At 27.0% G+C, this 57,671-nt stretch carries 56 protein-coding genes and 3 tRNA genes (2 of these 59 only partly in view); 28 read left to right on the top strand and 31 right to left on the bottom strand.

Annotated features, from left to right (window positions below; all coding sequences use genetic code 11):
• A protein-coding gene (locus tag ATH_RS08900; RefSeq protein ID WP_066180737.1) for a hypothetical protein crosses the window boundary here: on the top strand, positions 1 to 404 show its 3' portion. The gene continues 175 nt to the left of window position 1, outside the view; 404 of the gene's 579 nt are visible here — the last part of the coding sequence; the start codon falls outside the window, past its left edge; its stop codon occupies positions 402 to 404.
• 2 nt (positions 405 to 406) lie between these two features.
• Positions 407 to 1,390: a hypothetical protein gene (locus ATH_RS08895; RefSeq protein WP_066180739.1), complete on the top strand. Its 984-nt coding sequence runs from the start codon at positions 407 to 409 to the stop codon at positions 1,388 to 1,390.
• 1 nt (position 1,391) lies between these two features.
• Here ATH_RS08895 and ATH_RS08890 read toward each other — a convergent pair whose 3' ends face one another.
• The 8 genes from ATH_RS08890 to ATH_RS08855 all read right to left on the bottom strand — a co-directional run bounded on the left by ATH_RS08890 (position 1,392) and on the right by ATH_RS08855 (position 8,351).
• On the bottom strand, positions 1,392 to 2,396 hold the full coding sequence (locus ATH_RS08890; RefSeq protein ID WP_228140835.1) for a tRNA pseudouridine(13) synthase TruD: 1,005 nt from the start codon (positions 2,394 to 2,396) through the stop codon (positions 1,392 to 1,394).
• Positions 2,393 to 2,764, bottom strand: coding sequence for an RNA polymerase-binding protein DksA (gene dksA / locus ATH_RS08885; RefSeq protein WP_066180742.1), 372 nt, complete (start codon positions 2,762 to 2,764; stop codon positions 2,393 to 2,395). The genes ATH_RS08890 and dksA overlap by 4 nt, the downstream gene beginning before the upstream one ends.
• Positions 2,765 to 2,858: 94 nt before the next feature.
• Positions 2,859 to 2,934: transfer RNA gene (locus ATH_RS08880), tRNA-Cys, on the bottom strand.
• A gap of 222 nt (positions 2,935 to 3,156) precedes the next feature.
• Positions 3,157 to 4,035 carry a site-specific integrase gene (locus ATH_RS08875; RefSeq protein WP_119184213.1) on the bottom strand — a complete coding sequence of 293 codons (879 nt, stop codon included), beginning with the start codon at positions 4,033 to 4,035 and terminating at the stop codon, positions 3,157 to 3,159.
• Positions 4,035 to 4,463, bottom strand: coding sequence for a hypothetical protein (locus tag ATH_RS08870; RefSeq protein ID WP_066247463.1), 429 nt, complete (start codon positions 4,461 to 4,463; stop codon positions 4,035 to 4,037). The genes ATH_RS08875 and ATH_RS08870 overlap by 1 nt, the downstream gene beginning before the upstream one ends.
• Positions 4,464 to 6,089: 1,626 nt before the next feature.
• On the bottom strand, positions 6,090 to 7,796 hold the full coding sequence (locus tag ATH_RS08865; protein WP_165595944.1) for a tyrosine-type recombinase/integrase: 1,707 nt from the start codon (positions 7,794 to 7,796) through the stop codon (positions 6,090 to 6,092).
• A 363-nt stretch (positions 7,797 to 8,159) separates the two neighbouring features.
• A tRNA-Ser gene (locus tag ATH_RS08860) sits at positions 8,160 to 8,248 on the bottom strand.
• 15 nt (positions 8,249 to 8,263) lie between these two features.
• A tRNA-Leu gene (locus ATH_RS08855) sits at positions 8,264 to 8,351 on the bottom strand.
• Between the two features lie 185 nt (positions 8,352 to 8,536).
• On the opposite strand from ATH_RS08855, the gene ilvD reads away from it, so the two are divergent.
• The 5 genes from ilvD (at position 8,537) to ATH_RS08830 (ending at position 14,801) form a co-directional block, all read left to right on the top strand.
• The gene (gene ilvD, locus ATH_RS08850; RefSeq protein WP_066180751.1) at positions 8,537 to 10,225 is read left to right on the top strand and encodes a dihydroxy-acid dehydratase; all 1,689 of its coding nucleotides are present in this window, start codon (positions 8,537 to 8,539) and stop codon (positions 10,223 to 10,225) included.
• Positions 10,226 to 10,318: 93 nt separating this feature from the next.
• Positions 10,319 to 11,731, top strand: coding sequence for a Do family serine endopeptidase (locus tag ATH_RS08845; RefSeq protein ID WP_066180754.1), 1,413 nt, complete (start codon positions 10,319 to 10,321; stop codon positions 11,729 to 11,731).
• 12 nt (positions 11,732 to 11,743) lie between these two features.
• The gene (locus ATH_RS08840) at positions 11,744 to 12,421 is read left to right on the top strand and encodes a response regulator transcription factor (protein WP_228140858.1); all 678 of its coding nucleotides are present in this window, start codon (positions 11,744 to 11,746) and stop codon (positions 12,419 to 12,421) included.
• On the top strand, positions 12,418 to 13,638 hold the full coding sequence (locus ATH_RS08835) for an ArsS family sensor histidine kinase (protein ID WP_066180759.1): 1,221 nt from the start codon (positions 12,418 to 12,420) through the stop codon (positions 13,636 to 13,638). Before ATH_RS08840 ends, ATH_RS08835 begins: the two co-directional genes overlap by 4 nt.
• 17 nt (positions 13,639 to 13,655) lie before the next feature.
• Complete coding sequence (locus tag ATH_RS08830) at positions 13,656 to 14,801, top strand: MFS transporter (RefSeq protein ID WP_083190891.1); 1,146 nt, start codon at positions 13,656 to 13,658, stop codon at positions 14,799 to 14,801.
• On the opposite strand, the gene ATH_RS08825 is transcribed toward ATH_RS08830, so the two are convergent.
• Positions 14,787 to 15,266, bottom strand: coding sequence for a hypothetical protein (locus tag ATH_RS08825; RefSeq protein WP_066180762.1), 480 nt, complete (start codon positions 15,264 to 15,266; stop codon positions 14,787 to 14,789). The two genes, ATH_RS08830 and ATH_RS08825, sit on opposite strands and share 15 nt — an antisense overlap.
• A gap of 20 nt (positions 15,267 to 15,286) precedes the next feature.
• On the bottom strand, positions 15,287 to 17,842 hold the full coding sequence (alaS, locus tag ATH_RS08820) for an alanine--tRNA ligase (protein ID WP_066180765.1): 2,556 nt from the start codon (positions 17,840 to 17,842) through the stop codon (positions 15,287 to 15,289).
• Between the two features lie 194 nt (positions 17,843 to 18,036).
• On the opposite strand from alaS, the gene trxA reads away from it, so the two are divergent.
• The 4 genes from trxA (at position 18,037) to purF (ending at position 21,558) form a co-directional block, all read left to right on the top strand.
• Positions 18,037 to 18,354 carry a thioredoxin gene (gene trxA / locus ATH_RS08815; RefSeq protein ID WP_066180768.1) on the top strand — a complete coding sequence of 106 codons (318 nt, stop codon included), beginning with the start codon at positions 18,037 to 18,039 and terminating at the stop codon, positions 18,352 to 18,354.
• 138 nt (positions 18,355 to 18,492) lie between these two features.
• The gene (trxB, locus tag ATH_RS08810) at positions 18,493 to 19,422 is read left to right on the top strand and encodes a thioredoxin-disulfide reductase (RefSeq protein WP_066180771.1); all 930 of its coding nucleotides are present in this window, start codon (positions 18,493 to 18,495) and stop codon (positions 19,420 to 19,422) included.
• A gap of 4 nt (positions 19,423 to 19,426) precedes the next feature.
• Positions 19,427 to 20,200 (top strand): 4-hydroxy-tetrahydrodipicolinate reductase, encoded by a 774-nt coding sequence (dapB, locus tag ATH_RS08805; RefSeq protein ID WP_066390080.1) that lies wholly within the window; start codon positions 19,427 to 19,429, stop codon positions 20,198 to 20,200.
• Positions 20,201 to 20,211: 11 nt separating this feature from the next.
• Positions 20,212 to 21,558, top strand: coding sequence for an amidophosphoribosyltransferase (purF, locus tag ATH_RS08800; protein ID WP_066180776.1), 1,347 nt, complete (start codon positions 20,212 to 20,214; stop codon positions 21,556 to 21,558).
• Between the two features lie 54 nt (positions 21,559 to 21,612).
• On the opposite strand, the gene ATH_RS08795 is transcribed toward purF, so the two are convergent.
• The 5 genes from ATH_RS08795 to ilvC are packed head-to-tail and all read right to left on the bottom strand — an operon-like array spanning position 21,613 to position 25,776.
• On the bottom strand, positions 21,613 to 22,125 hold the full coding sequence (locus ATH_RS08795; RefSeq protein ID WP_066180781.1) for an HPP family protein: 513 nt from the start codon (positions 22,123 to 22,125) through the stop codon (positions 21,613 to 21,615).
• A 54-nt stretch (positions 22,126 to 22,179) separates the two neighbouring features.
• Positions 22,180 to 22,734, bottom strand: coding sequence for a TetR/AcrR family transcriptional regulator (locus ATH_RS08790; protein ID WP_066180784.1), 555 nt, complete (start codon positions 22,732 to 22,734; stop codon positions 22,180 to 22,182).
• Between the two features lie 57 nt (positions 22,735 to 22,791).
• Positions 22,792 to 23,568, bottom strand: a complete 777-nt coding sequence (locus tag ATH_RS08785) for a DNA-processing protein DprA (RefSeq protein ID WP_066180786.1) — start codon at positions 23,566 to 23,568, stop codon at positions 22,792 to 22,794.
• 39 nt (positions 23,569 to 23,607) lie between these two features.
• Positions 23,608 to 24,717: a divergent polysaccharide deacetylase family protein gene (locus ATH_RS08780; protein ID WP_066180789.1), complete on the bottom strand. Its 1,110-nt coding sequence runs from the start codon at positions 24,715 to 24,717 to the stop codon at positions 23,608 to 23,610.
• A gap of 36 nt (positions 24,718 to 24,753) precedes the next feature.
• Positions 24,754 to 25,776, bottom strand: a complete 1,023-nt coding sequence (ilvC, locus tag ATH_RS08775) for a ketol-acid reductoisomerase (RefSeq protein WP_066180792.1) — start codon at positions 25,774 to 25,776, stop codon at positions 24,754 to 24,756.
• 90 nt (positions 25,777 to 25,866) lie between these two features.
• Here ilvC and ATH_RS08770 point away from each other — a divergent pair, with 90 nt between their 5' ends.
• The 6 genes from ATH_RS08770 to ATH_RS08745 all read left to right on the top strand — a co-directional run bounded on the left by ATH_RS08770 (position 25,867) and on the right by ATH_RS08745 (position 30,244).
• Positions 25,867 to 27,714 carry an RNB domain-containing ribonuclease gene (locus ATH_RS08770; protein ID WP_066180795.1) on the top strand — a complete coding sequence of 616 codons (1,848 nt, stop codon included), beginning with the start codon at positions 25,867 to 25,869 and terminating at the stop codon, positions 27,712 to 27,714.
• 29 nt (positions 27,715 to 27,743) lie between these two features.
• Entirely contained in the window at positions 27,744 to 28,727 is a 984-nt protein-coding gene (gene holA / locus ATH_RS08765; RefSeq protein WP_066180799.1) for a DNA polymerase III subunit delta, read from the top strand.
• 84 nt (positions 28,728 to 28,811) lie between these two features.
• Positions 28,812 to 29,168 (top strand): 30S ribosomal protein S6, encoded by a 357-nt coding sequence (gene rpsF / locus ATH_RS08760; RefSeq protein ID WP_066180802.1) that lies wholly within the window; start codon positions 28,812 to 28,814, stop codon positions 29,166 to 29,168.
• Between the two features lie 21 nt (positions 29,169 to 29,189).
• Positions 29,190 to 29,684 (top strand): single-stranded DNA-binding protein, encoded by a 495-nt coding sequence (gene ssb / locus ATH_RS08755; protein WP_066180805.1) that lies wholly within the window; start codon positions 29,190 to 29,192, stop codon positions 29,682 to 29,684.
• A gap of 15 nt (positions 29,685 to 29,699) precedes the next feature.
• Positions 29,700 to 29,966 carry a 30S ribosomal protein S18 gene (gene rpsR / locus ATH_RS08750; protein ID WP_066172249.1) on the top strand — a complete coding sequence of 89 codons (267 nt, stop codon included), beginning with the start codon at positions 29,700 to 29,702 and terminating at the stop codon, positions 29,964 to 29,966.
• An 80-nt stretch (positions 29,967 to 30,046) separates the two neighbouring features.
• Entirely contained in the window at positions 30,047 to 30,244 is a 198-nt protein-coding gene (locus tag ATH_RS08745; protein WP_066180810.1) for a hypothetical protein, read from the top strand.
• Here the strand turns inward: ATH_RS08745 and cysS are convergent.
• Positions 30,239 to 31,639 carry a cysteine--tRNA ligase gene (cysS, locus tag ATH_RS08740; protein ID WP_066180812.1) on the bottom strand — a complete coding sequence of 467 codons (1,401 nt, stop codon included), beginning with the start codon at positions 31,637 to 31,639 and terminating at the stop codon, positions 30,239 to 30,241. The genes ATH_RS08745 and cysS overlap by 6 nt on opposite strands.
• A 1-nt stretch (position 31,640) precedes the next feature.
• A complete protein-coding gene (gene nusA / locus ATH_RS08735) occupies positions 31,641 to 32,813 on the bottom strand; it encodes a transcription termination factor NusA (RefSeq protein ID WP_066180815.1) in 1,173 nt (390 codons plus the stop codon).
• 147 nt (positions 32,814 to 32,960) lie between these two features.
• On the opposite strand from nusA, the gene ATH_RS08730 reads away from it, so the two are divergent.
• From ATH_RS08730 to ATH_RS08715, 4 genes are read left to right on the top strand one after another with little or no spacing between them, the layout of a single operon-like run.
• The gene (locus ATH_RS08730) at positions 32,961 to 33,203 is read left to right on the top strand and encodes an HP0268 family nuclease (protein WP_066180819.1); all 243 of its coding nucleotides are present in this window, start codon (positions 32,961 to 32,963) and stop codon (positions 33,201 to 33,203) included.
• 18 nt (positions 33,204 to 33,221) lie between these two features.
• The gene (gene miaB / locus ATH_RS08725) at positions 33,222 to 34,526 is read left to right on the top strand and encodes a tRNA (N6-isopentenyl adenosine(37)-C2)-methylthiotransferase MiaB (RefSeq protein ID WP_066180822.1); all 1,305 of its coding nucleotides are present in this window, start codon (positions 33,222 to 33,224) and stop codon (positions 34,524 to 34,526) included.
• On the top strand, positions 34,526 to 35,137 hold the full coding sequence (locus ATH_RS08720; RefSeq protein ID WP_066180826.1) for a lysophospholipid acyltransferase family protein: 612 nt from the start codon (positions 34,526 to 34,528) through the stop codon (positions 35,135 to 35,137). Before miaB ends, ATH_RS08720 begins: the two co-directional genes overlap by 1 nt.
• Before the next feature lie 15 nt (positions 35,138 to 35,152).
• Positions 35,153 to 36,715: a hypothetical protein gene (locus ATH_RS08715; protein WP_066180829.1), complete on the top strand. Its 1,563-nt coding sequence runs from the start codon at positions 35,153 to 35,155 to the stop codon at positions 36,713 to 36,715.
• Positions 36,716 to 36,736: 21 nt separating this feature from the next.
• Here the strand turns inward: ATH_RS08715 and mqnE are convergent, their stop codons facing one another.
• From mqnE to thiS, 6 genes are all read right to left on the bottom strand, one after another.
• Positions 36,737 to 37,810 (bottom strand): aminofutalosine synthase MqnE, encoded by a 1,074-nt coding sequence (mqnE, locus tag ATH_RS08710; RefSeq protein ID WP_066180831.1) that lies wholly within the window; start codon positions 37,808 to 37,810, stop codon positions 36,737 to 36,739.
• Between the two features lie 6 nt (positions 37,811 to 37,816).
• A complete protein-coding gene (locus ATH_RS08705) occupies positions 37,817 to 38,134 on the bottom strand; it encodes a hypothetical protein (protein WP_066181779.1) in 318 nt (105 codons plus the stop codon).
• Positions 38,118 to 38,777 (bottom strand): carbonic anhydrase, encoded by a 660-nt coding sequence (locus ATH_RS08700; protein WP_066180834.1) that lies wholly within the window; start codon positions 38,775 to 38,777, stop codon positions 38,118 to 38,120. Before ATH_RS08700 ends, ATH_RS08705 begins: the two co-directional genes overlap by 17 nt.
• A complete protein-coding gene (locus ATH_RS08695) occupies positions 38,764 to 39,867 on the bottom strand; it encodes an aminotransferase class I/II-fold pyridoxal phosphate-dependent enzyme (RefSeq protein WP_171017433.1) in 1,104 nt (367 codons plus the stop codon). Before ATH_RS08695 ends, ATH_RS08700 begins: the two co-directional genes overlap by 14 nt.
• A 160-nt stretch (positions 39,868 to 40,027) precedes the next feature.
• Positions 40,028 to 40,360: a YraN family protein gene (locus ATH_RS08690; protein WP_066180842.1), complete on the bottom strand. Its 333-nt coding sequence runs from the start codon at positions 40,358 to 40,360 to the stop codon at positions 40,028 to 40,030.
• Complete coding sequence (gene thiS / locus ATH_RS08685; RefSeq protein WP_066180846.1) at positions 40,360 to 40,563, bottom strand: sulfur carrier protein ThiS; 204 nt, start codon at positions 40,561 to 40,563, stop codon at positions 40,360 to 40,362. Before thiS ends, ATH_RS08690 begins: the two co-directional genes overlap by 1 nt.
• A gap of 132 nt (positions 40,564 to 40,695) precedes the next feature.
• Here thiS and pyk point away from each other — a divergent pair, with 132 nt between their 5' ends.
• Complete coding sequence (pyk, locus tag ATH_RS08680) at positions 40,696 to 42,189, top strand: pyruvate kinase (RefSeq protein ID WP_066180849.1); 1,494 nt, start codon at positions 40,696 to 40,698, stop codon at positions 42,187 to 42,189.
• A 31-nt stretch (positions 42,190 to 42,220) separates the two neighbouring features.
• Here the strand turns inward: pyk and ATH_RS08675 are convergent, their stop codons facing one another.
• The 5 genes from ATH_RS08675 to prpB all read right to left on the bottom strand — a co-directional run bounded on the left by ATH_RS08675 (position 42,221) and on the right by prpB (position 49,491).
• Positions 42,221 to 43,435 carry a murein transglycosylase domain-containing protein gene (locus ATH_RS08675; protein ID WP_066180853.1) on the bottom strand — a complete coding sequence of 405 codons (1,215 nt, stop codon included), beginning with the start codon at positions 43,433 to 43,435 and terminating at the stop codon, positions 42,221 to 42,223.
• A gap of 37 nt (positions 43,436 to 43,472) precedes the next feature.
• Positions 43,473 to 44,648: a 2-methylaconitate cis-trans isomerase PrpF gene (gene prpF / locus ATH_RS08670; RefSeq protein ID WP_066180856.1), complete on the bottom strand. Its 1,176-nt coding sequence runs from the start codon at positions 44,646 to 44,648 to the stop codon at positions 43,473 to 43,475.
• Positions 44,649 to 44,748: 100 nt separating this feature from the next.
• Positions 44,749 to 47,340 (bottom strand): Fe/S-dependent 2-methylisocitrate dehydratase AcnD, encoded by a 2,592-nt coding sequence (gene acnD, locus ATH_RS08665; RefSeq protein ID WP_066180859.1) that lies wholly within the window; start codon positions 47,338 to 47,340, stop codon positions 44,749 to 44,751.
• A 69-nt stretch (positions 47,341 to 47,409) separates the two neighbouring features.
• Positions 47,410 to 48,561: a bifunctional 2-methylcitrate synthase/citrate synthase gene (prpC, locus tag ATH_RS08660; RefSeq protein ID WP_066180862.1), complete on the bottom strand. Its 1,152-nt coding sequence runs from the start codon at positions 48,559 to 48,561 to the stop codon at positions 47,410 to 47,412.
• Between the two features lie 42 nt (positions 48,562 to 48,603).
• A complete protein-coding gene (gene prpB / locus ATH_RS08655) occupies positions 48,604 to 49,491 on the bottom strand; it encodes a methylisocitrate lyase (RefSeq protein ID WP_066180865.1) in 888 nt (295 codons plus the stop codon).
• 170 nt (positions 49,492 to 49,661) lie between these two features.
• Between prpB and ATH_RS08650 the strand changes: the two genes are divergently transcribed.
• Together ATH_RS08650 and ATH_RS08645 are read left to right on the top strand one after the other, a co-directional pair.
• Positions 49,662 to 50,639 (top strand): hypothetical protein, encoded by a 978-nt coding sequence (locus tag ATH_RS08650; RefSeq protein WP_066180868.1) that lies wholly within the window; start codon positions 49,662 to 49,664, stop codon positions 50,637 to 50,639.
• A 61-nt stretch (positions 50,640 to 50,700) separates the two neighbouring features.
• Entirely contained in the window at positions 50,701 to 51,630 is a 930-nt protein-coding gene (locus ATH_RS08645; protein WP_066180875.1) for a D-2-hydroxyacid dehydrogenase, read from the top strand.
• A 16-nt stretch (positions 51,631 to 51,646) separates the two neighbouring features.
• Here the strand turns inward: ATH_RS08645 and ATH_RS08640 are convergent, their stop codons facing one another.
• The gene (locus ATH_RS08640; protein ID WP_066180877.1) at positions 51,647 to 52,570 is read right to left on the bottom strand and encodes a L,D-transpeptidase; all 924 of its coding nucleotides are present in this window, start codon (positions 52,568 to 52,570) and stop codon (positions 51,647 to 51,649) included.
• Between the two features lie 68 nt (positions 52,571 to 52,638).
• On the opposite strand from ATH_RS08640, the gene ATH_RS08635 reads away from it, so the two are divergent.
• The 3 genes from ATH_RS08635 to ATH_RS10035 are packed head-to-tail and all read left to right on the top strand — an operon-like array spanning position 52,639 to position 54,974.
• Positions 52,639 to 53,805: a MotA/TolQ/ExbB proton channel family protein gene (locus tag ATH_RS08635; RefSeq protein WP_066180880.1), complete on the top strand. Its 1,167-nt coding sequence runs from the start codon at positions 52,639 to 52,641 to the stop codon at positions 53,803 to 53,805.
• A gap of 4 nt (positions 53,806 to 53,809) precedes the next feature.
• On the top strand, positions 53,810 to 54,856 hold the full coding sequence (locus ATH_RS08630) for an OmpA family protein (RefSeq protein WP_066180883.1): 1,047 nt from the start codon (positions 53,810 to 53,812) through the stop codon (positions 54,854 to 54,856).
• Positions 54,840 to 54,974, top strand: coding sequence for a hypothetical protein (locus ATH_RS10035; RefSeq protein WP_257122326.1), 135 nt, complete (start codon positions 54,840 to 54,842; stop codon positions 54,972 to 54,974). The genes ATH_RS08630 and ATH_RS10035 overlap by 17 nt, the downstream gene beginning before the upstream one ends.
• Positions 54,975 to 54,976: 2 nt before the next feature.
• Here ATH_RS10035 and ATH_RS08625 read toward each other — a convergent pair whose 3' ends face one another.
• On the bottom strand, positions 54,977 to 55,171 hold the full coding sequence (locus tag ATH_RS08625) for a hypothetical protein (protein WP_066180885.1): 195 nt from the start codon (positions 55,169 to 55,171) through the stop codon (positions 54,977 to 54,979).
• Positions 55,172 to 55,398: 227 nt separating this feature from the next.
• On the opposite strand from ATH_RS08625, the gene ATH_RS08620 reads away from it, so the two are divergent.
• Positions 55,399 to 55,950 (top strand): GGDEF domain-containing protein, encoded by a 552-nt coding sequence (locus ATH_RS08620; protein WP_066180890.1) that lies wholly within the window; start codon positions 55,399 to 55,401, stop codon positions 55,948 to 55,950.
• Positions 55,951 to 55,957: 7 nt separating this feature from the next.
• Here the strand turns inward: ATH_RS08620 and ATH_RS08615 are convergent, their stop codons facing one another.
• Positions 55,958 to 57,671, bottom strand: the 3' portion of a protein-coding gene (locus tag ATH_RS08615) for a methyl-accepting chemotaxis protein (protein ID WP_066180893.1). 206 nt of this gene lie beyond the right edge of the window; 1,714 of the gene's 1,920 nt are visible here — the last part of the coding sequence; its start codon lies off the right edge, out of view — the gene reads right to left on this strand; it ends in the stop codon at positions 55,958 to 55,960.

Below are 57,671 nucleotides of genomic sequence, written 5' to 3'. Positions count from 1 at the left end.
ATGAAACAAATCTTAATAAAGCAAATAATGCTTTGAGTACTTATTTGGAACAAAATGATAATGATTCTTTAGAATATCTTAAAAATAATAACAAAAACTTATATGAACTAGCATTATATTTAAGAGCAAAAAAGAGTCTAAATGAAGAAAATATATCTTTGAAATATTTAAAAGAGTTATTAGAATATCAACTTGCTGAAAAAAATGCAGATTCTTATAAGCTGGAAGCATTAAGAAAGAGTGATGATTTTTTAATCAAAGATTATGCAATTTTAAATGAAGCAATAGTTTTAGTAAATAAAGGTGAATATACAAAATCAAAAGAACTTATAGAAGAGATAAATAAAGAATCAAAAGCTTATGAATTAGCAATATTCTTAAAACATTATTTGGTTACAAAATAAAGATGAAATATAGATTATATTTAGTTCTATTTATATTTCTAATTTCAGGATGTTCTGGAAAGAAATATTATGAACCTACTGATGTTGAAGGTGAATTTGAAGTTTCAAAGAAATCTATGAAAAGTTATATTAAATCTATGAATAAAATAGGTGGAACTTTAGAAAATGGAGTTTTCGTATCAGAACTTGGACTTAGCGAAATGAATTTAGCAAAAGATTTTAACTTTATAAATTTAAGTGATGATAAAAAAATAATTGCGACAAATAATCTTGATAAAATATTAATTGATAATATAGAAATAAATACAGAAAATCCTGTTATTGCAGCAAGTTTAGTTGGAGATAGATTAGCAGTAATTTATTCAAATAACAGTGTTGAATTATTTGATATAAACTCAAATAAAACTCTATTTAAAGAGTATTTTTCATTATCATTAGCAAATGATGTTAGAGTAACAAATCCTGTTTTTATGGGAAGCTTAGTTTTATTTCCAACATTAGATGGAAGATTAATAATAGTATCTTTAGTTTCAAATGAAATTGTAAGGAATATTGCAGTTGATCCAGATAATGAGTTTAAAAATATTATTGCATTAGGATTACTTAATAATGATGAAACATTAATTGTTGCAAGTTCAAATAAGATTTTATCAATTTCTCCAAGAGATACTATTTCAAAAGAGTATAATATAAGAGATATTATTTTTAAAGAAGATAAGATATATCTTGCAAATATTGAAGGCGAAATAATAAAAATGAACAGTTCATTGGATGAAGAAAGTAGTATAAAACTTAAATATGCAAAAATTCTTGCTTTGGCATATTCAGAAAGTTTATATGCTTTAGAATCTCAAGGCTTTCTAATAAATTTAGATAAAAATCTTGATAGCGAAAAAGTATATAAATTTTATTTCGATAATGAAAAAAGAGTTTTATCAATTGATAATAAACTATATTTTGATAAAAACTATATAGAACTTCCTTAATTTAAGAGAAGTTTCTATTCGCTAAAAGCTCGATTAAAACTGTTGCATAAGAGCCTTTTGGTAAGACAAAATCTAAAAGTAACTCTTTTTTATCTTTATTATATTTTGTATCTAAGATTTTAGGAAATACAATAGCTTCTCTTCTGTAACCTTTTTCTCTTATTTCACTATTATCATATTTTTGTTCAATTAATAAAGCATCATCTCTTGCTTTAAAAACATCAGTTCCAGGAAGAAGACCTGTTGGTGTAATTTCATGATTTCTAAAATCATCTATAATTTTTTTATTAATATTTTTTGGTGTAAATAGCTTATTGTTTTTAATATCAAAGAATACATCACCATTTAAAAGGGAAAATTCTTCTTTATTTAATTTTAATCTCTCTTTTAGCCAAGCATTAAAATATGAGCTTTGATAAGCACTTATAAGCATTTTAGCAAGTTTTCTATCTTTTATTTTTGATTCATCAAAAAGTAGATCTTTTGCTTTTTCAAGATTATCTTCTACATCTTTACCAAATCTTTGATAACCAAAATAGTTTGGCATACCAGATTTATTTACAAGCTTTAAAACTTTTTCAATTATAAAAAGCTCTTCAATCTCAACTTCTTTTAAATTAATTTTAAATCTATTAGCATTTAAATCACCAATATTAAGTTTTTTATTATGTAAAAAACTATCTAATATCTCAATTTTCTTACTTCTAAAAGTTTTAATATCTTTTTGATACTTTTTTGGAATACTTATATATTGAGTTGTAGTTGCATTCTTGTCTTTTAAACCAGCATAACCTAACTCATTTGAGAAAATACCAAGATGTTTAGAAAATCTATCTAATAATTCCCAAGTATCACAGTTTTGTTTTTTAACTTTTAAAACTAAAAAATTTCCATGAGAAGAGAAGCTTAATGGCTCTTCTTCTACAATAAAATCATCTACATTTTGAAAAAATTTAAAATTTAATTTCTTATCATGTAGAAAGTAATCTCTTTTTATTATATTCAAATTTTTGCTCTTTTTATTTCCTCTTGCTCAAAAACAGTTCTGCACTCAGTACAAAACTTTGCAAAAGGTTTTGCTTTTAATCTACCTAAAGGAATGTTAACCCCACACATATCACATATACCATAGCTTCCATCTTTTATCTTTTTAAGTGCATCTTCAATTTGTTTTAGTTCTTCTAATTGGTGGTTTGCAATCATTCCTTGCGTAAACGAGTCACTAACAAAATCAGCATAATCCAAATCATCGATCATACCTTGATCTTTTAGTTGCTCAATACTATCTCTACTATTTTTAACATTAGTAAAAATAACTTCTTTTCTACTAAGTAGAATATCTTTTAATTCGTCTATTTGATTTTTATTTGCCATATCCCCTCCATATTTTAAAAGCAGTATTATAGCTAAAAAATGGATTAGAATAACTTAAAATTATGTTAAGTATAAATTATTTATGAATTTGTTATGGAGGAGGTAGTCGGACTCGAACCAACGCATGTCGGATTTGCAATCCGAGGCATTACCAGCTTTGCTATACCTCCAAAAGTACAGAAAATCATATAGTAAAGTGATTTGAATGATTTTAGGTGGCAGAGGACAAGGGATGATTTTAAGTTAATTCTAATAATTAAGCTTAAGCTCGACAACTTGGGCATCTACTAAAAACTTCACAACAAAAACTCCAAAAATCCAACTTAAATATAGCTAAATTTGTGCACTTATCTTTTTGTGTGGCTGGAATTATAGAGAAGTTAAACTTAAAACTATTTTAAATAGTGTAAAGTTATCTCTTCTCTACTATGCCCTAGCTCTAAGCTTGTTTGGCTTAGGGCTTCTGAATAAGTAAGCCCTTGTTCTTGTAATTCTAAAACTCTATTTTGTGCAAAATTATATCTTAAGCCATGTGTTCCATGCCACTCTTGGCTATTCTCTTTTAGAGTTTCCCTATATTCTGTATAATTACCTTTATATTCTTGTTCTTTTGCTTCTCTTACTTTTTCTAACAAACTATTACTTAATGGGGCTGTTTGATAATTAATTCCCCCTTTGCTTCCTGATATTGTTAAAGTGTTATCTATATTGTTTATCGTCCATTTGCTTGAGTTTAAAGCATCATCCACCCTTAAACCTACTTTATATTGCAATTCAGCACTTAATCCATAGGGGCTATTGTTTTGCATATTATTTATTATTTCCTGTGGATTATTGTAAGCTCTATTTATATGCTCTTTTGAAGTATCAAAATCATCTCTATAACTTACTATTTCTTGCCTATTTATATTGTTATATCCTAACTCTTTTAAGTTATCTGCAACTTTTCCTAAAGAAGATATATAAGTGTTTAGGCTGCTTCCTTTTAATACTTCTTGTTTTGTATTTAAAAAGCTTCTAACACTTTCTTGGTTTATATTTTCTAAAACTCTCCCCTTATAATTTTCTTTAACATAATTTACATACTGTGTCGTTACTGTTCTTAAATTTTGCATAGAACTTATAGAGTGTGCTTTAGAGCTTATTTTATGCCCATTTTGACCTTTTAAATTACTACTATTTTTTGCTTCTATTTTACTTGTTCCAATACCATTGCTTTTACTCATTATTGCATTTATAACTGCATTTGCACTTGCTCTTTTCCCTAACATTAATTTTCCCCCTTATGTTCTTTTATAATATTATTTATTGTTGTTTTACTTACTTTTATTTTAAAATGCTTTTCTGAATAGGCTGCAATTTCTCTGCTGCTATACCCCCTTTTACTAAGTATTAAATAATCTTCTATATAATCTTTGTAAGATTTTTTAAAAGATAATCTCTTACTTTTTGCATTATTTACAACTGTTTGTATATCTCTTTTTTTATTAGCTTCTATTCTAAAATATTCTGTAAAAACTATTATATTCTTATTAACTCTATTATTTTTTTCATTTCCTATTCTTAAAAAATAGCCTGATAAATTGTTTAATATTTCTAATAATTCATTATAAGAATTTGCATTTTCCACTAAATTATAAAATAGATTTACTCCTGCTTTTGCTTCTTTAAATTGCTTTAAATTTTTATTATTTTGCATATTGTTCTCCTATGTGTTTAAGTTATATTTAAGTATAGCTTAAAATAAAAAAAATATTAAAAAAATAGGCAAACTTTGTAAATTTTTGGCAAGTAGTAATAAAAGCTTGGCAAAAAAAAGAGATAAGATATGTATAGAAATACGATAAAATGGGGGCTATACCCGTAAAGAAGCGGTAGCTTCTTGACGGGTATTAGGAATTGCCAGAATTTTTATAAAAATTTGATTTATTTAATAAATTAAACCTATAACAATACATAATAAAAATTTACAAAAGGAGAAAAAAATAAAAAAAAATTGAAGAGAATTAATAAAAATATATAATAAAATTTACACCTATAAAAGCACAATATTATTTAAAAATGTTCGGCTGTTTATAGGCTTAGTTTAACACCTAAGCACTACAAAAAAAATTGGGTTATTCTTCCCTTTTAAAAAAGAGTTCTGTCTTAACAAAAAGCTTGGCTGGTTTTATATATATTAAAAAAAATTTATAAAAAATAGATTAGTAATCCTTTTAGGTTTATTAAGTAATTTTTTGTTTTACTTGTTTTTTTACTTTAGTAAAAAAATGCCCCGCTAATGGGGAATTAGGGGGCGGGGCATAAAACGAAACAATCCCCATTTCTTTAATTTTAGTAATTTCTTAAATTTTTCTTAAAAACACTTGATTATTTTTTATTTTAAGCTAATATTCTTTATAAAGCTTTTTTCGTTAAATTTTTAAAAGAGCTAGAAGTAGGGTAAAAAGTTAGTATAGTTAATTTTTTACAAAAAAAAGTTTCTTATTATTGTTCTACTACTTCAAAAAAAATAGCAAAAAAATTTAATCATGACCCAAAACTGGGCGTGGCTCTATGCCTTCCTAAAGTGTGTGAGCATTTATACTTTTGAAGTTTAAACAATCACTATAATAACACCATGGTAGGGGCGAGATAAAGAGGAGTAAGTGAGAGTGAGGCGCGGTTGTGGTTCAATTCTCTCCCAGCTTGTGCCTTTTAAAGTGTATTTATACAATATATTTTAAAAGGTGCAACTATACCGCAGCCCTTATATTAACTATACTAATTTGGGCGGAGTTGCACTTTCTAGGGGAAACCCTAGGCAAAATTTATCGGATGTCTTTATTTGCATAATTATCATTATGAAGTGTTTTTATAAGTTACTTAGCTTATAAAACTGTTTTAAAGCCTTTAATATAGGGCTTTTTGCTTGAATTTTAACTTTTAAAAGGGTTAGAATTCTGTTTTTTTCTATCCTTAAAGTTTATAGGGCTAAAGCTTTTTAGTTTATTTTCTTTTTAAAGGTTTAAGCACCAAAAATAATAAAGAAAAACTATAACCATATTTTAAACAACAAACATATAATATAAATTAACATTAGAAAAACAAAAAAGAAAAAAACAGAATTGCTAGAAGATGGTAAATAATTTTTTTATATAGTATATACTTATAAGAGATAATATATACTATATATAGAAGAGATAATATATACTCTACATACTCTATATACTCTATATACTCTATATACTCTATATACTCTATATACTCTATATACTCTATATAGTATAAAAACTCGCCAAATCACTGTAAATCCCATTGTATCGGGCTTTGATGGTGTTTTTTATTATAAGTTCTTTATAATATAATTACTAAGCTCTATAAAATCGCTCCAATCTTCTATTATTTCATGCTTTTTAAATTTATTTACATTTTTTAAAATTTCATGGTCTATTGTAAAATAGCCTTGAACTATTTTATCTTCCCCTTGGTGTCCCGTAAGTTTGTTTATTACAGTTTCGTTTATCTCTTGGTTGAGCATGTGAGTTTTATAAGAGTGTCTAAAAGAGTATAAAGAGTAAGAGTTATTAAAGAATTCATCTTCCTTATCTAAATTATTATTTATAAAGCTTTTATCTCTATTAAATTCTTTAGATATTTTTTCTTCATCTTTTAGTTTTGAGTTAAATAGATATTCTCTTTTTTCATCTTTTGCTTTTTTTATAAACTCTAAGAAATTTAAATCTTCTACTAAAAAATTATGAAGTGGTACAACTCGTTTTGAATTGCTTGTTTTTAGCCCCTTTTGTTCGTTTGCTTCAATATATAAATATATCTCATTGTTATTTTTTATCTGACAATTTTCCGTTTTTATATGAACAATTTCCCCCAATCTAGAGCCTGTAAAAAACATTAAAAGAGGAGTGTAAAATCTAGCTACTAAGATGTCTTTTTCATTTTCATTTATTTTTTTATCTAATAGTTTTTTAAATAAAATTGAGTAAGGTTTATTACTTTTATTAAATATATCTATAAGCATTTTATCTTTAAAAGCAGCGGCATTTTTTTCTTCGTTTATCTCTCCTTTTATAACTTTTTTTTCAAGATTTTTTTTTGTTTGATTTATTAATATATATAGTTCTTTCTCTTCTTGATTAGATATGAACTCTTTTAAAGCTAAAAACTCTATATATCTTTTAAGAGAGTTTAAATCTTTGTTTGTAGTTGTTGGGCTTCTTAGTTCATCTTTATTTGTTAAACTTGGATTATTTTTATAAGATTGATAGTAGCTATAAAAACCTTTTATATTACCAGTTTTTAAAGGTATTTTAGGGATTATATTTATTATCTCTACAATCTTATTAAAACTTATAAAATTGCTTGTATATTCCCCTTTATCTGTAAAATATTCTCTAAACAGTTCATTCACTTTTTTTTGTTTTGAACCTGAATTCTTACTATCTTCTAGCTGTTCTTTACTATATTTACAATACTCTTTTAAAAAGTAATCTTCTAAATCCATTAATGATTTATTGTTTTTAAGTTCTTGTTGTGTAAAACTCTCTTCTTTTTTTTCTAGATTATTTGTGCTAGTGTTAAATCTATTTTCAACTCTTCTATAATCTTCTTTTAAAATTTCACACTCTGTTTTTAATAATATAGATAAAAAATCTAGTAAATCTCTTTCATTTGTACTATTTCTAACTCTTTTATAAAGTTCCTTTACTTCTGGGGTTGTTCTACTTACTATCTCTTTACCTATTTTTTTTAAGTGAACTTTGCTTTGATTATAATCTGTAATACTTAAATTTTTAAAGCTATTAAAAGCAGTTTCTAAAACTTCTTTATCTGCTCCACTTAAAATAAATTCTCCCATTATAGGGTCTTGTCTTTTTATAGGAAAAAGTTTTTGTAAATGATTATGTCTTTCTTCTTCAAGGTTTTTTAGAGTTTGTTTTTTAGAAGTAGTTTTTAATCTTATATACTCTTCTAGAGCCTTCTCTTTATAATTATTCAAAGTAGTTAAAATCTCTTGCATAAATATATTATTCATATTTTTCCTATCTATTAATTTTAGAAATGCCCAAAAATCGTAGCTTATACGATTAAAAATAATTATAAATTTTTGAGCATTTTTAACATTATAAATTTTTGTATTAAAATAAAAAAATGTGTTGGTATTTGGTATTCTTCTTTTATATACATTTGCTTTATCTTTTTTATATAAATATTTCATCTTTTTTTTAACTTTTTATTAAATTAAAAATAGGTGCTATTTATTAAATATATGTTACTTAAAACTTTCTTAAAATTTAGTGAACAAAATTGCCAAAAGATGTAACAAAATAGCTAATAAATCGTAAAACAAAGCTAAATTATAATTTGGGAAGTTCGATTTGATGGGGGTTTGTGTGAGTGGCAGAGGACAAGGGATTCGAACCCTCGGAGGCTTTCACCTCGCCGGTTTTCAAAACCGGTACAATCGACCAACTCTGTCAATCCTCTATACACATTTTATAATGGTGCGAATGGTGAGAATCGAACCCACACTCCATAAACTGGAACGGGATTTTAAGTCCCGCGCGTCTACCTGTTCCGCCACACTCGCATTATAAATAGAATCCATATTTAAGCTTTATTCTTAAAATGGACTGGAATTATAGTAGCTTTTTTTTTGTTTGTCAAGAGCTTTTACACAATAATTAAAAATTTGTAAAATGACTTAATAAAATATGAAAATGAAACTATGTATAATCATATAAAATTTTATTAAATAACAAACTAAGGATAAATATGAGAAGTGATGAAGTTAAGAAAGGTTATGCAAGAGCACCACATAGATCTCTATTAAGAGCAACTGGATTAAAAGATGATGATTTTAATAAACCATTTATTGGAGTTGCAAACTCATTTATTGAGATTATTCCAGGACATTTCTTTTTAGATAAAGTTTCAGCAATTATTAAAGATGAGATTAGAAAAAATGGTTGTGTTCCTTTTGAATTTAATACAATAGGAGTTGATGATGGTATTGCAATGGGGCATGATGGGATGCTTTTTTCTTTACCAAGTAGAGAATTAATAGCAAACTCTATTGAAACTGTAATGAATGCACATAAACTTGATGCAATGATTGCTATTCCAAATTGTGACAAAATTGTTCCAGGTATGATTATGGGTGCATTAAGAGTAAATGTTCCAACAGTTTTTGTAAGTGGTGGAGCTATGCAAAAAGGTTATAAGAAAGATGGAACACCAATAGATTTAGCAACTGCTTTTGAAGCTGTTGGTAAATTTGAAGCTGGTGAAATAACAGAAGAAGAGTTAAAAGATATTGAGTGTAATGCCTGTCCAGGTGGTGGAAGTTGTTCTGGAATGTTTACAGCAAACTCTATGAATACACTTATGGAAGCTATGGGAATTGCACTTCCAGGAAATGGAACAATATTAGCTTTAACAAAAGAGAGAGAAGAACTTTATAGAAAAGCTGCAAAAAGAGTTTGTGAACTAGCACTTGATAAAACAAATAGAGATAAATACAAATTAAAAAATATATTAAATGAAAATGCTGTTAGAAATGCATTTGCTGTTGATATGGCAATGGGTGGGAGTTCAAATACGGTTCTACATATGCTAGCTATTGCAAAAGAAGCTGGAGTTGATTTTGAATTAAAAGATATAAATGATATTTCAAAAAGGGTTTCACATATTGCAAAAATTTCACCAAGTTTATCAACTGTTCATATGGAAGATATAAACAAAGCAGGTGGAGTAAGTGCAGTTATGCATGAAATGAGTAAAAGAGGAACTGATATATTATTAGATAATTTAACAGTTACAGGTGAAACTATATATGAAAAAATAAAAAATGCAAAAATCTTAGATACAAATATAATTCATACAATTGATAATCCATATAGTGAGGTTGGTGGATTAGCAATTTTATATGGAAACTTAGCAGAGCAAGGAGCTGTTATTAAAACAGCTGGAATTACAGGAGCTAGAGCTATGAGAGGTAATGCTGTTTGTTTCAATGGACAAGCAGAAGCTATAAAAGGAATTGTTGGTGGAAAAGTAAAAGCTGGTGATGTTGTTGTTATTAGATATGAAGGACCAAAAGGAGGTCCAGGAATGCAAGAGATGTTAGCACCAACAAGTCTGATTATGGGAATGGGACTTGGAGATAGTGTTGCACTTATAACTGATGGAAGATTTAGTGGAGCAACAAGAGGAGCGAGTATTGGGCATGTTAGTCCAGAAGCTGCTGAAGGTGGAATGATTGGATTATTAAAAGATGGTGATATCATTAATATAGATGTAGATAAATATATTTTGAGTGTTGATTTGAGTGAAGATGAGATTTCTAAAAGGAAGTCTGAGTTTAAAGCATTTAAAAAAGAGATAACTTCATCTTGGCTAGGACAATATAGAGCATTAGTTACAAATGCAAGTAGTGGAGCAGTATTAAAAACAGATTTATAGAATAATTAACTATTTATTAATTATTTATTGAAAAATAGTTTACAATAGATTGATATTATGTTAGATAAATTTTAAAAATTAAGGGAATTAAATATGTATAGAAAGATAGTTTTAATAGCTTTTGTATTATCAGCTACTATTTTTGCAAAAACAATAGAGTTTGAAGAGATGCAAAATAATCCAGCAAGAGTGAGCCCAAATTCACAAAATGAAATTTTATCTTTTAATAATAATATAAAAGATTCTGTAAAATCTGTCGTAAATATATCTACAAAAAGAAGTGTTACAAATTCTAATCTACCTTTTCCTATGTTAGATGATCCATTCTTTAAAAAGTTTTTTGGTGATGAATTTTCAAATCAATTTAAACAAAATAGAATCCAAAACTCTTTGGGTTCAGGAGTAATTGTTACAAAAGATGGTTATATAGTAACAAATAATCATGTAATTGAAAATGCTGAAGAGATAGCTGTAACTATTGCTGATGATCAAACTGAATATAGTGCAAAACTAATTGGAAAAGATGCTGATAGTGATATTGCTGTTATAAAAATTGATACAAAAAATAAATTAACTCCAATTAAATTAGGTGATTCAACTTCATTGTTAGTTGGTGATTTAACATTTGCTATTGGAGATCCTTTTGGAGTTGGAACAACAGTTACAATGGGAATTATATCTGCACTTAATAAAAATAGAGTTGGAATAAATAAATATGAAAACTATATTCAAACAGATGCTTCAATAAATCCAGGAAATAGTGGAGGGGCTTTAGTTGATAGCCGAGGAGCTTTAATAGGAATAAATACAGCAATTTTATCAAAAAGTGGTGGAAATGATGGAATAGGTTTTGCAATTCCTGTTGATATGGTAAAAGATGTTGTTAGTAAATTAGTTGTTGATGGAAAAGTTACAAGGGGTTACTTAGGAGTTATAATAGCTGATCTTGATAAAGATACAAAACAAGTTTATAAAAAAGAGGGTGCAATTATTCTTGATGTTGCTCCAAATACACCAGCTTCTCAATCAGGATTAAAAAGAGGAGATTTAGTTTTTTCTATTAATGATAAAAAAGTAAAAGATAGAACAACTCTTCAAAATATAATTGCATCTTTTAAGCCAAATGAGAAAGTTGTATTTGGTATTGAAAGAGATAAAAAAGATATTAAACTAGAAATTGTTTTGGGAGATAGATCTTCTATTGAAGGTGTTTCGAAAGATGAACAAAATATTTTAAATGGATTAAAAATAAGTCCTATTACAAACGATATAGCAAGAAAATATAGATTGCCAAATGATTTAACAGGAGTTTTAATAATAGAGGTTGAACCAAAATCAAAAGCAGAGAAAGCAGGGTTTTTAGCAGGAGATATTATTATACAAATTGAAGATATCGAGATAAAAGATTTTTCAAACATACAAACAGCTCTGAAAAGATATAATGATATATATAAGAAAGTTTATATTAATAGATATGGACAAACTGCTTTAGTTATAATTCAATAAAAAGGATACGACATAATTAAAATACTTATGATTGAAGATGATTTAGAGTTAGCTCAAATTATCACTGATTATTTAAAATCATTCGATATTGATGTTAAGAATACAGATAGTCCATATATTGGGCTATCAATGTTGGATATGAATAAAGATTTCCAACTTATTATACTTGATTTGACTCTACCAGAAATTGATGGATTAGAACTTATTCCAAAGATTAGAGAGAAATCACAAATTCCTATAATAATCAGCTCAGCAAGAGATGATATTTTAGATAAGGTTATGGGTTTAGAAAGAGGAGCAGATGACTACTTACCAAAACCATATAATCCAAGAGAGCTTGAAGCTAGAATTAAAACCATTTTAAAAAGAGTAGATCATCAAGCATCAATAAAAAAGGATAAAAATAGTTCAGCATTTGAGTTAAGAGAGAGTGATATGCAAATACTTTTCCAAAATGAGCCTTTGACTCTTACTTTAGCAGAGTATGATATCTTAAAGCTTTTAATTCAAAGGAATAAAGGTGTTGTTTCTAGAGAGGATTTTATTTATACAAGTGATAATATCGAAGATGATTCTTCACTAAAAAACATTGATGTAATAATTTCAAGAATTAGAACAAAATTAGCAAAGATAGATGATTCAAAACAACATATAAAATCAGTAAGAGGTATTGGATATCAGCTTTTATGATACGAAATATCTCTATTTCAACTTTTGTAAATATAATATTTGCCTTTGCATTTTTAGCAATTTTCTTAACTTTCGCAACTTTTATAAGCTATGATAAACAAAGGCACGATTTAAATCTACAAAGTAGATATGAATTGATTGCTGAAAACTTTTTAATACTTTTTCAAGAATATCCAACAAGTTCAAAATTAAATGAACTATATAATAAACTAAATGTAAAACCTATCGAGAAAATAGAACGAAAGCTCGAAATTATAAATAATGCTCAAGAACTTACTATAAATCAAAATTATTTAGGAACATACAGGGTTTATAAGTTTGATGAAATTTATTACATTTATGTTCAACAATATGGATATAACATTATGTTAAAAGATACAAAACATCACAACTACAATGTTGCATTTATAATAATTGGACTTTTTATATCTTTGGCTGTTTTTTTAATTTTATATGAGATTATAAATAGAAAGCTAAGACCTTTAAAAGAGTTAAATAGAAAAATTATTGAGTTCTCAAATGGAAATAAAGATATAAAATTAGAGTATAAAAGTAAAGATGAGGTTGGAACAATAGCAAAAAACTTTAATGAAGCTATAAATATAATAAATAATCAATCAAAATCAAAAGATCTATTTATGAGAAATATGATGCATGAATTAAAGACTCCTATAACAAAAGCTATGTTTATTGCAGAAGGTTTAGATGATAAAAAAACAAGAGATAATCTTCAAAGAGCTTTCAAAAGAATGGATGATATTATCAAAGAGCTTGCAACAGTTGAGAAAATAACTTCAAAAAGTACAATACTTTATAAAGAGAAAGTAAATTTTGAAACAATATTTAATAAGACTTTAGATTTGATGTTAATTGATTCTTCTAAAATAGAGACTAAAATAGAAGATTTTTACTTTAATGTAGATATTTATATGATTTCAATAGCATTGAAGAATTTAATCGATAATGCTATAAAATTCAGTTCTGATAAAAAAGCAATAGTAAATGCAAATAAATCTGTTATCAAAATCATATCAAAAGCACCAGAGTTAAAAAATGATTTGATTTTTTATACAGATGCTTTTTATCAAGAGGATAAAAGAAGTAGTGGTTTTGGTTTAGGACTTTATATAGTAAAAGCTATTGTTAATTTACATAAATTTAATTTAACATATGAACACCAAAACGGATTTAATATTTTTAGTATAAAAATAATATAGGAAAGAAAGAATTAGCCTTGAAAAAAAATCTGCTTATTATTGTTTATTCAATAATTGTTGTATTATCAGTAATGTATGCAACTCAGCCAATTCAACCACTTTTGGCAAGAGAGTTCAATATAAGTGTAATTGAGGCATCTCAGTTTACAGCTATTATTTTGCTTTTTATGGCAATATCTCCAATCATTTATGGATATTTTTTAGAGAAAATGTGTCCTAAGAAAATGTTAATAAATGCAAGTATTATCTTGCTTATTACAAATATATGTTTAGGACTATCAAGAACTTTTGAAGCTTTTATGATTTTTAGAACTTTAGAAGCTTTAGTTGTACCTGCTGTTTTAACTTCACTTATGAGTATTTTAGCTTCAATAGATAAAGAGAATATAAAATTTAATATGTCAGTTTATGTTGCTGCAACAGTATTTGGTGGACTTGTAGGAAGAATCTTTTCAGGTTTTATTGCAACAAATTTTTCATATACTTATGTGTTTTATTCTTTGTCTTTTGCAATTTTTATATCAATTCTACTTATAAGAAAACTTGATTTCAATGGAGAAGCAAATATTTTAAAACCAAAACTTGAAGATATAAAAAACATCTTAAAAGATAGAAGATTTTTACTTATATATTTCCTAATGTTTTGTGTATTTTTTGTATTTGCAGGTGTTTTAAATGTTCTTCCTTTTAGAGCAAAAGATATATCAGAGAATTTCTCAGAGTTTCAAATATCATTACTATATTTAGGATATGGAATGGGAATTTTGGTATCTTTAAACTCAAAAAAGATTACAAACTTTTTTAAAGGAGAGTTAAATACAATAATAGTTTCTACAATATTTTTTACAATAATTTGTTTTACACTATTTACAGAGGATATTATATATTTATTTATTCTTCTGTTTTTATTGTGTGTAGGAATGTTTACAACACATACTGTAAGCACACAATTAGCAAACTCTATGAAAAGTTCACAAAAGTCTTTAACATCAGGAATGTATCTAAGTTTTTATTATCTTGGTGGAGCTATGGGATCATTTTTTCCTTCAATAATCTATAAAAGCTTTGATTGGAATACTATGATTTGGTTCTTTGGATTTATATTAATAATTGTTTTATATGTATTGATGATTAGTAAAAAAAGGCTATCAAAAGCCTCTTAAAATTACTCCTAAAAATATCTCTATAATACCTAAAGAGATATTTATTGGGATTAAATATTTAGATATTATTTCTAACTCTTTTTTAGCTAAAAGAAGATCATTGTTTTCAAAAAACTTAGAAGCATGATTTCTTTTAATAAAAACAATTATAAAAATAATTGTCATAATAAGAAGAATAATCTCTTTTAAAATAGCAATATTTCTTAAATCAGAATAGCTTAAATCCAAAGTTAAATGCATGATAATAGCTGTTATAAAAATAATAATTATAGAAACTATTACCATATTAAAGAAGATTCTTAGATTTTCTAAGCTTCTTCCTAATTTTATTTTTGGATCATTTATTTTCAAAAATGAGTAGTGAACAGAAAATCTAATGACTATCATTCCACCAATCCAAACTACAACAGAAATTAAATGTAAAAAAAGAATTATAGATAAATAATTAGTAAAAAATTCTTTCATTTTCTGTACTAAAACTTATATTATAAATTCTCTTTAGCATAAGCAATAGCTGCTGTTCTTGCTTCTTCTATTTTACTTGCATCTTTTCCACCAGCTTGTGCAAAATCAGCCCTTCCACCACCATTTCCGCCTAAGATTATAGCAATTTGTTTAATCCAATCTCCAGCTTTTATTTTAGTGTTTTTACTTCCTGCAACAATATTAACTTTGTCATCTTTTGTTTGTAAAAGTAAAATTGCGACTTTCTCATTTCCATTTTTACTATCATCTACAATTTTCTTTAAATCACCATTTTCAACAATACTAACTATTAATTTATTATCTCCAATAATCTCTTCCTTTATAGGTGTTAAAACTTGGCTTTGGACATTTTTAACTTCATTTTTAAGCTCTTTAATTTCATTTTTCAGTTTTCTAATTCCACTTAAAATATCATTTGATTTAATTTCAGATTGTATTTCAGATAGTTTGTTTAGTTGCTCCTTTACATATCTAAATGCACTAGCTCCAACAACAGCTTCTATTCTTCTAATTCCTGCACTAACACCAGATTCTTTAACTATATAAAAACTTCCAATATCTCTTGTGTTGTTTACATGTGTTCCACCACAAAATTCAATAGAAATATCTTTACCAAAGCTCACAACTCGCACAAAATCACCATATTTTTCACCAAACATAGCAATCGCACCTTTTTTCTTTGCTTCTTCTAAAGGTAACTCTTCAATAACACCTTCTAAAGCTCTATTTATCATTGAATTTACTAAATCTTCAACTTCATCAATTTGTTCTGTTGACATAGCTTTTGGATAAGTAAAGTCAAATCTTAATTTTAAATCATCATTGTAAGATCCAGCTTGAGAAACACTATCTCCAAGAACCATTTTTAAGGCACTTTGAAGTAAATGAGTAGCACTATGATGTTTCATTACTTCATTCCTATTTATAACTACTGCTAAAAGAGACTCGTTCTTTTTAAGTTTAATCTCTTTTACATCAACTAAAGATAAATTTAAATTATGGAATTTTGAAGTTTCAAGAATCATAATATTGTGACCATCAAACTCTAATGCACCAATATCACCATTTTGTCCACCACTTGTAGCATAGAAAGGAGTTTTATCTAAAAGTACCCAACCTCTTTGATTTTCTAAAGAATCAACTTCTTTAAAATTTTCATCAAGCAGAGTTAAAACTTTTGAGTTAAAAGTTATATTTGTATAGCCAACAAATTCATTTTGTCCATATTTTTCTAATAAAGATTTAAAATCACCTTCATTTAATGCATCTCCACTACCTTTCCAAGCAGCTTTTGCCATAGACTTTTGATTATTCATAAGCTCTTCAAACTTATTCATATCAACTTTTAAGCCTTTGTCTTTTAGCATATCTTCTGTTAAATCTAAAGGAAAACCATAAGTATCATATAGTTTAAATGCAATTTCACCACTAAATAGAGTTTTTGTATTTGCTAATTCTTCATTAAATAAGTTCATTCCAAGATCAATAGTTTTGAAAAATCTCTCTTCTTCTAAAGTTAATTGCTCTTTTATATAATTTATATTCTCTTTTAATTCAACATAATGTGTACCCATAATATTAACTAAAGTATCAACAAGCTTTGCCATAAAAGGTTTTCTAATACCTATTAAATAACCATGTCTAATAGCTCTTCTTAGAATTCTTCTTAAAACATAAGGTCTTCCTTCATTTCCAAAAAGAATTCCTTGACTTAACATAAATGAACAAGCTCTTAAATGGTCAGCAATAACTCTATACGAACCTATATTTTCTTTATTTGCTTTTTTATTTGTAATTTTTTCTAAATTCTCAATTATTGGTTTAAAATTTGAAGAATCAAAGTTATTTAAAACACCTTCTTTTATTGCAATTACTCTTTCAAGACCCATTCCTGTGTCTATTGAAGGTTTTGGAAGAGGAAGAAGTTCTCCTTCTTTTGTTCTTTCATATTGCATAAAAACAAGATTCCAAATCTCTAAAAATCTATCTCCTTCACCACCCATTTTATCTTCAGGACTAGAGAAATGTTCTTCGCCTTGGTCATAAAAAATTTCACTACAAGGACCACAAGCACCAGTATCTCCCATTGACCAAAAGTTATCTTTATCTCCAAATCTTAGAATTCTTTTTTGATCTATAAACTTTGTCCATATATCAAAAGCTTCATCATCATTTTCATGAACAGTTACCCAAAGTTTATCTACTGCAAGTTCAAGATTTACTGTTATAAATTCCCAAGCATAAGCTATTGCATCTTCTTTAAAATAATCTCCAAAAGAGAAGTTTCCTAGCATCTCAAAAAGTGTATGATGACGTGCTGTGTAACCTACATTTTCAAGATCATTATGTTTTCCACCAGCTCTTATACATAATTGGCAAGATGTTGCTCTAGGATTTATTGGTGCAGGAATATTACCTGTAAAAATATCTTTAAATTGAACCATACCTGCATTTGTAAACATTAAAGTTGGGTCATCTGGAACAAGTGGCATAGATGATACAACTTCGTGACCTTTACTTCTAAAAAATTCTAAAAACTCTTTTCTTATATCCATTTAATTTTTCCATAATAAAATAATTGTAAATATATCTAAAATATGATTTAGCTTTGATTATATAAATTTATATAATTCTTATAAATATAAAAAGAATTTAAGTTTTTTAAAGCTATAATCGTTGTGTTTTAATTATATTTATATAATTTTAACTTAAATTATGAGAATTGATATTTAATAAAAAAGGATAAATGATGGCAAAATATATTGAATTAACATCGGCTAACTTTGATGAAGTTACAAGTAAAGGTATCTCAATGGTAGATTTCTGGGCTCCATGGTGTGGACCTTGTAGAATGATAGCTCCAGTTATTGATGAATTAGCAGCAGATTTTGGTGGGAAAGCAAACATTTGTAAAGTAAATACAGATGAAGAACAAGATTTAGCAGTTAAATATGGGGTTAGATCAATTCCAACTATAATTTTTATGAGAGATGGAGAAGTTGTTGATACATTAATTGGTGCATCTTCAAAACAAGCATTTACTGATAAAATAAACTCTTTATTATAATTTTAAATCATATATTTATGATAAAGAGATAAAGGAAGGTGTCTTACATCTTCCTTTTTTTAATTCAAAAGTCTTAAGAGAAATATAAAATATTAAATGATAAAATTTCTCCAATGAAATAAATAAAAGGAGTTTTATATGTTAGATTTAGCAATTATTGGTGGAGGACCAGCTGGTTTAACTGCTGGACTATATGCTACTAGAGGTGGTTTAAAAAATGTAATAATGTTTGAAATGGGAATGCCAGGAGGACAAATTACTGGTTCTAGTGAAATTGAAAACTATCCAGGACAAGGTAATGTTATGACTGGTATGGATCTTATGGCTTCATGGCCTGAACAATGCCAAAAATTTGGATTAAAACATGAAATGGCAGAAGTTTCAAATATTAGTAAAAAAGGTGATAATTTCTTAGTTAAAACTGCTGAAGGTAAAGAATATGAAGCTAGATCAGTTCTTTTTGCTACTGGTTCAGTGCCTAAAAAAGCTGGTTTTAAAGGTGAAAATGAATTCTTTGGTAGAGGAATTTCAACTTGTGCAACTTGTGATGGATTCTTTTATAAAGGAAAAGAAGTTGCTGTAATTGGTGGAGGAGATGCTGCTCTTGAAGAAGCTTATTACTTAGCAAAAATGTGTGCAAAAGTATATTTAGTGCATAGAAGAGATACATATAGAGCTGCTCCTTCAACTATTGAAAATATTAAGAAATCAGCAAATATTGAAGAAGTTACAAATGTAAGTGTTGAAGAAGTTCTTGGAGATGCTTCAGGAGTTACAGGATTAAAAGTTAAGTGTAATAAAACAGGTGAAACAAGAGATTTAGCAACACCTGGTGTTTTTGTTTTTGTTGGAAGAAATGCTCTAAATGCACCATTAAAACAAGAAGATGGAACTTTCTTATGTGAGATGAATGACAATGGTGAAGTTGTTGTTGATTTAAAAATGAGAACAAATGTAAAAGGACTTTATGCTGCTGGAGATATCAGAATTGATGCAGCAAAACAAGTTGTTTGTGCAGCTGGTGATGGAGCTACGGCTGCTGTTGATATAATTGAATATTTAGGATAAATATATGATAAAAATAGGTATTTTAGGAAGTACAGGAAGAGTTGGAAGCTTATTAATTGATGATTTAAAAAATGATAATGAAGCAAAATTATCTTGTGTTCATGTTTTTGGTAAGATGGAAAAAACTCTACCAGAAAATACAGTTGTAACAAACGATATTAATGTATTATTTGAGGAAAGTGATGTTCTTATTGATTTTTCAAGTCCATCTGCAACACAAGAGCTTTTAGAAGCTGTTATTGAAGGTGGAAAAAGGAAAGCTTTGGTAATTGCAACAACTGGTCTTAGTAAACACCAACAAAACCTACTTCTTGAAGCTAGTAAGCTAGTACCTATTTTATATGCTACAAATATGAGCTTAGGAGTTTCAGTTTTAAATAAACTTGTAGCTCTAGCATCTAAAACACTAAGAGATTTTGATATAGAAATTGTTGAACAGCACCATAGGCATAAAGTTGATGCTCCTTCAGGAACAGCATTGACTTTAGCAGAACATGCAAGTAGTGCAAGAGATTTAGAGCTAGATAAAGTAAGAATTTCTGGAAGAGATGGACAAATTGGTGCTAGAACTAAAGATGAAATTGCAGTAATGGCCTTAAGAGGTGGAGATATAGTGGGAAGACACACTGTTGGTTTTTATAATGATGGAGAATTTTTAGAGTTAAATCATACGGCAACAGCAAGGAATACATTTTCAAAAGGTGCATTAAAAGTTGCAAAATGGATAGTAAATAAAGATGCGAATCTTTACTCTATAAATGATGCTTTAGATTTATAAAAGGATAAAAAATGTGTGCAATAGTAGGAATTTATGGTAATAAAAATGCCGCAAGATTAGCGTCCATGGCTCTATTTGCCATGCAACATAGAGGACAAGAAGCAAGTGGTATATCATCATCTTGCAATGGAAAAATATATACAAAAAAAGATAGAGGTTTGGTTTCAGAAGTTTTTACAGATGAAGCTTTAGCATATTTGCAAGGAGATATGGCAATAGGTCATAATAGATATGCAACAGCAGGAAGTGATTCTGTTTTAGATGCTCAACCTGTTTATGCTAAATACAAATTGGGTGAAATATCAATAGTTCACAATGGAAATTTAATAAACAAAGATGAAGTTAGAGAAGATTTAATAGATAAAGGTGCAATATTCCAAACAGGAATGGATACTGAGAATTTAATTCATCTAATTGCTAAAAATACTAAAGATCATTTAAAAGATAGAATTATTGAAGCATTAAATAGAACTATTGGAGCATATTGCTTTATTATTCAAAGTAGAAGTAAACAATTTGTAATAAGGGATAGATATGGAATTAGACCTCTGTCTTTTGGGAAACTAAAAAGTGGTGGATATATAGTTGCAAGTGAAACTTGTACTTTTGATCTACTTGAAGCTGAATTTATAAGAGATGTAAGACCTGGAGAAATGCTTATATTTGATGGTAATTGCGAACCAGAATCAATACAGCTTTTTGAAGCAGATTTTAGACCATGTGCATTTGAATATGTATATTTTGCTAGACCTGATTCAGTTATTGATGGTAAAAATGTATATACTACAAGAGAGAATATGGGAAAAGCTCTAGCTAAACGAGATGTAGAAAATAGAGCAAAATATGATATGGTTGTTCCTGTTCCAGATAGTGGAGTTCCAGCAGCATTAGGATATTCAGCACAAAGTGGAATTCCTTTTAAATATGGGATTATTAGAAATCATTATATTGGAAGAACATTTATTGAACCAACTCAAGAGATGAGAAATAATAAAGTAAAAATGAAATTAAGTCCTATGAATTCAATTATTGAGGGAAAATCTCTTCTTGTAATAGATGATTCAATTGTAAGAGGAACAACTTCAAAAAGAATAGTTAAAATGCTAAAAGAGGCAGGAGCAAAAGAGGTTCATTTTAGAGTTGCTAGTCCTGAAATTAAATTTCCATGTTTTTATGGAATAGATACTCCAACAAAAGATGAATTGATTTCTACAAAAATGACTAAAGATGAAATATGTAAATATATTGAAGCTGATAGTTTAGAGTATTTATCTATAGAAGATTTGGTTGAAGCTATAGGAGATAATAGACACTATGCACTGGAAAGTTTTGATGGGGATTATTTCGTAAAATCATAGATAAATTTAATAAACTTATAAAAAGATAGAGCTATTATTAATAGCTCTATCTTTTTAAATCCAATATATTGGGTAAACTCTGTTTTTATGTAAATTATTATAAAACAAACTTACAATTACTAATACAATAGAACCAACTAAAGTTGGAAATACTAAATAATCCCAATTTGCACCTAAGAAAAATATTATTAATGGATTTGAACCAGCTGGTGGATGAACTGTTTTTGTAGCTAACATCAAAGATATTGCAGTTGCTAATGCTAAAGCCATACTTATATAATCACTTCCAATAAAATGTAGGAAAAATAGTCCTGTAAACGATGATATAAAATGACCAAATATTACATTTCTTGGTTGAGAAAATGGACTTTTGGGAAAAGCAAATAGTAAAACACAACTTGCACCAAATGAACCCATAACTAATAGATTATCATAAGTTTTTGTCAAATAACCAATAGTTGCTATTGCTAAAAAACTTCCAATAAAAGCAAAAACTATATCTTTTATTGATGATTTATCCGCTATTTTCTCTTTTTCTCCAATAAATTTTTTAAGATAAATATTCATTAATTTTCCTTAATAAACCAAACGATTGTTTGAATAATAGATTAAAAAAAAAGATTAGATTAAACTAATCAATTTTTCACCAACTTTTAAATAACCTGAAGGAGTGTCGTATAAGTTCATCATCATAATAGTACCTTGAGTCAATGAAACATACTCTTTTGATATATTTTTTGCTTGATTTGTTCCATACTTATTTTCAAGTATTTTTGTCAAAGCATCTTCCCAAGCACTAAAATACTCTTTTATAACTTCTTTAAATTCTGAATTCTCACTACTTACTTCTAAAGCTAAATTTCCTAATAAACAACCACCTTTACTATTTAAAAAATACTCATCTGTTTTTTTTACAAAAAGTTTTATTTTCTCTAAGTCACTTAAGTCTTTTTTATATGCAATAGAAAAAATATTTTCTACAAAATAGTTATGAATATATTTTAAAGATTCTATCCCTATCTCATCTTTGCTTTTAAAATAGTGATAAATACTTCCTTTTATAAGTCCACAAGCATCAGCTATGTTTGCCATAGAACAGTTATAATAACCTTTTATCTTAAAAAGTTTTATAGACTCTTGTAAAATCTCTTCTTTTGATGTTTTTTTTATTGCCATTTAATTATCCAAACGATGGTTTGGAAGAATGTTATATAAAATAATATTAAAGAATGATTAAATTAGAAAAACTTTTCCATCTTCTATTTTTATTTTTCCTTCAAGTTCATACTCTAAAATTTTATCAGGATAAATAAGAATAGCTTTTTCATAACTAGGAGTTGTTTTACAAAATTCTAAGACTTCACAAAGATTACTTTGTGATTGATTAATCCCAGAAAACTTTTCAACAAACTCATCAATATCATAAATTACTTTTGCAATATTTTTTTTAATAAGTTCGTTTGTAGCAAGGCTTTCATTTATTCTATGAGGTAAAACAAATATTTCTTTATTTTGTTTTATTGCATAATTTATTGATGTCATACTTCCACTATTCAAATCAGCTTCTGTGACTATTAAAGCTTCTCCTAGAGCAACTACTAATTCATTTCTTAAAACAAAAGTATAATTCTTTGCTTTTTCTTCATTCTGAAAAGTTGAAAGAATTAAACCATTTTTTTCTATATCAATTATTTGATTCTTATTTACACTTGGATACCTAATATTTAAACCATTTGCAACAACAGCAATAGTGTTTGAAGATCCAGCTCCACTATGAGAAATACTATCAACACCCATAGCAGCACCACTTACAATACAAATATTAGATGAGGATAATTTAGAAGAAAGCTTATATGTAAACTCTTTTGTATATGAATTTGGTCTTCTTGTGCCTACTATAGAAATCTTTCTTTTTTTAAGAAGTTCAGTGTTACCTATATAAAATATCTCTTTTGGATATTTTGCCATAAAAGATAGCTCTTTAATTTCAAAATCAATACTTTTTATCATAAGAAACTCCAAAGTTTATTGAAGATTCTAACAAAAATATTACAAATAAGGAAGTTTATCTAAGAATATTGGTTCAACATCTTTTAAAAGCTCTTTTGACTCTTTTAACACTTTAAAAGTTATATCATATGGATGACCAATAGCAATAGCAAAACCTTGTTTTTTTGCAATAGATATTGACTCTTTTAACTGTTTAGAAATATCATCATAGTTTCTATTATTGTCTAAAAAAACATCTCTTACTATATAAGGAAATTTATATTTTACACTAAGTTCTTTTGCAACACTATTTGGAGAAGTTCTACTATCAACAAAAATAAAATTATGCTTTTTTAAGGCTCGAAATAGTTTATCCATAGCTTCATAATTCTCTGTAAATACAGATCCTGTATGATTATTTGTATATATTGCATCTGGATACCAAGCTCTTAGCTGTTTAACTCTAGCTTCAATTTTTTGATAAGAATCACTTACATTTAAAGTATTCTCTTCAAAGTTTTTAAAAGCCTTTGAAGCTTGTAAAGGAAAATGAATTAGATAGAAATTTATATTTTTAGCTATATTTGCAGAATTCTTATGATTTTTTGCTGGAGGAAGAAAAGATATATTGACAGGATAGCCTATATCTAAAATCTTATTAACTTGGCTTTTTGATACAACATCATCAATAACTATTACAAGTTTTGGTTTTTGATTATTTTTTGGAGTATATATATCTTTTTTTGTAACTACTTTTTTATCATCTTTTTTCTTGTCTTCATAGATTATCTCTTCTTGTATTTCATTCTTTATGATTATTTCTTTTACTTTTGCTTCTTCTTTTTTATCTTTTTCAAGTAGATTCTTACTATCTTCAATTAATTTTACTTCTTCTTTTATACCTTCAGAAACTAAAACTTCATCCATAATCTCTTCATTTGAATAGTTTTTTATATTAATTTCTTTTTTAATATCATGAATTAAAGACGAGCTATCTTTTAAACTATTACTTAAAAGAAAATAAGAAGCAGATAGAAGAATAACAATTAAAAAAAGAGCTATTAAAAAGTTATTTGCTAATACTTTTTTACCGACATTTCTTTTAATAACACGATTTTTTCTAGAACGAGTAGATCTTTTTTTAGTTGTTGTAGATTTTTCTTTGCTCATAATTTAAGAGTTTTAAGAGGAGATATCCTCTTAAAATTAGTTAGTTTCTTGATTAACGATTTTTTTAGATGCAATCCATGGCATCATAGTTCTTAATTTAACACCTGTTTGTTCAATCAAAGAAGCTTTTGCATTTGCTCTTTCAGCATGCATTCTTGGGTATCCTGCTTGTCCTTCAAGAATGAAGTCTTTTGCAAATCTTCCATCTTGAATCTCTTTTAAAATCTCTTTCATAGCTTTTTTAGATTCGCAGTTAATTACTCTTTTTCCTGACACATAATCTCCATATTCAGCAGTATTTGAAATAGAGTATCTCATATCAGCAATTCCACCTTCATACATTAAATCAACGATTAGTTTTAATTCATGTAAACACTCAAAATATGCAAGTTCAGGAGCATATCCAGCTTCTGTTAATGTCTCAAATCCAGCTTGAACTAAAGATACAGCTCCACCACAAAGAACAGCTTGTTCTCCAAATAAGTCAGTTTCAGTTTCATCTTTAAAAGTTGTTTCAATAATAGCAGTTCTTCCACCACCAATTGCACTTGCGTATGCTAAAGCAACTTGTTTTGTATCACCTGATGCATCTTGATGAATTGCAATTAAATCTGGAATTCCTCCACCTTTTGTAAACTCACTTCTTACAGTGTGTCCTGGAGCTTTTGGAGCAATCATCATAATGTTCATATCACTAGTTGGGATAATTCTTTTATAGTGAATATTAAATCCATGTCCAAATGCTAAATAAGCACCAGATTTTAAATTTGGTTTGATCTCATTTTCGTAAATTTCAGCTTGATTTTCATCTGGTAAAAGAATCATTACAACATCTGCAAGTTTTGTAGCTTCTGCAACTGTTAAAACTTTAAATCCTTTTGCTTCTGCTTTTTTCCAAGAAGATCCATCTTTTCTTAATCCAACAATAACTTCAACTCCAGAATCTCTTAAGTTTTCAGCATGTGCATGACCTTGTGAACCAAATCCAATCATTGCAACTTTTTTTGATTTGATTAATTCGATATTACAATCTTTATCATAAAAAACATTTACTGCCATTTTTCTCATCCTCTATTTATTAAAATTTTGAAAGATTATACAAAACCTTAACTAAATATATTATAATGGTTTAAATAAAAAGGATAAATATTGTTAAAAGAGTTATTTAAAAAAATTTTAGAAAATAGTTTTAACTTTTCAAAGGATGAAGAAAAAGAGTTAAAAGAGTTTATAAAAAATGATATTGTTATAAAAAATGAAGAAAAATATGAGATAAATTCAAAATATAAAATAGGTATTTTAAAGATTGATAAAAATTATGTAGAGATTTTGGATTTAGTAAATCCTATAAAAAATATTAGAGTAGAAAAAGAGTTTTTAAATGGAGCTTTTGATGGAGATTTAGTTTTAGCAAAAAGAGTTTTTAATCCAAGAAGTAAAATCAAAGCAAAAGTTATAAAAATTTTAGAAGGCAAGAAATCAGAAATAATGGTTTATGTAGAAGATGACTCGTTTATTACGATGAAAGAGCATATTCAGATTTTTAATAAAAATTCAAAAAAATATAAAAAAAATGATGTAATTATTGTAGATAATAAAAACTTTGAAGAGATTAAATTTGTAGGAAATTTATCTGATCCAAAAATTGATGAGTTTATCTCTTTATATTTGTATGATGAATTATATAGATTTGATAAAAATGAAGATGAAGATTTTTTTATGGATGATACTAAGCAAAGAGTAGATTTAACAGCTCTTCCTTTTTGTACAATAGATCCAAATAGTGCAAAAGATCATGATGATGCAATATATTTTGATAACTCTTCAAACACTTTATATGTAGCAATAGCAGATGTTTCATATTTTGTAAAAGAGAATTCAATTTTAGATAAGTTAGCTTATAAAAAAGGGAATACAATATACCTTCCAACAAAAACTTTGCCAATGCTTCCAAAAGTTTTGAGTGAGAACTTATGTTCATTAAAAGAGGATGAAATAAGATATTCATATGTTTTTAAAATGGAATTAGATTTAGATGCAAAAAGTGTTAAAAAATCATCACTTTTTGAAGCAATCATAAGAAATCATAGAAATTTATCTTATGGAAGAGTTGATAGAGTTTTAGAAGGAAAACTTGATCAATATAATAAAGTAGAAAAAGATATTTTTGATTATTTACTTCCTTTATATGAAATAACAAAAAAGTTTAGAAAAAAGAGATTACAAAAAGGTTATGATTTTAGAACTCAAGAAAATAGATTGGTTTTAAAAAACAATCTTCTTGAAGCAATAAATATTGAATTTTCAACAGCTTCTCATCAATTGGTTGAAGAGTGTATGTTATTAGCCAATATAGAAGCTAGTAAAAAAGTAGGAAATATTGGAATATTTAGAATTCATGAAGAGCCAAGTTTTAAATCTATTTCTAGATTGATTGATGATATAAATCTAATTGGAATAAAAGCTGAAATAAAAAATGATACTCACGAAACTATTTTACATCTTCAAAAAGAAGCAAGTAATTATGGATTGGAAGCTGAAGTTGATGAACTTATAATTCAAGCTCAAGAAAAAGCAAAATACTCATCAAAAAATCTTGGGCATTTTGGTTTAGGATTTAACTCTTATTCTCATTTTACAAGTCCAATTAGAAGATATTCAGATTTGGTTTTGCATAGAATTTTAAAAAGTAAACAAGTACCAAAAGATATTGATGAAACGACTTTATATATATCAGAGCAAGAGAGAAAAATAGATAATCTTGTTTGGGATTTTGAAGATAGGACATATGCTAGATGGGCAAAAGACAATATTGATAAAGAGATAAAAGTAAAAATAACTGATATTGAAAAATCAAGAGCTGAATGCTATGATAAAATGATTGGCTTAAAAGTTGTTTTAGAAAATTTTAAAGCTCAAAAATTATTTTCAAAACATAGAGTTAAAATTGTTTCAAGTAATCTTGCAACAAAAGTTATAGTTGCAAGAATATTATAAAACAAGCAAATATAGGATAGTATTTTAAAATGTATAAAAGTGAATTTGATAAATATTTAAGAGATAAAAAGTACTTTAGTACTTATATGTTTTATGGACAATCTACATTTATGATAGAGCAATATTCATGGATTATTTCAAAGATTATTGCAAAAGAAGATGATATTATAAAGATATATTTTGAAGAATATAATTTTAAATATATATTAAACTGTTTACAACAATCTTCACTATTTGCTTCTTCAAATGTTGTATATCTAAGAATTGATAAGAAAATACCAAAAAAAGAGTTAGATCTATTAGTTGAAGCTGCAAATAAAAATTCTAGTAGCACATTAATAATATCTTGTTATGGAGATGATGCTACTTTTAAATCTATGGAGAGTAGTTTAAATCCTAAAACAAACTCTTGTTTTGTAAGGTTTTTCCCACTAAAAGATAATGAAGCAATATCTTATTTAAATAATGAAGCCAAAAGAATAGGGTTAGATTATGAAATAAGTGCCATGAGTCATCTATATTTCATGCATAAAGGAGATTTAACTCTTTGTGTAAATGATTTATCAAAGTTAAAAGTTCTTGATGAAAAGATTAGTTCAAAAAGTGTAGATAACTATTGTTTTGGATTAGGAGTTGTTAATTTTGATAGTTTTTTAGTAAATATTCTTAGCTTTAAAGATGTTAATAGTGATTTAGATTTGCTTTTAGAAGAGGGAATGGATAGTGTGTTTATTGTAAACCAAATAACTCAATTTGTACATCAACTTTTTATGATAAGTGCATATGCAAGAAATTTTGGAGCACCAAAAGCTATTGATATTTTAGGTTTTAATCCACCAAAAGATGTTTGGGAAACAAAATCAAGATTAGCTATAAATATAAATCCCAAAAAATATCTTAAATTATTTGAATTTCTATTAAATTTAGAATTAGAACTAAAAAGTTCTAAAATTTCAAATACATCTTTATTTTTACAAGCAAATATAAGAAAATTTACAGCTTTATTTAGATAGAATCCAAAACTTTACAGAAAAATATCCTTGCTGATAGGTCTGGGAAGTGAAAAGAAAATCGGCATAAACTATAAGGAGAACTCAATGTCTAAATTAAAACATTACGAAACAATGTTTATTTTAAAGCCTACACTAACTGAAGAAGAGACTGTAGCACAACTTGACGGAATCAAAGCTCTATTTGAAAAAAATGGTGCAGAGATTGTATCTACTGATAATATTGGTATCAAAGAGTTAGCATACGAAATTGATAAACAAAAAAGAGGTTATTACTTTGTTGCTTATTTCAAAGCACCAGCAACAGCTATTGCAGAAATTGAAAGAAACTACAAAAATAATGAAAACTTAGTTAGATTTATATTTATTAAGTACGAATCTAAAAAAGAGATTGTTTCTTGGACAAAAATGAGTGAAGAAGCTCTAAAAAAAGCTGCTAAATAATTTTTAGAAAAAGGAGCCTTTATGTATAATAAAGTAATTATGGTAGGAAATCTTACAAGAGATATCGAGCTTAAATATCTTCCAAGTGGTGCAGCTATTGCTAGAAGTTCAATTGCAACTTCATATAAATATAAAGCACAAACAGGAGAGCAAAAAGAGGAAGTATGCTTTTTGGAGTTTAATATTTTTGGAAGAATAGCAGAAGTTGCTAATCAATACTTAAGAAAAGGTTCTAAAGTTTTATTAGAAGGTAGACTTGTTTATGAACAATGGACTGCTCAAGATGGAAGCAATAGAAATAGACATACTTTAAGAGTTGATGAGATGAAAATGCTTGATAGTAAAGGTTCAAATGATGGTGCTGGATATAATCAAAATTCATACAATCAAAACCAAAATTATAATCAAGAGCCTCAACAACAAGAGTATAATAACAACCATGGTGGAAATATGAATCAACAAAGAGCTGCTTCAAATATTCCTGAAATTGATATAGATGACGAAATACCGTTTTAGAAAAAAGGAGATAAAATGTCAGAAAAAAGAAAATATGGAAAAAAATCTTGTAAATATACAGAGATGAAAATTGATTTTATTGATTATAAAAATATTGATTTATTAAAAATTTCTATGAGTGAAAGAGGTAAAATTATGCCTAGAAGACTTACGGGAAATTCTAAAAATGCTCAAGAAATGGTAGAAAAAGCAATCAAAAGAGCAAGACATATGGCACTTGTACCTTATGTAGTTGATACTCAAAATCTTACAGATACAGCTTATTCAAAATCATTTATTTAATAAGTTTAAATAAAATAAAGTAAAAGGCTAGAAGTTATCTTCTGGCCTTTTTTTATTTATTAAAATAATAAGAATTGTAAATGAAAGACAGATTAACAGAAGCTCTTAGAGTCAGATTTGAATACTATAATTTATATAATAATCAAGAAGAAAGATGGCATAAAAAGTATAAAAATCATGAATTATATGAACTTGTAAAATATAGTTTTAAGTATGATTTTAAAGATATAGGTAAAATGATGCCTAAATTACTTAAAGAGTTTGAGAAAAGATTATAATCTTTCCCAAACAGTTCCGTTTGCTGTATCCATAATAGAAATATTTAAGTTTGAAAGCTCTTCTCTTATATTATCTGCTTTTTCAAAATCTTTAGATTCTTTTGCTTCGCTTCTATTTTTAATAAGTTTTTCAATTTTATCTTTTAATACTTCATCAATACCAAATTGGAAATACTCAAAAGCATCACTTCCTCCAATACCTAAAAGTTTTTCTATAAACTCTATATTTGATACAATTCTTTGTTTTAAAGTTTTGTCTTTTGGATTTTTATCTAAGTTATCATTTGAATTTGATATAAATCCATCAATATAAGATAGGGCTATTGAGGTATTTAGATCATCATTTAAAGATTTTAATACTTTATCCTCAAAATCTTTATCATTTTGATTTGCATTTACTCCATAAACTCTTTTCTTAACTCTATAAAGTTTATCAAGTCTTTTTTTTGAAGCTATTAAATCCTCTTCATTAAAAGATAAATCAGCTCTATAATGTGTGCTTAAAAGATAAAATCTTACAACTTCTCCACTATAAGATTTCAAAACATCTTTTAAGAAGAATGAGTTTCCTAAAGATTTACTCATTTTTTCACCATTTATATTTACAAATCCATTATGCATCCAATATTTTGCTAAAGTTTGACCATTGTCACATCTTGTTTGACTAGCTTCATTTTCATGATGTGGAAAAAGTAAATCAGCTCCTCCACAATGAATATCAATTTGATATTTTTCATCATTATAAGCTAAATGTTTTTTAATCATAGCACTACATTCAATATGCCAACCAGGACGACCTTTCCCGAAGCTTGAATTAAATGCTACATCATTTGCTTTTTCAAACTTCCATAAAGCAAAATCAGCACTATTTCTTTTCTCTTTATCATTTTCAACTCTTGCTTGAGTTTCATTGCTTATTTTATTTGATAAAGTTCCATATAGATTATCTTTTGAAACATCAAAATATATAGATGATTCAGTTTTATATGCAATATCTTTATTAAGTAGATTTTCAATCATCTCTTTCATCTCTTCAAGATTTTGAGTTGCTTTTGGTTCTATACTATTTGGTAAAATATTTAAAAGTTCCATATCTTTCTTATATAAATCTATATAATGCTTTGTAGTATCTTCTAAAGTTTTACCATTTTCATTCATTTTTTTTATAATTTTATCATCAATATCTGTAAAGTTTTTTGCCATAATTACTTCATAATTATTTACTTTTAAAACTCTATGGAGTAAATCAAATGCAATAGCACTTCTTGCATGACCTAAGTGAGAGTTATCATAAACAGTAGGTCCACAAACATAGATTTTTACAATATTTTCTTTTATAGAGATAAATTCTACTTTATCTTTTTTTACTGAATCAAAAATAAATATTTTTTTCATATTATTTAAATAGAGCTTCTAGTGCAGAAGAATCAGCTTTTATTTCATCTTTTTTTACTTCGCCATTATCTAAACTTGGTGTTGAAGAACCAATCTCTTTTATCTCAATATCATATTTTGTAAGCATAGAAGCAAGTCTAATATTTAAACCCTCTTTTCCAATAGCTTTTGATTTTTGATCACTGTTAATTGTAGCAATCGCTTTTCCTTTTTCTCCATTTTTTGGTTCAAACTCAATTTTTACACTATTTACAGAAGCAGGGCTTAAAGCTCTTGCAATAAACATTTCAGGGATAGTTGAATATTCAACACAATCAATATTTTCGCCATTTAACTCTTTTGAAACAGAGTTTATTCTAACTCCTTTTACTCCAACAACAGCACCAATTGCATCTATTGTTGGATTTTTTGTACTAAGAGCAATTTTAGATCTAGAACCAGGAATTCTAGCACTCGCTTCAATTACAATTTTTTCATCTTTAAGTTCTGGAACTTCAGTAGCTAAAAGATTTTCTAAGAATTTAGGGCTAGTTCTTGATAGCTCTATGATAAGACCGAAGTTTTTATCAATATTTACGCTTCTTACAACAGCTTTTAAAGTATCTCCAACTCTAAATTTTTCACCTTTTATTCTATTTTTTCTTTGTAGAATACCTTTTATTTCTGCTATATCAATAAAAGTATTATCAGCTTTATCTATTCTTGTAACAACACCTGAGATTGTTTTACCAACTTTCTCTTTGAATTTTGCCATAATATTTTCTTCAATAAATCTTTGAAGTCTATATTCAAAATTACTAGATAAAATAACAGCTGCATTTCTTCCCATATTTTCAAACTCTAATTCATAACTTAAAAAATCTCCAAGTTCTAATTCACTATTTATAGATTTTGCTTCATCTATTTTTATGAAATTTTCTTTGTTTAAAACTTTTCCTTCTTCATCTAAAGTCTCTTCTAAAAGTCTTTTGTCATCATTAGCTACAACTTCTATTTTTTGTAAAAGAGTTAATTTTTTATTTGCTCTATCAAGTTTTGCATCAAATACTAAACTATGATCAACCATTTTTTGAGCAGTTTTTATAAGAGCTTCTTTTAAAGCACTTTCAACATCAGTTATTTTCAAACCTTTTTCATATGCAATAGAGTCTAAAATATCTATTATCTTATCCATAATATCCCTTATTTTAACATTGAAATAGAAAAATGTGATTTTCAATGTGAATTAATTAGGTCAATAGTATAGCTAAAATACCTTTTATAGAAATTAAAGCAATTTTTAACTAGAATAAGCGATTAAATACAAAAAAAGGTTTATTAGATGGAATTACTACTTGCTAGAAATGAATTAAAAGAAAAGCCTAAAAAGCTTCATCTTGATAAGATTAAAGAAGAGTTAAAAAAAGATTCTCAAAAAATATTTTACTTTGATAGAGATAACTCACATAAAGATATGATGTCTTTAGTAGAAGCTTTAGAAAAAGAGGGGTACAACATATATTTTAGAGAGATAAAATATGGATTAGCTGATGATGAATATATGTATGAGGTTCATGCTCTGTAATTTTGAGTGCTTAAAACTATGAGTAAAAAACTATTTATACAAACTTTAGGGTGTCAAATGAATGACACTGATAGTAAGCATATTCAAGCAGAACTTGAGAAACACAAGGATTATACAAAAACAGATAAACTTGAAGAAGCAGATTTAATTATAATTAATACTTGTTCAGTAAGAGAAAAACCTGTTCAAAAACTTTTTTCTGAAATTGGACAATTTAATAAAAAGAAAAAAGATGGTGCAAAAATAGGTGTTTGTGGTTGTACTGCTTCTCATTTAGGAAACGATATTATAAAAAGAGCGCCATATGTTGATTTTGTTTTAGGTGCTAGAAATATATCTAAAATAAAAGATGTTGTGGATATAAAAGGTGCTGTTGAGATTAGTATTGAAAATGATGATTCAAACTATGAATTTGCAACACCAAGTACAAATAATTATAGAACAAGTGTTAATATATCTGTTGGCTGTGATAAAGAGTGTACATATTGTATTGTTCCAAGTACAAGAGGAGAAGAGATCTCTATTCCACCTGAAATGATTGTTACACAAATTCAAAAAGCAGTTGACACAGGTGCTGTTGAAGTTATGCTTTTAGGACAAAATGTAAACTCTTATGGAAAAAGATTTAGTGATAAAAGAGCTAAATATAGCTTTACAAAACTTTTACAAGATATCTCAAAAATCGAAAAGCTAGAAAGAATAAGATTTACATCCCCACATCCTTTACATATGGATGATGAGTTTATTGAAGAGTTTGCAAAAAATCCAAAAATATCAAAATGTATTCATATGCCTTTACAAAGTGGTTCAACATCAATTTTAAAAGCAATGAAAAGAGGATATACAAAAGATTGGTTTTTAAATAGAGCTTTTAAATTAAGAGAACTTATTCCAGAATTAAGGATTACAACTGATATTATTGTTGCTTTTCCAGGTGAAAGTGATGAAGATTTTAATGATACTTTAGATGTTGTAAATCAAGTTAAATTTGATCAAATTTTTAATTTTAAATACTCTGCTAGACCAAATACAAAAGCTTTAGAGTTAAGTGATTTTGAAGTACCAAATGATATTGGAAGTGCAAGACTTGAAGAGTTAATAGAGATTCATAAAAGACATTTAGAACAAAGTATGCCAAAAATGATTGGTGAAACTGTAAATGTTTTAGTTGAAAGCCTTAAGCCAAATGGTGAAGTAAGTGGATATACAGATAATTACTTTTTGGTTTTTGCAAAAGGAAGTGATGAACTTTTAGGAAAATTTGTAGATATTAAGATAAATGAAGTTACAAGAACATCTTTAAAAGGAGTAGTTGTAGCATAATGTGGAAAAAGTTTAAAAAAAGATTTGCTCCAAAAATATTATATTACCTTGTAAAGATAATATATGCTACAAATAAAAAAATTTATCATCATCCAAAAGATAATGGAGAAACATTTATAATATCAATGTGGCATGCAGATTTAATGTCACAACCATATAACTACTTTGCATTTAAAAAAGATGGAATAGTAAGTGCTATGATTAGCGAAAATAGAGATGGTGAAATAATAGCAAAATTAGTCGAGAATTTTAATATAGGTGCTGTTAGGGGTTCTAGTTCAAAAGGTGGAGCAAAAGCACTTATAAATGCTTTAAAAGAGCTAAAAGCTGGAAATGAAGTTGCAATTACTCCTGATGGTCCAAGAGGACCTAGATATAGTATTGCAGATGGAATAGTTGTAATTGCTCAAAAAAGTTCTAAAAAGATTAGATGTTTTAATGCTATTCCTACAAGATATTGGCAATTTAACTCATGGGACAAGTTTATTCTTCCAAAGCCTTTTGGTACAATTAACTTTTATATTAGTGAAGCTTTTAGTGTTGAAAATATGGAGATTGATGAAGCAAAAACTCTTATAAAAGAGAAGATGATGATACACTCTTTAGATTAAAAATAGGAAATAGTGATGTTTAAAAAAGATACTCTGTTTATAAACCTTATAAAACAACAAAATCAGTTAAAAGTTGAACAAAAAAAGTTCAAAAGAGACAATATTGATAAAATATCAAGCTCTACATACTTAATTAATGAGGATGTAATACCTACAAATATTGCTACTAAAATAAATCAAATACAAGAAGATGGGAATGCTTATTCAAGTACACTTTTACTAAGTGATACTACAAAAATTGTTCCTAAAAAAAGTGCAAGAGTTAAAGATTGTACAATTTGTGATTTTGATTTAAGACATGATATTGTAGTTTTAGATACAACACTTTTTGAGACAAAGAATTTCTTTGCACCTTGTGGAATAGATTTTATCTATTCGGCATTTCATATTATGAAGCAACATATTATAAGACATAATTCAAGAAGTGAACTTCTTTTATTTATTTATAATAGCAAAGCATATATTCTAATAGTAGATAAACATAGTAATATTATTTTTAATGAAGTAGTTCCTCTTCTTAGTTTTGATACAGTTAAAAAAACTCATTTTTATGAAGATGATTTAGAAGGGCAAAAACTTTTTGATGAACTTTACTTTATGGAACTTAATAATTTAATCCAAAATGTTTTATTAAACTTTCATAAACAAAGAGAAGATATTTTTGTACAAAAAATATCTTTACTACTTCCTCTTAAAAATCTTTCGAAAGAGCAGATAAATACTTTAAGTCAAGAATTAAAACTAAAAATAGATGATTATGCTATTGATATTGATAGTGAGCTAGATATTTTAACTAAAGAGAATTTAGGTGCGAGTAGTTTTGTGAAACCAAGGATAAAAAAAGTTAAAAATGATCCTAGATATATTATTTTAATTTTCTTATTTGCAATACTTTTTTACGGTACATATTTTATACTTAAAGATATAAATTTTATTCAATTAGCTGAAAAACTAGATTTAATTAAAAGTGAAAAAACAGTAAAAATTGATCTTCCAAATCATATAGAAAACAATGAAAATATTATATTTAAGATAAAAAAAGTATTTGATACTATCCCTTCAAAAGTTACAATTAACTCATTTAAGATTGATAATAATAGTTTAGATTTAGAACTATTAGCAAAAGATGAAACAAATTTAAAACTACTTACTAGCTCATTAAATAATATTTATAAAGATTTTAATCTAAATAAGAAAGATGATAAAAATGAAGACTTTTTTGTAGATATATCTTTCAAAAAAGAGATAAAAGATGACAATATTTATAAAAATATAAATAAAATAGATTATCTAACAGATGAAGTTTTTGCTCTTGAAGATATTGAAGAACAATTAAAAACAATTTTAAAAGAGGGAAGTGAACTATCTTTTATAAAGAAAGATGAACTTAGTTTAATAAATAAGTTTACATTTCTAGTAAAAATGGAAATAGATAATCCAAATGAACTATTTGAGATTATATCAAAGATAAATAGTGAATTATATTCTATAAATATTACTTATCCGATTATTATTAAACAAAATGAAAGTGGATTATTAAGCGAGTTTTATATAGGATATTTTCAGAAAAAGAATTAGAATATTAAAAGTATATTAATTTTAATATACTTTTAATTCATTATAAATACTATCTCTTTCAACAGGTATAAATCCTGCATTCTTAATTAAATCAACAAATTCTAATTGAGCAATACCATTTTTACTAGCAGCTCCAGCTGCACTTTGTATTGATTCTTTTTCAATAGTTCCATCAACATCATTTGCACCAAATTCTTGAGCAATTAATGCTAGTTTTACAGTTGAGGTTGCCCAATAAGCTTTTATATTTGGGATATTATCAAGAAGTATTCTTGAAATTGCATAGGTTTTTAAGATTTCATTTGCAGTTACAGGTTCTTTTACTTTTAAGTAGTTATTTTCTGTTTGAAAAACAAGAGGAATAAATGCATTAAATCCATTTGTAATATCTTGTAAATCTCTTAATCTTAATATATGATCAACTCTATTTTCTCTTGATTCAATATGACCAAAAAGCATAGTTGCATTACTTTTTCTGCCTTTTTCATGCCAAAGTTTGTGTATTTCTAACCATTGAGTAGAACTTACTTTACCACCACAAATTCTTTTTCTTACTTTTTCATCAAAAATTTCAGCTCCACCACCTGGCATTGAATCAACACCACTTTCACACATAATATTGATTATTTCTTGATAGCTTAGATTATATTCAGTACTTAAAAAGTGGATTTCAGCAGCTGTTAAGGCTTTTATATGAATATCAGGAAAGTTTTTTCTTATTTTTTTAAATATATCCATATACCAATCTAAACCTGTATTTGGATTGTGAGCTGAAACAATATGCACTTCTTTAATTCCATTTTTAGAAGAGTTTTCAACTGTTTTTAGAATTTCTTCGTGGCTTAAAGTATATTGATTTGGATTTTTTCTTGTTGCACTATATGCACAAAATTGACAAACATCTTTACAAATATTTGTAGGATTTATATGTCTATTTATATTAAAATATGTTTTTTTACCAAATTTATCTGTTCTTATTTTATTTGCATAATGACCTAAAGTAATAACATCTAAATCAAAAAGTTTTACACCCTCTTCAAAATTTAATCTAGAACCATTTTCTAGTTTTTCTAATAAATCATTTTCTAAAATCATATTTTCCTACTTACAATCAATATCTTTTGTATATGTTTTATCATTTTGTTGGTAAATAAATCCTATACAATCTTTATTTAAAGTATTGTCATGAAAAACAAGCTTATAAACATAACTTTTTCTTTTTGTAATAGTATCTTCTACATTCATTCTATTTACAACTTTTAAAGCACTTATATCTTTGTGATCAAGTTGTTCTAAAACTTGTTTAAATTTCTCATTTTTTAAAGTTTGCATTGTATAAAAAACAAAAATACCTAAAACAATAAGAATAGAGATCATTATTACAGATCTTTTTGGTAATTTTCTAGTTTGATAATTCATTATTAAACTCATCTAAGGGTTTGAAAGAGCAATCGCTTCCATCATAAAAGTCAATTTTTCCATCTTCAATATCATAGTACCAACCATGAATTTGTAGTGTTCCTTCCTTAACTCTTCTTACAATATAAGGAAAAGTCAAAAGGTTTTCCATTTGATAAACAATAGAAACTTTTTCTGTGGTTCTATAAATTTGCTCTTTATTGTTTTTATCCATAGTTGCTAGAAGTGTATATTCTTTTGCTTTTTTTCCAAGCTCTAGCCATTTTTTAATATTTACTAAATCAGGAGAATCTCCTAAATCTTGATATAAACTTTTACAAGCTCCACAATGTGAGTGACCACATACAATAATATGTTTTACATTTAAAACATTTACAGCATATTCAATAACAGCACTTGTACCGTGAAAATCTTCATCAGGATTATAAGGAGGAACAAAATTCCCAACATTTCTAAGAGTAAACATATCTCCAGGTTTTGTATCAAGAACAAGCTCAGGAGTAACTCTACTATCACTACAACCTATAAAAAGAATATCTGGATTTTGTCCATCTTTACAAAGTTGTTTTAAATCTGTCTCATATTTAGAGAATCTGGCTTCTCTAAACTTTTTATTACCTTTGACTAAATCATTTATCTGCATTGAATTCCTTTATTTGTTTGCAAACTTCTATTAAATCTTTCTTTTTAATATCTATTTTGGCAATGAGCCTTAAAATTGCTCTTTTTACTGTTGGTTGTCTTATAGCACCAACTAAAAAATTGCTTTTTTTAAGCTCTTCTTGAATTGTTATAACTTTTTTATTATCATTTATATCTATTGGTATAATTAATGAATTACTTTCAATACCTAAGTAACTTTTGATTATATTTAAATTTTGTTTAATTTTTTGTTTTAATTTTTCTTTATTCTTTAAAATATAGTTTAAAGACTCATTTGCAAGTGCAATATCAAATAAACTAGGTGCTGTTGAATATATAATTGGTTTTGCTCTATTTTCTAAAAACTTTATAATGTTTTTTGAAGCTAAAATATATGCTCCATAAGATCCATAAGCTTTACCCAAAGTACCCATTTTTATGTGATTATCTTTTATCTTTATATTATAAAAGTCGTAGATACCTAAAAGATTATCACCAATAACTCCTGAACTATGTGCTTCATCTACTATTAAAAGTGCATTATAATTATCTGCTAAATCAAAAAACTCTTTTTTTGCAAGATTTCCATTCATTGAATATACACCTTCAATAGCAATGATTACTCTTCCATTATTTTGATTGTTTTTTAATTTATTTTCTAAATCTTTAAAGTTATTATGAGGAAAAAGGATAACCTGTGAAGGATTTAAAAGCTTAGTAGCCAAAATCCCACTTGCATGATACTCTTCATCAATAAAAAGAATATCTCCTTTTCTAACTAAACTTTCAATAAGTGAAATATTTGCTAAAAAACCATTTCCAACAACAATTCCATCTTCAAAACCATTAGCTTTGCAAAGTTTTTTCTCAAATTTATTATGAATATTTGAATAGCCATTTACTAAAATAGAAGCTTTTGGAGAGAAACAACTCTCTTTTTTAAGCTTTTTATAGGTTTTTCTTAATAAGCTTTTATTTTGTGCAAGACCTAAATAATCATTTGATGCAAGATCTTTTAAATCTTTATTAAATAATTTTCTAGATCTTGTTCTGTTTGATTTAGAAATGGCATTTAACTCTTTTTCGTACAATTTATTCTCCATAAGCAAAGATAGATAATATCCTAAAAATAGTATTAAAAACTTTAAATTGCTAGTTTTATGCTACTACAAAATAGTACAATTATCTTTGTATTTAAAAAGTACAATACAAAATGACTAAAGGTGTTTATTGCGACCTTCACCTTTAGTCTTAGATAGTAATATTTTCTACGAAACTTATATTTAAATCATCTACAATTATTGCATCTATACAAAAAGCACTATCTATTTTTTTTAATTGTAAATAATACTCTACACTTCTTTTTATTTTTGATAATTTATTTGGAGTTATATTTGCTACTGCTTGATCGTAATCTATTCCAGATTTTACTTCACAAAAGTGATAAACACTATTTTTCTTTGCAATTATATCAATCTCACCAAGTTTTTTTGCATAAAAATTTGTTTCTATTATTTCAAAACCATTCTCTTTTAAAAAGAAAATAGCCCTTTTTTCTGCAAAATCACCTTTTTCTCTGCTCATTAACCTACACTTGAATTAAAATTTAAAATCTCTATTAAATCGTTCTCTTTTGGTAAATAACTATTCCATTCACATTTTTTAACTATATTCATATTTACTGCACAAGCTATTGATTCACTTGTATTATTTAAATTATTGATTATCTCTTCAAGAGATAAATTATTTTTTATATTTTTTTCTTGTCCATTTATAATTAATTTCAAACTCTTTCAACTCATCCTTCTAAAAATTGGGGAGCAATTATACTCATTTTGTTCTTAATAGATAGTTTTATATAATTGTAACTTCTAAGTAATAAAATAAAGAGTATAATATCACATTTTAAAGGAGACCAAATGGAAAAAAAGACAAAAATTTTAGCAACACTTGGACCAGCTAGTAATAGTTTAGATATGATTGAAAAGTTAATAAAAGCTGGTGCTAATATGTTTAGATTAAACTTTTCTCATGGTAGCCATGAGTATCACAAAGAGAGTATAGATAATATTAGACAAGCTATGAAAAATTGTGGAACAAGAGTTGGTATTTTACAAGATATTTCAGGACCAAAAGTAAGAGTAGGTGAATTAAAAGAGCCTTTTAACTTAGTGGCAAATGATACTGTAACAATAATCGAAAAAGAGATTGTAGGATATAAAAAAGCTGAAGGTGAATATATTGTATCTATAAATCATCCTGAGATTTTAGGAAAGATTAAAGTTGGTGAATTTATATATTTATATGATGGAATTATTAGAGCAAAAGTTATAGATGTTAAAGATGGTATCAAAACAAGAATTGAAAATCATGGAACACTAAGCTCAAGAAAAGGTGTAAATTTCCCAAATACAGTAATAAATATTGATGTAATTACAGAAAAAGATGAAAAAGATATCGCTTGGGGAGTTGAAAATCAAGTTGATTATTTTGCTATCTCTTTTGTTCAAAATGCAAATGATATGAAAAGAGCTAGAGAGCTTTTAAATGGATATAATGGAAAACTAATAGCAAAAATTGAGAAATTTGATGCTGTTTCTAATATAGATGAAATTATTGAACAAAGTGATGGAGTAATGGTTGCAAGAGGTGATTTAGGAATTGAAGTTCCATATTATGAAGTACCAACTATTCAAAAAATGTTAATTAGAAAAGCAAATGCAAAAGGTGTTCCTGTAATTACAGCAACTCAAATGCTTTTATCGATGACTCAAAATGAAAGAGCAACTAGAGCTGAGATTTCAGATGTTGCAAATGCAGTTTTGGATGGAACTGATATTGTAATGTTAAGTGAAGAGAGTGCTGTGGGAGATAATCCTGAAAATGTTGTTGAAACTATGAGCAATATTATTACAAAAACAGAAGATATTTTTAATCATAAAAAAAGAGATCACTTACCATATTTAGATGAGTTTGATGTAATTCAAGCAACGGTTACAAAACTTGCTGATGATATGAATGCTGATGGAATTTTAGCTATGACAAGTAGTGGAAACTCTGCAAGAAAAATGTCAAGATATAGACCTAAAACACCTATATATACATTTACACATAGCAAACCTGTTTTAGGTGCTTTAACAGCATTCTGGGGAGTTGTTCCAGTTGCATCTATAAAAGAAGCACAAGCATCAAAAATGATTCAAAAAATGTTAAGAACTTTACAAAAAAATAAAATCTTAAATAAAAATGGAATATATATTGCAACTATTGGATATCCTGTTGGAATTCCTGGAAGTACAAATACAATTAAAATATTAACTCCAGGTGAGATAGAGTTTTATTTGAATTTTAAAGAGAATAGAGAAAGAATTAAAAATAAAGATAATAAATCATCTGATAATATAGAAGAATAAGCTTTAAGAAGAACTATTTTAAATAGTTCTTCTATTTATTATAAATCTCTTCATAACTATACATTCTTGAAGTAACTTTTTCTAAATACCCTTTTGTTTCATCATAAGGAAGATTCTTTAAAAGATGATTATATACATCTTTTGAAGACATTTTATTTATAATTTGAGCTGCTTTAGATATATTTGTTGTTTTAGAAAAAGCTTTTGCAACATTTCCTGCACCTGTATTATAAGCTGCTATTGCACAATATAATCTGCTCTCTTTATCTTTGATTTTTGAAAGATATTTGAAATATAGCATATGTAAATAAGCTGTTCCCATAGTTATATTATTCGTTGAATTGTATAGATAATTGTCACTTACTAATTTCTCTTCATTGTATAAAAGCTCATAAACATCTTTTCCTGCACTTGATGGAACTATTTGCATAAGCCCAAATGCTGGAATATGAGATCTCGCTTTTGGATTATAAGCACTTTCAGAATGAATAACTGCAAAAATTAAACTTCTAGGAATAGATCTTATTTTTCCTTGTTTAGTAACCTCTTTTTCATACTCTTTTGATTTATTTATCATAGTTTGATTTGGCATTGGAACAATTACACTATAAACTTTTTGATTAGGTATTTTTGGACTATTATGAACTTTTATAGATTTATTATTTATATTACTATTTGAAAAACTATTTAACTCTTTTTTAGATGGTTTTTTCCCAAATATTGCATCACTTAAAATAGATTCATTTTTAAATGAACTATCTATAATTTTATTTGATTTTTTAATAGAAGAGAGCTCTTTTTCAAAGGGGTCTATCTTATTGAACTCTTTAGTATCAATACTTACAAGTATATTTAGCTCTTTTCTTAAATTTTTAACTGCTTCATCATAAGAACTTGCAATAGTTTCAACTATAATTTCTTCATTCTCAAAGTTTATTTCACCTCTTGTTTTTCTATCGTTTGTATAATTAATCAATGATTTTGCTGATGGCATTTTTGGATTTTCCCAAAGCTTAGATATATTATTTTTAAAGTCATTAAATATCTTTTGTTGGGCTTTCTTATAATTCTCAAAATCTCTTAGTGCTTCTTCTTTATAAGAGTTATGCTTATTTAAGGTCTGTTTCTTTTCTAGATTAAAATTATTTTGTTTTTCAATAAATTCATTTTTTGATTTTTCATAATTATGTGAAATTTCAGCATACAAAATAGTAGAACTTATTAAAATAAATAGTATAGCTTTCATAAAAGAGGTATCCTTAAATATAGAAAAGTTTAAGCTTTTAATTCATTATATCAGCAGGTGCGTAAACTTCCCCTTTCATAATAATTCTAGCACTTCTGCTCATTGTAGCTTTATCAACTATATATTTTCCATTTTCTTTTTTAATTACTGCTCCAACTTTTAGCGTTCCTGATGGATGTCCAAACTCAACAGCAGATTTTTCTCCACCACCACTAGCAAGATTTACTAAAGTACCTTCTATACAAGCAGCAACTCCAATAGCAACTGAAGCTGTTCCCATCATTGCATGATGAAGCTTTTGCATAGATAAAGCTCTTACATGAAGATCTATTTCATCTGCTTTTACTTCTTTAGCACTTGAAGTAGTAAAATCAGATTTTGGTGCAACAAAAGCAATTTTTGGAGTATGTTGTCTTGTTTCTGCTTCACTTAAATCAGATATTAAACCCATTTTTAATGCACCATAAGATCTTATTTTTTCAAATCTAGCTAAGGCTTGGGCATCACTATTTATATCTGATTGAAGTTCAGTTCCTTTATATCCAATATCACTTGCATTTAAAAATATTGTTGGAATTCCTGCTGTTATCATAGTTGCTTTAAATGTACCAATACCAGGAACTTCTAAATCATCTACTAAATTTCCAGTAGGAAATAGCTCTTCACTTGGATCAACAGGCTCTGCAAATTCTAAGTTTATCTCTTGGGCAGGAAATGCAACACCATCAATATAGTAATCACCCATCTCTTTTACTTTTCCATCAATCATAGTAACATAGCAAAGAATTGTTTTTTTGATATTTGCTTGCCAAATTCTTACACAACAAACACCATTTTGTGGAACATTATCCACAAGTCCTTCATGAATTGCAAAAGGACCAACTGCTGAACTTAAATTTCCACAATTTCCACTCCAATCCATAAAATCTTTATCAATAGCAACTTGTCCAAAATAGTAATCAACATCATGGTTTGGAACAGTTGATTTACCTACAAGAATAGCCTTAGAAGTACTTGAAGTTGCTCCTCCCATTCCATCCATTTGTTGTTTATAAATATCAGGACTTCCCACTATTCTTTGAAGAAGTTTATCTCTTTTTACTTTGTCTTCTTGTGCTTCTTTTGGAAGATCTGCTATATTAAAAAATGTTCCTTTTGAAGTACCACCTCTCATATATGTTGCTTTTACTCTTATTTGCTCTTGGTATGCCATTTAAATTCTCCTAATTTTAAAACTTTTTAAAGAAATTCTATAATATCTTTAAAAAATATTAAAAACTAGTGAAACAAAATGTTTCACTAGTTAAAAGAAATTAATTGTTCTCAGCAATAACATCTTTTGCAAATTTTTGTAGAATTCCACCAGCTTTGTAAACTTCTACTTCAGCACTTGTATCAAGTCTACAAGTTACTTTAAATTCTATTTTCTCTCCATTAGCTCTTGTCATAGCAACTGTTAATTCCCCTCTTGGTTCAATATTACCAAGAATATCAAATGTTTCAGTTCCTACTATATTGTAAGTATGTCTTGTTTCTCCATCTTTAAATTGTAAAGGTAAAACACCCATTCCTACTAGGTTCGTTCTATGAATTCTCTCTATACTTTCAGCGATTAAAACTTCAACTCCTGCAAGTCTTACACCTTTTGCTGCCCAATCTCTTGAACTTCCTTGTCCATAGTTTGTACCAGCAACTATTATTAGAGGTTGTTTTCTTTGCATATAAGTTTCTATTGCTTCCCACATTCTTGACTCTTTACCATCTGGCATAATTGTTGTCAAGCTTCCTTGTTTAACATTTCCATTTTCATCTTTTACCATTTCATTAAATAGTTTTGGATTTGCTAAAGTTGCTCTCAAAGCAGTATTATGATCTCCTCTATGTGTAGCATAAGAGTTTAAATCTTCTAATGGTAATCCCATTTTTAAACAATACTCTCCAGATGCACTTTTTGCTTGAATAGCATTTGATGGTGATAAGTGGTCTGTTGTAATATTATCAGGGAATACTCCAAGTGGTCTTAAGCCTTTAAGAGCAGGCATTTTCATAAATTCATCTTCCCAATATGGTGGTTTTTGAATATATGTTGATTTTGCATCCCATTTATAAAATGGCTCAGCAGCTTCTCTTTTCCCATCTCTTGCAAACATTGGATCATAGATTTTTGCAAACATCTCTGGTTTTACAGATTTGTAAACAATTGCATCAATCTCTTCATCACTTGGCCAAATATCTTTTAATCTTATATCATTACCATCTTTGTCTTTTCCTAAAACATCAGTTTCAATATTAAATCTAATACTTCCAGCTAATGCATAAGCAACAACAAGTGGAGGAGAAGCTAGAAATGCTTCTTTAATAAATGGATGAATTCTTCCATCAAAGTTTCTATTTCCTGATAAAACAGCTGTCGTGTAAACTCCACTATCAGCAGCTTCTTTCTCAAGTTTTGGATCAAGTGCACCACTCATACCATTACAAGTTGTACATGCAAATCCAACAATACCAAAACCTAGTTTTTCTAATTCACTTAAAAGACCAGAATCTTTTAGATATAGTTCAGAAACTTTTGAACCAGGTGCTAATGATGATTTAACCCATCTTTTTCTTGTAAGACCAAGCTCATTTGCTTTTTTAGCAACTAAACCAGCTGCAACAACATTTCTTGGATTTGAAGTATTTGTACATGAAGTAATAGCTGCAATTAAAACTGCACCATCTGGCATTACATCATTTGAAATTGTTATTTTTTTTGTAATTCCTTCAGCATCTAATGTTGAAGTAGGTACAAGTTTATGTGGCTTTGATGGACCTGCTAAACTTCTTGTAACTGTTGATAGATCAAATTCAATAGTTCTAGCATATGTAGCTTCTGCTAAACTATCAGCCCATAATCCATTTGCTTTTGCATATGTTTCTACAAGTTTTACTTGCTCAGGAGTTCTTCCTGTGATTTTTAAATAATCAATAGTTTTATCATCAATAGCAAACATTGCTGCACTTGCTCCATATTCAGGAGTCATATTAGAAATAGTCGCTCTATCACCTAAATCTAAATATCTAATTCCACTTCCATAGAATTCTAAATATGCAGAAATTACATTATTTTCTCTTAAAAATGATGTTAATGCTAATGCAATATCAGTTGCTGTTATTCCAGCGGCTCTTACACCTTTTATTTCAACTCCAATTATTTCAGGAACTCTCATATAAGATGGGTTTCCAAGCATTACATTTTCAGCTTCAAGTCCTCCAACACCAACTGCAATTACTCCAAGAGCATCAACATGAGGTGTGTGTGAATCTGTACCAACAAGAGTATCAGGACTTGCAATACCATCAATATTGTGAATAACTGGTGACATTTTTTCAAGGTTTATTTGGTGCATAATACCATTTCCTGGAGGAATAACATCAACATTATCAAATGCCTTTTTTGTCCAGTTTATAAAGTCAAATCTATCAGCATTTCTTCTATCTTCAATATCTCTATTCTTTTGAAATGCATCTGGATCAAATCCACCACATTCAACAGCTAATGAGTGGTCAACGATTAGTTGAGTTGGAACAACAGGATTGATTTTTTGTGGGTCAACACCTTTACTTGCAACTGCTTCCCTAAGACCTGCAAGATCAACAAAAGCTGTAAGACCTAGAATATCATGACAGATAACTCTACTTGGATACCAAGGAAAATCTCTATCTGTTCTTTTTTCTATTAATTGAATTAAAGACTCTTTTAAATCTGCACTAGGGCATTTTCTTAAAAGGTTTTCTGCTAATACTCTTGATGTGTAGTTAAGTTTAGCAAAAGAACCAGTTTTTATATCTTCAACTGCACTTTTTACATCATAGTATTTAACATCTAAACCATTTAATTGTTTAAGATATTTTTCATTTGTCATTTTATTTTTCCATTTTTATATATTTTTAAATTTGAAGTATAAATTTAGGTCATTTTGACCTAAATTAAATTATTTTCTCTCTTCTAAAGGAACATAAGCTCTTGGTTCTGGTCCAGTATAGTTTGCTGATGGTCTAATTATTTTTCCATCTTCTCTTTGTTCAATAACGTGTGCACCCCATCCTGTAACTCTTGCAATAATAAATATTGGAGTAAACATATCTGTTGGGATTCCCATTTGGTTATATGAAACAGCAGAGAACCAGTCAAGATTTGGGAACATTTTCTTTTGATCCCACATAACTTCTTCAAGTCTTGCAGCTACATCATACATTAACATATTTTTATTTTCTTCAGATAGCTCTTTAGCAACTTTTTTTATAACTACATTTCTTGGATCTCTTGTAGCATAAACAGGGTGTCCAAATCCAATTATAATCTCTTTTTTAGCTATTCTTTCTTTGATATCTTTTTCTGCTTCATCAGCTGATGAATATCTTTCTTGAATTCTAAATGCAACTTCATTTGCACCACCATGTTTTGGACCTCTTAATGCTCCAATAGAACCAGTAATACAAGAATACATATCTGAATTTGTTCCAGAAATTACTCTTGAAGTAAAAGTTGAAGCATTAAACTCATGCTCAGCATATAAAATTAAAGATACATGCATAGCTTTAACCCAAGATTCTCTTGGTTTTTCACCATGTAGTAAGTGTAAAAAATGTCCACCAATTGTATCATCATCAGTTACAACATCAATTCTTTTTCCATTATAAGCAAAGTGGTACCAATATAAAAGCATAGAACCAAAAGATGCCATTAATTTATTTATAATATCTTGTGCAGCTTCTTTTGGATGAGATTCATCTTCTTGATTTAATGCACCAAGAACTGAACAACCTGTTCTCATAACATCCATAGGATGACAGTTTTTTGGTAATTGTTCTAATGCAACTTTTACACCTTCTGGAATATCTCTAAAAGATTTAAGTTTTGCTTTATATGCTTTTAACTCTTCTTTATTTGGAAGCTCACCATGAACTATTAAATATGCAATTTCTTCAAATTCAGCTTTTTCAGCAAATTCTAAAATATCATATCCTCTATAATATAAATCATTTCCTGTATTTCCAACTGTACATAATGCTGTACTTCCAGCTGCAACACCTGAAAGTGCAACAGATTTCTTTGGTTTAAATTCTGTACTTGTAGTACTCATAACTTCTCCTTAGTTTGATTTTGAATAAATAAGAGAAGCTAATTACTTAGCTTTTCCTCTTGAAAATAGATCGTCCATTTTTTGTTCATATGAGTGGTAATTTAACATATCATATAATTCCATTCTTGTTTGCATTGTGCTAATAACACTCTCTTGAGTTCCTTTATCTTTTAACTCTTGGTAAACATTTAATGCAGCTTTATTCATAGCTCTAAATGCTGAAAGTGGATATAAAACCATAGCTATTCCAACACTTGCTAACTCTTCAGTTGTAAACAGTGGAGTTGCTCCAAATTCTGTAATATTTGCTAAAACTGGTACAGAAATAGCATCAGTAAACTCTTTATACTCTTTTAGTGTATGTACAGCTTCAGCGAAAATAGCATCAGCACCAGCTTCAACATAAGCTTTAGCTCTAGCAATTGCAGCAGCTTGACCTTCACTTGCGTGAGCATCTGTTCTTGCAATAATATAAAAATCAGGGTCTAACTCTTTTTTAGCATCAACAGCAGCTCTGATTCTATCACACATCTCTTCAGTTGAAACTAGTTCTTTATTTGGTCTATGCCCACATCTTTTTGCAGCAACTTGATCTTCAATATGCATTCCAGCTGCACCACTTCTAATAAAATCTTTTACAGTTCTAGCAACATTAAACGCATGTCCCCAACCTGTATCAGCATCAACTATTAATGGAGTATCACAAATTCCTGTAATTCTTCTAATGTCAATACAAACATCTTCTATCATTGTCATACCTAAATCAGGTAAACCATAAGAAGCATTTGCAATTCCACCACCACTTAAATAAATAGCTTTATGTCCCACTTTTGTAGCTTGTAAAGCTTGGTAAGCATTAATTGTTCCAACTATTTGTAGTGGACTTGAAGCTTTAAGAGCTTCTCTAAATTTTTTTCCTGCACTTGTCATATCTATCCTTTAAAAGTATTGTTCAAATATTATATCAACTTTGTTTTCTTTTGTATGTACTAATTATATTTAGAGATTACAATAATTTGTACATTTTATATAATATGTATAATATTTGTATTTATGTAAGATTATTGTACAATATTGGTAAATATTATTAAAGGTAGCTTATGAGTTTTAAAAATTCAATAGATAAATTTATAGAGATTTATAATAGATCAAATCTTAGTATATCTAAATTTGCATCAATTTTAAACAAAGATAGAAGAACTATTACTTCGTGGATTGATAGGGTAAGTAGTGTAGAAATAAATAGTGAAATCCAAAATAAAATTTGTAAAGAATTTAGATATCCTGAGTATATTTGGGAAGATGCTTGTAGTGGTGAAGAGTTTTTAAAATCAATTACTTCTATTCCACAAAAAGAGGTAAGAATAATTGATGAAGATTATACAGGAAGATTAAAATATATAATAGAACATGAAAAAAATAGAAGATTTGTAATTCAAGCACAATTTCCAGGACCAATGTATAGAGATAGTGCTGTACGAAAAGTGTACAAACACTCTACAAGTTTAGATATTGAAGAGTTAAAACAAGAAAGAATTGATCAGATGTTAAGATATGATTATGATACAACAGAGTGGTATTCAATAAAATCAATTCTTAGCTTCTGTTTTGCAAGTATTGGAAACTTTTTTACAAAAGATGAAAAGATAAAGATTTTGGAACTTATGTATGAACTTTTCAATAATAATTACAACAAAAAGCTATTTTTCTTTGATTCTTTTTCAAGAAAAATATATGGAATGGAGACAACATATATATCTATAAATGTAAAAAATAAAATACTCTTTTTTAAATCTCCTATTGAATCGGTTTTTATTGAAATAAGAAACAAAAATTTGGTTGAAAGAATGCATAAATATTATAGCTCTCCAATAGAAGCTCCATCTCATGTGAATTTCTTAGAATCAGTTAAAATATTAAAAATATTGCAAGAAGCTTTAAAATACAACAACACAATAACTCAAGCATATGAGACTATAAATCGAGAGACAAATTATGGAGAGTTGTTTTACAATAATTTGAGTATAGATTTACAAAAAAATGTAACAGTACCAAAAAGTGGACAAAAAAGAAACTAAAATATTAGAAAAATGCTTTTAAAATCTGTGATATAATCGAAAATTAAAAAGGAGAAATAAGATGAAAATAGTGATTTTAGATAGAAAAACTTTGGGATTTGATATAGATGTATCAATTTTTGATAAATTTGGTGAAGTTATATCTTATGATGTAACAAAAGCAAATGAGACAAAAGATAGAATAAAAGATGCAGATATTATTCTTACAAATAAAGTTTATGTAGGAAAAAATGAACTAGAAAATTCAAAAGTAAAACTTATTTGTATAACAGCAACAGGAACAAATAATGTTGATTTATCTTATGCAAAAGAGTCAAATATTGAAGTTAAAAATGTAGCTGGATATTCGACTTCTAGTGTTGTTCAACTTGCATTTTCTATGATTTTTTATTTTGTACAAAAATTAAACTATTATAAAAAATATGTAGATGAACAAAACTGGCAAGAAAGTGATACTTTTACTCATATTGATATGCCTTTTTATGAACTTGATGGAAAGAAAGTTGGAATAATTGGACTTGGAGAGATTGGAAGAGATTTTGCAAAAAAAGCACTTGCTTTTGATTGTGAAGTTGTTTACTACTCTACAAGTGGACAAAATCAAAATAGCTCTTATAAGAGTGTTAGTTTGGAAGAGTTACTTAAAACTTGCGATATTATATCTATTCATGCACCATTAAATGAGAAAACAAAAGATTTATTAAAATATGAAGAGTTAAGTTTATTAAAAGATGGTGCTATTTTATTAAATTTAGGTCGTGGTGGAATTATAAATGAAGCTGATTTGTCAAAAATATTAGATGAAAAAGAGATATTTTGTGGACTTGATGTTGTAGGAAAAGAACCAATAGAAGATAGTAATCCACTATTAAAAGTAAAAAACAAACAAAGACTTCTTTTAACTCCACATATTGCTTGGGCAAGTGTTGAAGCTAGAAATAGACTTATAGAAAAAGTTGCATTAAATATAGAGAGTTTTTTAAAAAATTAAGGTTATAAAGTAAGAGTTAATCTAATAAAACTCTTACTTTGTTCATTCCATAAATTATAGAAAAATCTTCTATTAAATTTGCAAGTTCAATCACCTCTTTATTTTTCATTCTAATACAACCAGCACTTACATTGTATCCCAATGTTTTTTCATTTAAAGTACCGTGAATCCTATATGTAGCATTTCCATCAACAATATGAGAAAGATTTAGTTTAGCTTCTCCCATATAGTTATATTTATGCCCAGGAGGAACAACATCAGGTAAAGTTATTCCTCTTTTTTCAAAGCTTTTTTTAGTATCAGATGTTGGGTACCAAACAGGATTTAAAGAGATTGCTGTAATAGTTCCTTCTCCTTGAGGTTTTTTAATACTATTTTTACCAGTTGCAACAATATAAGATCTTAAAAGATTTTCTTGATTATTTTTCCTTGAAAATAGCTCCATAATATTTGTTTTTGAATTTACTTTTATTATTAATTCATCAAAATCAAAACTATTTAATGCTCTTTTTCTATATCTTAATTCATTTTTAGGTGATTTTTGTTTATCAAACTCTTTTAAACTAATATTGTATAAATCTTCTTCTATGTTATTGTCTATATTTTTATCTAAATCTATAAAATAGTTTCCTAAATTAAACTTTTCTACAATCTCTAAAGATATATTTCTAGGAAAAGCTCCTTGGGCTTTTATGTAGTTTGAAGTTGATTTTATATCAAAACTTGCATCTTTTCTATTTTTGTAAATATTTAAATTTGTATAATATTTATCATTTTCTTTTACAATAAATGCTTTTTGTTTTTGAGTTTTTAGAACTCTATCTTGACAAGCTTTAGCATAATCTAAAGTGCTTGTAGTACAAATTGCTATTGTATAATATTCATCTTTTGCAAAAATAGAAGAAGCTAATAATATAGCAAATAAAAAAATAAATTTCATTATGAATCCTGTTTATATAATATTTTATGTTAGAATAGTGGCTATTTTAAAGTTTTTAAGGAAAATATATGTTTAAAGCAGATGATTTCTTGGAATTAAACTCTAGGTTTATTACAAATTGTAAACCTTTTTTGAAAATAATTACACTTTTTCTAATACCAGCTTTGATTTATGCTCTGGTTCTTTTGTGTTTTTTTGATTATTTACCTTTAAAAATTGAGCTTCATACAGTTATTTTAATTGGAGTTATATTTTTTATATATCTATTTTTTATACCACATAATGCATATTTTGTATCTTGTAAATTTAAAAATAGTTTTAAAGATTTAAAAGAAAAGTTACTTATTTATACAAATAACAATCTTCTTACAATTGATGAATCAATAAAAGCAAATGGAAGTGCAGAAGACTTTTTAAAAGATTATACAAGTAGTTTAAGAAATAGTAATTTCTCAAATATTGCAAGTGGAATTTTCCCAACTTTAGGAATACTTGGAACTTTTATATCAATTGCACTTACAATGCCAGATTTTACATCTTCAAGTACGGCTATTTTGGATATGGAAATTACAAAACTTTTAGGTGGAGTTGCTACTGCTTTTTATGTATCAATCTATGGTATTTTCTTATCTATTTGGTGGATATTTTTCGAAAAATTTGGAATAAGTAGATTTGAAAAAGATAGTTTTATTATAAAAGATAGTACAAAAAAACTTTTTTGGACAAAAATTGATATTGAGTCAATTCATATAAAAAGTAATATTGATAATTTTTCAAAGATAAATGATATTTTTAAAGAGTTAACTTCAAGTAAAGTTATGCAAACTTTAAATGAATCAATAGAACAAAGATTTGAAAATCTTGAAAGAGTTTTAGAAAAAGAGCAAAATTTATCAAATAAACTTGATAAAAATATCTCAAATTTTGAGAATCTTTTAAGCAGTGCAGAGAGTTTAAATTATAAGATTAGAAATCAAAATGATGTATTTATGGATATGTCAAAAGAGTTAAACAAAAATATTGTAGAACTAAATTCTCATATGAATAATTTAAGTAGTGAAAATCTAAAAGCAATATATACAAATATTGTAAAAAGTATTGAAACTATGAAAAGTGATATAGAAAAAATTGAATGGAAATATAAAGAGGGATTAAAAGAGTCTCTAAAACAAATAGATGAACAAACTACTTCGATAGTTAAAAACCTATCAATATTTAAAGATTTATCAAAGTAATAAAATGTATAAAAAGAATGAAGAAAAAGAGGAAAACTTTTGGATATCTTATGCAGATTTAATGGCTGGATTATTATTTGTTTTTATATTAATAGTTGCTTTGATTGTAATAAAATATATTCATACAGAAAATACTTTAGTAAATAGTGAAGATAGAAATTCAAAACTTATTAATAAATTAAAAGATATTGAAACTACAAATTTAGAATTAATAGAACAAATTAAAAATATAGAAAAACTTTATTCTCAAACTTTAAAGAGTTTGGAAAATAGCGATGAAAATCTAAAAATAGTTTTAAATGAGCTAGAAAATCAATACAATCAAAATCTTCAAAAAGAGGAAGAACTTGAAAGTATAAATATTCTAAATGAGAAATTACTTGCAAATTTAAGTGAAAGTTCAAAATTAAATCAAGATTTAGAGAGTAAATTAGATAGAAGTTTGGAAGAGATTATATTAAAAGATCAAAATATATTAAAGCTAAAAGATGAGTTTGAACTAGCAAAAGATAAGATAAAAAAACTAGGTGGAATAAAGCTTGAACTTATCTCTAAAATAAAATTAAAACTTAAAGATGCTGTAAATATAGATGAAAAAAGTGGAGCTATAAAATTCTCTTCAAATATTTTATTTGATAAAAATTCATTTGCCTTAAAAAATGAATCAAAAAAAGAGTTAAGCGGAGCTTTAAAAAGATATTTTGATGTTTTATTAAAAGATGAAGATATAAAAAAATATATAGAAACAATAACAATTGAGGGATATACTGATAGCGATGGAACTTATCTTACAAATTTATATCTATCACAGAAAAGAGCTTTAAGTGTAATGCAGTTTTTATATGATGAAAATATTGTTGAAAAAGAGCTTTTAAATAGTTTTGTAAGTTCAAGTGGAAAATCATCTTCAAATTTAGTTTATGATTCAAAGAGTATTGAAGATAAAGATGCTTCAAGGAGAATAGAGATTAAATTTACTATTAAAAATGAAGAGGCTATAAAAGAACTTCAAGATTATTTTAAAAAGAGTGAAAATGAAGATAACAAATAGTATTTATAGTCCAAAAAATCTTGAAGAGTTAGCAAAACATATCAAAAAGAGTTTAGATGAGAAGAAAAAAGAGAGTAAAATAATTAGACTCTCAAAAAAAATATTTAATAAAAAATAGAACTACTTCTTAATATTAAATTTTTCTTCTAAATCTTTTAATTCATCTGCATTTTCTTGAGCTTTTTTTACTACTTCTTCAAAAGCAAAGCCTTTTTGTATTATTTCATAAAGCCTAGGTTTATTTTTTTTCCAATTTCTTAATGTCATTGGAGTAACATTTATTATTCTTGCGATATCTTGTTGTGTTAATTTCATAGTGCGAATTCTAATACAAAGAAAATATAAATAAAATTCACAAACTATTTGCCTTATATGTCATTATAAAGATAATAATTTGCTATTTAATAAATAATTAGATAATATTTTGCCTATTTGGTATAGAAATGGATAATAATATTGTTTTAGGGGGGAGAGTTATATTGGATAGTTATATATTGAATTATCAAAAGGAGATTTTAATTGTAGTACTATTTATTTTTATTATGATTTATTTATATAGTAAGATAAAGTATATAAACAAAATCGAACATATTAATAAGGAGCTTATTTTAATCAGTTCAATAGATTATTTAACAAAAATCAATAATAGAAAAAGTATAGATTATTTCTTAAATGAAAATATAAAATTTTTTGAAAGATATAAAGAAAATTTTTCTATTATAATGATTGATATAGATAGATTTAAAAATGTAAATGATATTTTTGGTCATCTTATTGGTGATAATATATTAATAGAATTTTCAGAACTTATTAAAAAAAGTATAAGAGAAATTGATATTTTAGGTCGTTTTGGTGGAGAAGAATTTATAATAATTTGTAGAAAAACACAAATTGATGGAGCTTTAAAATTATCAGAAGAGCTTCGTAAAAAAGTAGCAAAACATAATTTCTTAGTAGTAGGAAATATTACAGCAAGTTTTGGTGTTGCAAATTTTTCTTCTAAAGATAATATTTATACTCTTTTAAAAAAGGCAGATACAGCTTTGTATTTAGCCAAAACAAATGGTAGAAATAAAGTGGAGCTTATAAGATAAGAAAGAGTTAAAACTCTTTCTTATCCACATCTTCTATTATAAGTTTTGCTATTTTATTTGTAGAAAGAGCTATCTCTTTTGTCTCTAAAGTAACAGCAGCATTTTGTTGTGTTTTTTGATCCAATATTGAAACAGCATTATTTATCTGTTCAATTCCAGCTAGTTGTTCTTTACTTGAATTCTCAAAATTCTTTATTAGATCAATAGTATCTGTAATATCTTTATTTAGTTCTGTATAGCCATTTATCATTTGAGTTGAAACTTCTTTACCATCTAATGCTTTTGAAGTTGCTAGTTCAACAATATCTTTAATCTCTTTTGCAGCTTCTGCACTTCTATTTGCAAGGTTTCTTACTTCTTGTGCTACAACTGCAAATCCTTTTCCAGCTTCTCCAGCTGTTGCTGCTTCAACAGCTGCATTTAAACTTAAGATATTTGTTTGAAATGCTATTTGATCAATTACACTTATTGCTTCATTTATAGAGCTAATTTGATTATTTATCTCTTCCATAGCTAAAGTAGTCTGATTTGCAAGTCTTTCTCCATCTTTTGCTTTATTTGTAACATTTGAAGCAATTCTTGCCATATCTTGAACACCTTCTGTGCTATTTCTTAAATTTGCAGTCATCTGTTCTAAAGAAGCAGCTGTTTCCTCAAGATTAGCAGCTGTACTTGTAGAGGAATCATTTAATTTCTCAACATTTTTTAAAAGAGTATTTGAGCTAGAAGATAAAGTATCACCATTTTTTTTGTTTTCATTTAGCATATAAGTAATTGAGCTACCAAGGTTATTTACCCCGTTTGCTAATTCTAAAATATGATTTGAAAATTTAGAAGTATCAACTTTTGAAGTATATTTATATTTGCTATATTCATTTACCACTTTTAAAATATTTTGAATATTTTTTTCTAACTCTTCTGCCATTTGATTTATAACAGATTTTAATTTTATTAAATGACTATCATCAACATTTATATCTAGTCTTAAAGACAAATCTCCTTTTTGGAATTTTGTTAATATTTCAATACTATTTTCTATAAAAAGATTATTATCATCAATCTCTTTTCTTGCAATCTCAATATTGTGATCAAGAGTTTTTGACATTTGCCCAATCTCATCTTTTGAGTAATTCTTTATTCTATTTACTTTATCACTTTCTCCATTTAGATATTTAAAAAATATCTCTAAAGTATTTTGAAATATATTTAGTGGTTTTAAGATAATTTTATTTATAGAAGGAAGAATAATTGAAACTAAAATAATACTTAATAAAATTGTAACTATAATTGCTATCCAAAATAGTGTGTTTATATCATCTTCAATTTGTATTTTTAAAGCTGAAATCTCTCTTTCGATATCATCTGCATAAATTCCAGTTACTAAAATCCAATTAAACTCTGGAATATATAAAGAAGATGCCATTTTTAATACTACCTCTTTTGTAGATGGATTTTCATAATGATAGGTTACATATTTTCTATCTTTTGCATATTTAATAAGATCTTCTCTAAAAGCATAACCTTTTATATCAGGTGCACTTATATTTGTTTTTGTATTTGTTAATCTTGGAATTGCTGGATGAAAAGAGAAGTAATAATCTTCTCCTCTTTTTTCATAAGCAAAAAAGTAACCACTTTTATCATCTAAATATCTTATTCCACTAAGAAGTTCTATAACTTGCTTTTTTGCAGATTCTAAATCATTCTCTTTTTTTATAACT

Source organism: Aliarcobacter thereius LMG 24486, from assembly GCF_004214815.1.
GTDB lineage: Bacteria > Campylobacterota > Campylobacteria > Campylobacterales > Arcobacteraceae > Aliarcobacter > Aliarcobacter thereius.
Note: the sequence above shows the minus strand (reverse complement) of the source record. Positions and strands in the feature narration are given on the sequence as shown.

Bases quoted from the DNA above. Each gene is read 5' to 3' on its own strand.
- ATH_RS08895 (WP_066180739.1), top strand. From the start codon at position 407: ATGAAATATAGATTATATTTAGTTCTATTTATATTTCTAATTTCAGGA.
- dksA (WP_066180742.1), bottom strand. From the start codon at position 2,764: ATGGCAAATAAAAATCAAATAGACGAATTAAAAGATATTCTACTTAGT.
- ATH_RS08875 (WP_119184213.1), bottom strand. From the start codon at position 4,035: ATGTTAGGGAAAAGAGCAAGTGCAAATGCAGTTATAAATGCAATAATG.
- ATH_RS08870 (WP_066247463.1), bottom strand. From the start codon at position 4,463: ATGCAAAATAATAAAAATTTAAAGCAATTTAAAGAAGCAAAAGCAGGA.
- ATH_RS08865 (WP_165595944.1), bottom strand. From the start codon at position 7,796: ATGAATAATATATTTATGCAAGAGATTTTAACTACTTTGAATAATTAT.
- ilvD (WP_066180751.1), top strand. From the start codon at position 8,537: ATGAGAAGTGATGAAGTTAAGAAAGGTTATGCAAGAGCACCACATAGA.
- ATH_RS08845 (WP_066180754.1), top strand. From the start codon at position 10,319: ATGTATAGAAAGATAGTTTTAATAGCTTTTGTATTATCAGCTACTATT.
- ATH_RS08835 (WP_066180759.1), top strand. From the start codon at position 12,418: ATGATACGAAATATCTCTATTTCAACTTTTGTAAATATAATATTTGCC.
- ATH_RS08825 (WP_066180762.1), bottom strand. From the start codon at position 15,266: ATGAAAGAATTTTTTACTAATTATTTATCTATAATTCTTTTTTTACAT.
- alaS (WP_066180765.1), bottom strand. From the start codon at position 17,842: ATGGATATAAGAAAAGAGTTTTTAGAATTTTTTAGAAGTAAAGGTCAC.
- trxA (WP_066180768.1), top strand. From the start codon at position 18,037: ATGGCAAAATATATTGAATTAACATCGGCTAACTTTGATGAAGTTACA.
- trxB (WP_066180771.1), top strand. From the start codon at position 18,493: ATGTTAGATTTAGCAATTATTGGTGGAGGACCAGCTGGTTTAACTGCT.
- dapB (WP_066390080.1), top strand. From the start codon at position 19,427: ATGATAAAAATAGGTATTTTAGGAAGTACAGGAAGAGTTGGAAGCTTA.
- purF (WP_066180776.1), top strand. From the start codon at position 20,212: ATGTGTGCAATAGTAGGAATTTATGGTAATAAAAATGCCGCAAGATTA.
- ATH_RS08795 (WP_066180781.1), bottom strand. From the start codon at position 22,125: ATGAATATTTATCTTAAAAAATTTATTGGAGAAAAAGAGAAAATAGCG.
- ATH_RS08790 (WP_066180784.1), bottom strand. From the start codon at position 22,734: ATGGCAATAAAAAAAACATCAAAAGAAGAGATTTTACAAGAGTCTATA.
- ATH_RS08785 (WP_066180786.1), bottom strand. From the start codon at position 23,568: ATGATAAAAAGTATTGATTTTGAAATTAAAGAGCTATCTTTTATGGCA.
- ATH_RS08780 (WP_066180789.1), bottom strand. From the start codon at position 24,717: ATGAGCAAAGAAAAATCTACAACAACTAAAAAAAGATCTACTCGTTCT.
- ilvC (WP_066180792.1), bottom strand. From the start codon at position 25,776: ATGGCAGTAAATGTTTTTTATGATAAAGATTGTAATATCGAATTAATC.
- holA (WP_066180799.1), top strand. From the start codon at position 27,744: ATGTATAAAAGTGAATTTGATAAATATTTAAGAGATAAAAAGTACTTT.
- rpsF (WP_066180802.1), top strand. From the start codon at position 28,812: ATGTCTAAATTAAAACATTACGAAACAATGTTTATTTTAAAGCCTACA.
- ssb (WP_066180805.1), top strand. From the start codon at position 29,190: ATGTATAATAAAGTAATTATGGTAGGAAATCTTACAAGAGATATCGAG.
- rpsR (WP_066172249.1), top strand. From the start codon at position 29,700: ATGTCAGAAAAAAGAAAATATGGAAAAAAATCTTGTAAATATACAGAG.
- ATH_RS08745 (WP_066180810.1), top strand. From the start codon at position 30,047: ATGAAAGACAGATTAACAGAAGCTCTTAGAGTCAGATTTGAATACTAT.
- cysS (WP_066180812.1), bottom strand. From the start codon at position 31,639: ATGAAAAAAATATTTATTTTTGATTCAGTAAAAAAAGATAAAGTAGAA.
- nusA (WP_066180815.1), bottom strand. From the start codon at position 32,813: ATGGATAAGATAATAGATATTTTAGACTCTATTGCATATGAAAAAGGT.
- ATH_RS08730 (WP_066180819.1), top strand. From the start codon at position 32,961: ATGGAATTACTACTTGCTAGAAATGAATTAAAAGAAAAGCCTAAAAAG.
- miaB (WP_066180822.1), top strand. From the start codon at position 33,222: ATGAGTAAAAAACTATTTATACAAACTTTAGGGTGTCAAATGAATGAC.
- ATH_RS08720 (WP_066180826.1), top strand. From the start codon at position 34,526: ATGTGGAAAAAGTTTAAAAAAAGATTTGCTCCAAAAATATTATATTAC.
- ATH_RS08715 (WP_066180829.1), top strand. From the start codon at position 35,153: ATGTTTAAAAAAGATACTCTGTTTATAAACCTTATAAAACAACAAAAT.
- mqnE (WP_066180831.1), bottom strand. From the start codon at position 37,810: ATGATTTTAGAAAATGATTTATTAGAAAAACTAGAAAATGGTTCTAGA.
- ATH_RS08705 (WP_066181779.1), bottom strand. From the start codon at position 38,134: ATGAATTATCAAACTAGAAAATTACCAAAAAGATCTGTAATAATGATC.
- ATH_RS08700 (WP_066180834.1), bottom strand. From the start codon at position 38,777: ATGCAGATAAATGATTTAGTCAAAGGTAATAAAAAGTTTAGAGAAGCC.
- ATH_RS08690 (WP_066180842.1), bottom strand. From the start codon at position 40,360: ATGAGCAGAGAAAAAGGTGATTTTGCAGAAAAAAGGGCTATTTTCTTT.
- pyk (WP_066180849.1), top strand. From the start codon at position 40,696: ATGGAAAAAAAGACAAAAATTTTAGCAACACTTGGACCAGCTAGTAAT.
- ATH_RS08675 (WP_066180853.1), bottom strand. From the start codon at position 43,435: ATGAAAGCTATACTATTTATTTTAATAAGTTCTACTATTTTGTATGCT.
- prpF (WP_066180856.1), bottom strand. From the start codon at position 44,648: ATGGCATACCAAGAGCAAATAAGAGTAAAAGCAACATATATGAGAGGT.
- acnD (WP_066180859.1), bottom strand. From the start codon at position 47,340: ATGACAAATGAAAAATATCTTAAACAATTAAATGGTTTAGATGTTAAA.
- prpC (WP_066180862.1), bottom strand. From the start codon at position 48,561: ATGAGTACTACAAGTACAGAATTTAAACCAAAGAAATCTGTTGCACTT.
- prpB (WP_066180865.1), bottom strand. From the start codon at position 49,491: ATGACAAGTGCAGGAAAAAAATTTAGAGAAGCTCTTAAAGCTTCAAGT.
- ATH_RS08650 (WP_066180868.1), top strand. From the start codon at position 49,662: ATGAGTTTTAAAAATTCAATAGATAAATTTATAGAGATTTATAATAGA.
- ATH_RS08645 (WP_066180875.1), top strand. From the start codon at position 50,701: ATGAAAATAGTGATTTTAGATAGAAAAACTTTGGGATTTGATATAGAT.
- ATH_RS08640 (WP_066180877.1), bottom strand. From the start codon at position 52,570: ATGAAATTTATTTTTTTATTTGCTATATTATTAGCTTCTTCTATTTTT.
- ATH_RS08635 (WP_066180880.1), top strand. From the start codon at position 52,639: ATGTTTAAAGCAGATGATTTCTTGGAATTAAACTCTAGGTTTATTACA.
- ATH_RS08630 (WP_066180883.1), top strand. From the start codon at position 53,810: ATGTATAAAAAGAATGAAGAAAAAGAGGAAAACTTTTGGATATCTTAT.
- ATH_RS10035 (WP_257122326.1), top strand. From the start codon at position 54,840: ATGAAGATAACAAATAGTATTTATAGTCCAAAAAATCTTGAAGAGTTA.
- ATH_RS08625 (WP_066180885.1), bottom strand. From the start codon at position 55,171: ATGAAATTAACACAACAAGATATCGCAAGAATAATAAATGTTACTCCA.
- ATH_RS08620 (WP_066180890.1), top strand. From the start codon at position 55,399: ATGATTTATTTATATAGTAAGATAAAGTATATAAACAAAATCGAACAT.